Here is a 57,671-nt window from a genome sequence, read left to right as displayed (position 1 = left end):
GGCCGTCCGGCCCGTATCCGCACACCACATAGATGCCGTGCGGGTCAGGCGCATCGAAGCGCCAGATCGACACGTCCGCATCGCCGGGACGCCGGTGGGCACGTCGGGGCTCTGCAGCGGTGCCTCGGCGACGTGCAGGCGCTCGGGGCAACGCAGCGCCTCCCTGGCCGCGGCGGGCGCCGCGAACAGGGCGGCGATGAGCAGGGGCAGCGCGCGGCGCGCCGTGGCGGACATTCCTTTCGAACCCATCGCGTGCTCCTTGTCGACTGCAACACCTTGCATGCGCATCGGTCCGTCGCCGCAGTGGCGGCGGATCCATCCCATTCCCTCGCCACCCAGGCCCGCGCCCAGGCAGCCCTCCCTCCGCCTGTGCGCGTCGTTCGTCGTGCACAGGCACTTCACCGAAGGAGTCGCCTGATGCATCCCACGCTCTACCGCCCGGCGTTCGCACGCCGCACCCGCCGCGTCGCGCCGCTGGCCGCCGCCATTGCCGTCCTCGCCGCGGCTGGCCCATACACCGTCCACGCGCAAACGGACCCCACCACCTTGCCCACGGTGCGCGTCAGCGAACGCATCGATCCGAGCAAGCGCAGCAGCACCGCCACCAAGACCGACACCAACCTGCTGGAAACTCCGCAATCGCTCTCGGTGATCGACGACGCGCGCATGCAGGCCCAGGGCGCGCAGACGCTCAAGGATGCGCTGAGCTACACGCCCGGGGTGATCCCCACGCGCTACGGCACCGACTCGCGCTACGACTGGATCTCGCTGCGCGGTTTCGACGCCTATGCGCCCGGCTTCTACCTGGACGGCATGGCGCTGCGCAACAACGGCAACTGGGGCATCTGGCCGATCGAGCGCTACGGTGCCGAGCACATCGAGGTACTGCGCGGCCCGGCTTCGGTACTGTACGGGCAGAGCGGCCCGGGGGGGTTGGTCAACGCGGTCAGCAAGCGCCCCACCGCCGAGCCGCTGCACGAGCTACAGGTACAGCTGGGCGATCACCAGCGGCAGCAACTCGCTGGGGACCTGTCCGGACCACTGAGCGAGGACGGCACCGTCCTGTATCGCCTCACCGCCCTGGCGCGCGAGGCCGAACTGCCGGCCGGCGGCATGCGCGACGACCGCCGCTTCCTGGCCCCGGCGCTGACCTGGGCCCCAAGCGAGGCCACCCGCCTCACCCTGCTCTCGCAACTCGGCCGTACCCGCGCCGGCGTGTACCTGCGCATGCGGCCGGCGGTGGGATCGCTGGTGCCGACCGCCATCGGCACCTACCTCCCCAGCCACCTGTTCGAGAGCGATCCGACCTACAACCGCTTCGACCTGGACACGGCGATGCTCGCCGCGCTGTTCGAACACCGCGTCAACGACGTGCTCAGCCTGCGCCAGAACGCGCGCTACGGGCGCCTGAAGGTGGACTACCGCAGCGTGCAGGGACGCGGCTTCGTCATCGACGACCCCACCGATCCGCTGGATCCGGCGAACTTTGCCCGGCTGCGCCGCACCGCCTCGGACAGCCAGGAAACGGTGCACGCGCTGAACCTGGACAACCAGCTCGAACTGCGCCTGCATGCCGGCGCCGTGCAGCACACGCTGCTGTTCGGCCTGGACTACCAACGCACGCGCATCGACCAAGTCAGTCACAGCGGCGGCACTATCACACCGCTGGACATCCGCCACCCGGTCTACGGCGATCCGGTGCGGATGCCCGCGCCCTGGTACGACGGCATCGCCACGGTAAGCCAGACCGGCCTGTACGTGCAGGACCAGGTGCGCTGGCGCGAGCGCTGGCTGCTCACGGTGGGCGCTCGCTACGACCGGGCGGAAAGCCAGCTGGACAGCCGCCTGGACGGCAGCCGCAGCGACATCGTCGAACGCAAGGCGAGCAAGCGCGCCGGCCTGACCTACGTAGCCGCGAGCGGCTGGGCGCCGTACCTGAGCTACAGCGAATCCTTCGTGCCGACCGCCACGCGCGACCCGCTGAGCGGCCGCGCGTTCCGCCCCGAAAGCGGGCGCCAGTACGAAGCCGGGCTGCGCTTCCAGCCCGAAGGCGGCACCCAGACGTACAGCGCCGCCGTGTTCGACCTGCGCCGGCGCAACTACCTGACCTACGATCCGGACTTCCTTCCCCGCCAGACCGGCGAGACGCTGGTGCGCGGCCTGGAACTGGAGGCGGCGCTGCAGCCGCTGCCGCGCCTGCAGGTCGTCGGCTCCTACAGCTATACGCCGACGGTGGAAGTCACCGCCAGCAGCAACCCGCGCGAACTGGGCAAACCGCTGTCGGCGGTCTCACGCCACGCCGCCGCGCTATGGGCCGACTACCGTTTCGACAGCGGCATCCGGCTCGGCCTGGGCGCGCGCTATACCGGCGCCAACCGCGGCGACCTGGACGCCGCGCGCGCCGAAGTGCCGGCGTTCACCCTGTTCGACGCGCTGCTGGGCTACGACCGCGACCGCTGGAACTTCGCCTTGAACGTGCGCAATCTCGCCGACAAGACCTACCTCAGCAACTGCGACGCCTACGACAACTGCTACTACGGCGAGCAGCGCCGCGTGACGGCCACGGCGACGTATCGGTGGTGACGGCGCGCATGCGCGATGGCGAGATGCGTCGTCGCGCACGCGCTTCGCGCAGGTCGTTCCCCGCGCCTTGGTGTGATGTCGGGGCGTTCTCTCGTTTCGGCGAGGCACGTTCCATGCGCGCCGCACGCACCGATGACGGGGCGCTGCAAGACAACCGCGCCCCTGACGTGCGATCTCTTGTTCATAGCATCTCCGGTTGCTCCGGGGTGAGACTGCATGGCGGCGCCGATATCACGGCGCAGCGCAAGCCATCAGGGGGCGTAGACGGCCACAGGCTGCCAGCGTGCCTCCAGGCACGCGCAGCCCTTGACGGCGAGCACGTCGTGGTACGTTCAAGGGAACGGCAACTCCGCCACCCCGACCCCAAACGAAGCCAGGACCGGCAAGCGAAGCGCGCAGGCACGGCCCTCCGGGCCGGAGGCGTCAGCCGAGCGCAGCGAGGGAACGATGGAAGCCCGCCAGGGGCGAGACCCGCGCAGCGGGGCTCGATGCGCAGCACGACAGCGCGGCCCGGCGTTGCCGGGAGACGCCCACTGCCGATCTATGACCATCCACGGCGGGGAGATACCATCTGGCAAAAGGGCAAGGGAATCGCACGATGCCAAGAAGGAAAAGGAATGCACCAGCCGAATACGGCGGCTTCATCCTGACATTCGAACCTGGGCGCACCCAGTGGCTGCAGGAACGTCTGCATCCAGGGGTGAACTTTTCAGATTCGTTCTCCGCTTTCGACTGGGACATCGAGCCGCGAGAACTGGTTGCCCTGGCACTTCAGCAGGACCCTCTCCAAATCCATGCATTCGCCATGATGGAACGCATGCATGGCAGCGGCGGTTCTGGCAAGGGCAAGATGCGTATGACCAAGCCGTTGCTTGTCTTCGACCAGCCCGTCACCTCAAGAATGCTGGCACCGCTGGAATTGGACTCGCTCGTCAGCACTCCAGAGCGATTGAAGCGATTGGACGGCCAGTCCTGGAACCAGTTCATAGAGCGATTGCAACAACTGCGCCCGGCCGACGCAGATCGCATCAACGACATCATTGCCCTGCGCACTCAGCAGCATCGATTGCCCGAGAACAGCCAGCGCGAACTCCGTTTGAATGAGCAGCGAGACGGCCTGGGCCTGGCCTTGGACATAGGCGGGCTGGACCGAGCGGAAGTCCTCAAATCAATGAACACCGAGCGCGCCCCGGACGCCACGTCGGTGCTGGATCTGTTGGACGCCCTCCCTGTTCATGAGCGCACACTGCTGGAGCACGACAGCAGGATCTTCAATAGGCTCCTGGGAGAACGACCAGTCAGGGTCGCCACTTTTGACAACGGCGACGACCGCTCGGTTCGAGTAATCGTCACCGACCAGACCGATCTGGAGACCGTACTGGGCATCGACCTCCTGATCTACAACAGCTGCTACGACAACTACGTCCTCCTGCAGTACAAGCGCATGCGCAAGGAACCTGAGAGCTGGAGCTATCCCATTCCTCCATCGTCAGACCTCCTTGCTCAGTTGCAGAAGACCAAGGACTTTAAGACCGCCGCCGCGCGCCTCAACCTCGCGCCATCGCCATCGCTATGGAGCTACAGGCTGAGCCACGAGCCCTTCTTCTTCAAATTCTGTGAGCAATTCCGCCCCAATGCACGCGACGAAAGCCTGATCCCTGGCATCACGATGTCAGCCGATCATCTGGACGAGTTTCTTCAACTGCCTGAAGCCAGGAACAAGAGGGGGAGCACATCCGTTGGCTATCACAACTGCCCGCGCTACTTGAACAATTCGGAGTTCATCCAACTGGCAAAGTCCGGCTGGATCGGCACCAGTGCCCAATCATCCGAGTTCTTGAAAGACGTCCTGAGCGCCAACCGAGAAGGTGGCCGGCAGGCCATGCTCGCCATCATCGATCCACCACAGGAGAAGTCTGCAGCCGGCAGACGCCGATAGTGGATTCGTGCATCGGCGCGGCCTTCAATCAGCTTGGCGCACACAGTCTCTGCAGATAGACAGAAGCCGCCCCTGAAGAAACAGGAGCGGCTTCCAGGTTGGTGCCCGAGGCCGGAATCGAACCGGCACGCCTTTCAGCGAGGGATTTTCGTACCACTTCGACTTTCGCCGCCAGCGCCAGGGCTGTTCGTGGTCTGGAGCACGCCTTCACCATCGCCTTGCGGCATTAGGTGCCCGCCGTCTGCTCTCTACACCTTCCCGGACGAGGATCCGGGCTTGGCTCGGCGTTGGCGCGGACACCGAGGTATCCAGGGCTTTCGCCGACTTTGACGGGCTTCACTTCGGGCGTTTCCCCCCGAAGGCTCAAATTGTTTAAGTCCCTTGTGTCTACCGATTTCACCACTCGGGCAGTACATGGTGCGCTGGAACCACAGTTCCTTCTGCTGGCTCCTGCTTGGCTCCTGACCACCATTCCGAGCCGAAATTCCTCGTCCTGGGTGATCGCAAACCGTTGTCACTATTACTCTTTTGCCCCGCCAGCACAGGCAGACAACACTTGACAAAACAGATTTTAAGTCCGCAGTGTCTACCAATTTCACCATCGGGGCGCCGGCTGCGCCGCCCGGGCTCCGAACCTGAGCGTAATCCCGGAGCGGGGTGCATGCAAAGTGAAAAAGGGAAGCCGCAGCTTCCCTTGTATCGACCGAAATGGGTTCCGTGCGTTACGGCAGTTGCGCCACGGCCGCAGGGCACCTCCCCCGGCCGTGGAAACCGTCCATTATGTACCAAGTCGGGCAAAGCCCTTCCGGGGGTGCCCTTCCCCCCGCAGCCCGCAGGCGCCTCAGGCCTCCTCGTACTCGATGGCGAAATCGCTGTCCGCCACGCCCAGCCGGATGCGGCGGATCGACTTCGACTCGACCGAACTCTGCAGGAAACGCATCGCCAGCCGCGGCAGCAGGTTCTGGGTGATGATCCCGTCCACCATCCGGGCCCCGGATTCCACCTCGGTGCAGCGCTGGCGGATGAGTTGCACGGCGGCGTCGTCGATGTCCAGCACGGCGCCATGGCGCTCGGCGATGCGCGTCTGGATGCGCTTGAGCTGCAGGCGGATGATCTGCTCGAGCATCGCGTCCGAGATCGGGTAGTAGGGCACCACTACCAGACGGCCCAGCAGCGCGGCCGGAAATTTCTCCAGCAGCGGCTTGCGCACCGCCTGGGCCAGCGCCTCGGGCTGGGGGGCCAGCTCCGGGTCCCGGCACATGCCGGCGATCAGTTCCGAGCCCACGTTGGAGGTCAGAATGATGACCGTGTTCTTGAAGTCGATGTAGCGCCCCTCGCCGTCTTCCATCCAGCCCTTGTCGAACACCTGGAAGAACAGCTCGTGCACGTCCGGATGGGCTTTTTCGATCTCGTCGAGCAGCACCACGCTGTAGGGGCGGCGGCGCACAGCCTCGGTCAGCACGCCGCCCTCGCCGTAGCCCACATAGCCGGGCGGCGCGCCCTTGAGCGTGGAGACCGTGTGGGCCTCCTGGTATTCGCTCATGTTGATGGTGATGAGGTTCTGCTCGCCGCCGTACAACGCCTCGGCCAGCGACAGCGCGGTCTCCGTCTTGCCGACGCCCGAAGGGCCCGCCAGCAGGAACACGCCGATGGGCTTGCCCGGGTTGTCGAGTTGGGCGCGCGCGGTCTGGATGCGGCGCGTGATCGCCTCCAGGCCGTGGCGCTGGCCGATCACCCGCTTCTCCAGCGTGTCGGCAAGCGTCAGTACGGACTGCACCTCGTCGCGCACCATGCGGCCCACGGGGATGCCCGTCCACTCTGCGACCACGGCGGCCACCACGCCCGCGTCCACGACAGGCTGCAGCAGCGGGTCCTCGCCCTGCAGGCGCGCCAGGTCCTGGCGCAGCGCGCCCAGTGCCTCGGGGGTGGCGCCCGCCGGGAGCACGGCCGAGCCCTGCGCCGCACCGGCCGCCGTTGCAGCCTCCCCTGTGCCGGTGGCTGCGGACACTATCGACGCGTCGGCCGGTGGTGTGCCGGTTTCCGCGGGCTTGCCGGCCGGCTTCAGCAGCGCCGCCTCCGCGTCCACGATCTGCTGCACCAGCACCTTCTCGCGCTCGAACCGCTCCTGCAGCGCGGCCTTCTCGGCCAGCAGGCACTCGATCGAAGCGCCGATGTCGGCAAAACGGCCGGCATCGCCCACGCCCAGGCCCAGTTCGCGCTGCACGATGCCCTTCTCGACCTCCAGCGCCTCCAGCTGCCGCACCACCGATTCCAGCCGCGCCGGCGTGGCGTGCAGGCCCAGCGCCACGCGCGAGCAGGCGGTGTCCAGCAGGCTCACGGCCTTGTCGGGCAACTGGCGCGAGGGGATGTAGCGGTGCGACAGCGTGACCGCTGCGGCCACGGCGTCCTCGCCGATGCGCACCTTGTGGTGGCCTTCCAGCTTCGCCGCCACGCCGCGCAGCATGTGCACCGCCTTGGCCTCGTCCGGCTCGTGGATCTGCACGAGCTGGAAGCGCCGGGTGAGCGCCGGGTCCTTCTCGATGTATTTCTTGTATTCGGCCCAGGTGGTCGCGCCGATGGTGCGCAGCACACCGCGCGCCAGCGCCGGCTTGAGCAGGTTGGCGGCATCGCCCGTGCCCGCCTGCCCGCCCGCGCCGACCAGCGTGTGGACCTCGTCGATGAACAGCACGATCGGCACCGTGCTGGCCTGCACCTCGTCGAGCAGCGAGCGCAGCCGGTTCTCGAACTCGCCCTTCATGCTCGCGCCGGCCTGCAGCAGGCCGATGTCCACCACGCGCAATTGCACGTCCTTCAGCGGGGGCGGCACGTCGCCTGCCGCGATGCGCAGCGCGAGGCCCTCCACCACGGCCGTCTTGCCCACGCCGGCCTCGCCGACCAGGATGGGGTTGTTCTGGCGCCGGCGCATCAGGATGTCCACCATCTGGCGCACTTCCTCGTCGCGGCCCGTGACCGGGTCGAGTTCCTGCAGGCGCGCGCGCTCGGTCAGGTCCACCGTGTAGCGCTTGAGCGCCTCGCCCGGGCCCGCCGCGGCACCCGTGGCGCCGCTGGCCTCGCCGGGCACGCCGCCCAGGCCGCTGCCGTCCGCGGCCTTGAGGCGCGACTCCGGCGAGTCCGGCAACAGCCGGCCGAACACCTCGCTCAATGCGGGCTCGCCCAGCTTGTTGAATTCCGCCGAGACCGCGCGCAGCTCGTTGGCCAGCACGCGCGTTCGCAGCATGCCCGAGAGCCAGTAGGCGCTGCGGATCTGCGATTCGCCGTACATCAGCGTGGCATACACCCAGCCGCGCTCGATCGAGGACTCGATCTGCGCCGAGAAATCGCTGATCGACGTCGCTCCGCGCGGCAGCCGGTCCAGGCTCTGCAGCACGTCGGCGGCGAGCCGGTCGGAATCCACGGCGAAATGGCGCAGCAGCCGGATCAGGTCGGAGTCCGTCTCCTGCAGCAACTGGTGCAGCCAGTGCACCAGCTCCACGTACGGGTTGCCGCGCAGCTTGCAGAACACGGTCGCGCTTTCCAGCGACTTGAAGAGCAGGGGATTGAGCTTGCCGAAAAGGGCTTGCCGGCTGATTTCAGACATGGGACCTCGCGGATGGAAATGAAAATCGGTGAAAGGATGAAAAGGAACGGAACAGGCAACGGTGCACCACGCTAGGACGCCTCGGCCTCGGCAACAGGGTCCGGTCCGGCCGGCGCGCCCGGGCCGGGCCGCCTGCGCGATGCCAGCCACAGCTCGGGGTCGAGCCGGAAGTCGTCCGGATCGCGCTGCGCGGGGCCGGAGAAGGACCACGTCGTCCATCCCAGCCGGACGCTGCCGCCGAGCTGGCAGGGCGGGACATCCTCGCGGCGCAGGATCAGTTCGTAATCCCAGGCGAACTCGATGCCGACGTAGTTGCGCACCCAGTCCACCAGCGCGCGAAAATCCTCGCCGCCCGGCAGGAAGCGCTCGTACTGCGCGAGCGGCAGCGGACCGATGCGCAGCCGGAACTTGCCCTGCGCGTCGGGCACGCGGCTGCCCACCACCGTGTCCACGCCCAGGCGCGCATTGCGCGGCACGCGCGACAGCGTGGTCTGCTGCTCCGGGTCCAGCTCCAGGTAATGGAGCGTGAACTCGACCAGCTCCACCGGCACTTCGAAGAAGATCCGCAGGGCCGACACCAGGCCTTCGGGATTGCGCGTCCAGCGCGTCCAGTGGCCCGCCAGGTATTGCTTGGCATGGTCCGGCACGGTGTCGCGATCGCGCTGGGACGCCTCGCCATAGCCGATCAGGCTGCGCAGGTGGCGCCCGAACAGGTCGCTGTCCGGGCGGTCGAGCGAGGTCACCGGCTGCGTGTCGGACCACGCCCGGAAGAACAGCAGCAGCAGCCGGTGGTGGAAGATGTCCGAGAAGCGCGCGATCGTCGGGTCGTCGTGCTGCCGCAGGCGCTCGCGCACGTATTCGGTCAGGTGCGTGGGCAGCGGCCCGTTGGGGCCGTAGAGGCCGAAGTTCCAGACCGTGAGGCGTTCGGGCTGGCCGGCCGTGGCCGGCAGCACTTCCGCGAGGGTCGCGGGCGCGAAAGCCAGCGACGGATCCTGCCCCAGGCGCAGCGGCTCGTCCCGCGGTCGCAGGGCCTTGCCAAAGCGCGGATGGCCGCGGCTGCGCGCCTGCAGTACGCGCAGCGCGAAGAACAGGTCGAACGGATGCGGGTCGCGCCGCAACCGCTGCCAGAACTCCGAGGCATCCAGGCCGGGGGCCGGCCCCTGCCGCGGTCCCGGCTCCGGCGTTGCGGAAGCTTCCGGCGCGGTCACGCGGTCGCTCATGCCGCGGGCCTCTGGCCGGGACGCACCTTCCAGCGCGCGATCGCTCCCCGCTGCCGCGACCGCAGCGACAGCTCGGTATAGCTGTTGACGCCCACGTGGCGGGCGAAGAAGCGCTCCAGGATCGACGCGAGGGGCCAGGGGCTCACGCCCGCCAGCGGCCCTTCGTCCACCCCCAGGGTGATGCCCACGCCACGGCCATAGACCAGTTGGCCGTGCTGGGGCAGGCGGCGCGTGACCGGCGCGATCGCCAGCGAGCGGATCGCCGCGATCTGCCCCGAGAGATCGCGGTCCCCGTGGTCGATATAGAGCCGCAGCAGGTCGCGCAGCGTCGCCGCGCCCTCCTCCTCCGACAGATCGCTCATCGCCAGGTAGTTGAGGGACAGGTGCGAAATCAACCGCCAGGTCATCTCGTTTTCGGCAATGCTGGCCGTGGGCCGCGTCGGGCCGGCCACCGTGCGCACGGAGGCCACGGGCGCGGACTCCACCAGGGTGAAGTCGCTCTGCTCGCCCTTGCCGCCCATCAGCAGCGGCAGGTCGCGGTTGGTGCACAACGCCCGCACGCTGAGCTGCTTGAGGTCGTCCGCGAACGGTGCGGCGCGCTGGTCCACCAGCGAGATGAAGACCTCGCTGCCCAGGTACTGGGTGCGCGGCCCGAAACGCGTCGCATGCTCCGAGAACAGGCGCGGCTCCCTGCGCACGGCGAAATAGGCCTGCTCGCTCGCGCGCAGGCCGTGCACCGAAGCGAAGAACGGCACGAAATCCTGGTCCTTGAGCTGGCCCTCGCGGTGGCCCGTCACCCCGAGAACGGAATAGACCTCGAAGTCGCGCGGCCGCGTGCGGTCCGGCACCACGTGGTATTCGCTGACGCCCGGGGACACGTGGATGCGGTCGGCCGGGCGCTCGAACAGGTTGATCGCCGGCACGCAGTGCAGGAGGAACTTGTTGCGGTCCACCTGCGCCTCCAGCGTGGGCTGCGCGCGCCGCAGCAGCAGCGTGATCCCGACCTGCGCGCCCGGCACGCGGTCGAGCGCTTCCCGCAGCCCGCGGATCGAGAAAAAGCGGAACCGCGCAGGGAACGCGAAATACTCGTGCAGCAGCCGGTGCCCCTGGAACGCGCGGTGGGTGTAGGGCAGCAGGGCCTGGGATTGCTCGTACCCCTCCGGCTGCACGGACTCCGCCGGCAGCTGTGCCCAGACCTTGGAGGCGTCCTGCGGGTCGTGCACGATCACGCCCATGACGGACTCGTGGATCAGTTCCTGCAGGTGCGACGCCACGGCATCCCCCGCGGAAATGTGCAGGTCGAGTCGGTCCATGCGCAGGTTGCGCCACTGCGCGGCGCCGCGCACCGACAGGGTGAAACGCAGGTGACCCGCGGCCTCCTCCGCCAGGCCGAAGCGCGACAGCGGCAGATCGAGCGGCGGCCCTCCCAGGCGAGCCTGCAGCAGATCGATGGGCCGGAGCGTGACCGCGTGTCCGGTGCGGAAATCGCACGGCGTCTGGTCTTCCGCGGTCTTGCGCCCGCGGATCACGCTGCCGGCCTCCAGGGTGTAGCCCTCGACCAGGCTGCCCTCCGTGCCGCTGGGCTCCATCTGGACCACCACCATCGACGGCGTCGGGGCCAGGTAATGGGGGCACACCATCTCCAGGATGCGTTGCGACAGGCGCGGAAACTCCGCGTCCATCTTCATCTGGATGCGTGCCGTGAGGAAGCTGAACCCCTCGAGCAGGCGCTCCACGTACGGATCGGCCACCTCCAGCTCGCGCAGCGACAGCCGTCCGGCGACCTTCGGGAAGGCGGCAGCGAACTCCGCGCCCAGTTCGCGCAGGTAGCTCAGCTCCCGGTTGTAGTACTCGACCAGCCGCGGATTCATGTCAGAAAAGCTCCAGGCCGCGCCGCCGCGGCCATCAGGCGGGCCTGCCCGGAGCGGCCCATTGCACGCAACCTCACCGCTGCTCGGACACGGACACCTGCCCGGTCTCCAGGTCGAGGCTGGTCTTGAGCAGCAGCTCCAGGGGATAGGGAGACGACCAGAACTGGCACCGGATCTCGAACTGCAGGGTGTTGTGGTGGTTGAACAGCTTGCTGGAAGGCGCCAGCGTCACGCTCAGGGTATGGGGCAGGATGCGGGGCTCGTGCTGCAGGATCGACTTGAGGATGGCCGCTTCCACGTCCTTCCAGTCGAGTTCCGAGAGCAGTTGGCCGGCCAGCGGCTTCATGCCGAAGTTCAGCACGGACCGCTCGGCATGGGGCAAACCCTCGAAATCGATGTGCGACGACGCATCCGACGCGTTCAGCAGCCAGTTCAGATCGCGCAGCAGCGCCTGCCGCAGGCGTGGCTCGGTCACATAGACCGACTCCGCCCGCTCCGTGCGCCGCGAGGGCTCATGGTCGGTCAGCCGGTCCAGCAGCGCCGGCTGCAGCCGGTCCTTGCCGTTGCCGTACTTGTCCCTGCCCTGCGTCGCCATGGCCCGCCCGCCCCGGTCAGCTGGACAACTTCACCCGGCGCACGTCGAGCAGCGCGGCGTCGCCCTGGTCCGTGGCCCATACGCGCTGGCCCCAGCCCGTCGCCTGGTCGTCCCCCAGATCGCGCCACTCGGTGGCGCGTGCCAGCCGGATCTCGTCGCGGTCCGCGGTCTCGGAGCCGGGATAGCGCGTGGGAATGAAGCCGTGCATCACGCCGCCGTTGTGCAGCGTGATCTCGCAGGCCGACCAGACGAGATCGCGCAGGTCCTGCGGCTTCTCGAAAACGATCTGCGACACGCTGGAAAACGGCACCCAGTAGTAGCTGCCGTTGGCATAGAGCTCGCAGACCGGGCCCAGGCGCGCGTCGGAATCGGCGATCCACTCGAACGCCTCGCCGTCGATCTCGCCGGCCGATGCCGGCGCCTGCTCGAATGCGGCGGCGCGCAGTTCAGCCGCCTGCGCGGCGCGGCCTTCGGCCAGGCATTGCAGGCCTTCCACCAGCCATCCCAGCCACTCGGGCGGCTCCCCGAGGATGTTGGGCGTGCGCTTGCCCGCGAACACCTCGCGGCGCGCGACCTCGCAGAGGATGACCTCGCGGTAGGCACGCGCCATGGCTTCCGCCTTGCGGTCCAGCTGGGCACAGATCTGCAGCTGGTCCAGCGCCTTCTGCCACTCGCCGTACACCGCCAGGACCTGGAAATAGAACACCCGCAGCGACGCATCCTGCGGCCTGGCCCGGATGGCGTCCTTGAGCTCGGCCAGCTGGCGGTCCAGCGGGCGCTTGAAGTCGAAATTCATGGATTGCATGCGGTGGTCCGCAAAAATAGTTATGGGTTCTCCGCTGGCGGGGAACCGGCGGCAGGGGCGCGCCCCGCCACGCCACCCTGCCGCCCAGCGGGCGCGGCAGCATGCTGCCGCACGCCCCGAAGGGTCAGTTGCCCGCCTGCTTCACCGACGGCAGCTTCGACACCAGCCGCAGGGACACGGTCAGGCCTTCGAGCTGGTAGTGCGGGCGCAGGAAGAACTTGGACGTGTAGTAGCCCGGGTTGCCTTCCACTTCGGCCACCTGCACCTCGGCCGCGGCCAGCGGCTTGCGGGCCTTGGTCTCCTGCGAGGAGTTGGCCGGGTCGCCGTCCACGTAGTTCATGATCCAGTCGTTCAGCCAGCGCTCCATGTCGGAGCGCTCCTTGAACGAGCCGATCTTGTCGCGCACGATGCACTTGAGGTAGTGCGCGAAACGGCAGCACGCGAACATGTAGGGCAGGCGCGCAGACAGGTTGGCGTTCGCCGTGGCGTCCGGGTCGTAGTACTCGGCCGGCTTGTGCAGCGACTGTGCGCCGATGAAGGCGGCCACGTCGGAGTTCTTGCGGTGGACCAGCGGCATGAAGCCGTTCTTGGCCAGTTCGGCCTCGCGCCGGTCGCTGATGGCGATCTCGGTCGGGCACTTCATGTCCACGCCACCGTCGTCCGTCGGGAAAGTGTGCGCCGGCAGGTTGTCCACCGCGCCGCCGGACTCCACCCCGCGAATAGAGGTGCACCAGCCGTAGTACTTGAACGAGCGGTTGATGTTCACGGCCATCGCATAGGCGGAGTTCGCCCACGCGTACTTGCTGTGGTCGCCGCCGGCCGTTTCCTCCTCGAAGTCGAACTCGTCCACCGGATTGGTCTTCGCGCCGTAGGGCAGGCGCGCGAGGAAGCGCGGCATCGCGAGGCCGATGTATTTCGAATCGTCGGAGTCGCGCAGGCTGCGCCACGCGGCGTACTCGGTGTTGGTGAAGATCTTGGTCAGGTCGCGGGGATTGGCCAGTTCCTGCCAGGAGTCCATCTGCATCATCGCGGGAGACGCGCCGGCGATGAACGGGCAGTGGGCGGCCGCGGACACCTTCGCCATCTCGCCGAGCAGCTCCACGTCCGGCGGGCTGTGGTCGAAGTAGTAGTCGCCCACCAGGCACCCGAACGGTTCGCCGCCGAACTGGCCGTACTCCTCTTCGTACACCTTCTTGAAGATGGGGCTCTGGTCCCAGCCCACGCCCTTGAAGCGGCGCATGTTCCGGTGCAGCTCCTTCTTGGAGATGTTCATCACGCGGATCTTGAGCAGCTCGTCCACCTCGGTGTTGTGGACCAGGTGGTGCAGGCCCCGCCATGCGCCCTCGAGCTGCTGGAACTCGCTGTGGTGGATGATCAGGTTGATCTGCTCGGAGAGCTTGCGGTCGATCTCGGCGATGATGGCCTGGACGGTCTGGTATGCGTCGTCCGACAGCGTGGCCGATGCGGCCAGGGCCTGCTGCGCGAGCGTCTGCACGGCCGATTCGACCGCTTCGCGCGCCTGGTCGGTCTTGGGCTTGAATTCCTTCTGCAGCAGCGACGTGAATTCGCTGCCTTCGAGCGTCTGGGTGCCCTGCACCGCGTCCAGAGAGGTCGTCGTGTTCATGCGGCTGTCCCTTTCACTGAGCGTCGTCGGTCTTCTCGGTCACGCCGCCTGCGGGCCGGTTGGGCATCGCGGCCAGCGACTTGAGCAGCGCCGGGTCCTTCAGCACCTTGCTGATAAGTTCCTCGGCACCCTGCTTGCCGTCCATGTACGACAGCAGGTTGTGCAGCTGGGTGCGGGCCTCCAGCAGGGAATTGAGGGCGCCCACCTTGCGCGCGATGGCGGCAGGAGAGAAGTCGTCCATGCTCTCGAACGTCAGGTCGATGTGCAGGCGGCCGTCGCCCGTCAGCGTGTTGGGCACGTTGAACGATGCGCGCGGCTTGATCGACTTCATGCGCGCGTCGAAGTTGTCGATGTCGATGTCGAGGAACTTGCGGTCCCCGATCTCCGGCAGAGGGTCCACCGGCTTGCCCGAGAGATCCGCCATCACGCCCATGACGAAGGGAATCTGCACCTTCTTCTCGGAGCCGTAGATTTCGACGTCGTATTCGATCTGCACGCGCGGGGCGCGGTTGCGGGCAATGAACTTCTGACCGCTCTTGCCGGTCTTGCTTAAGGTCACCATAGTGAAATCTTCTCTCTCGTAAGGCTAAAAACAGAGATTGGCCGGCCTTCACCGCCAGTGCATGCGCACAGCGGGCCCTCCACCGCCTCTTCCGGCAGCGTGCCTGCTGGACAAGTATCCGGCCGGCAACAAAACACCGCTGTTACATTTCGTTTTCCAAATCAGGGCGACGGGTTTTGCCCTCCCGTGATCGTTTCGACCTGGCCGACGCTGTCGGGGGACAGCTCGCGCAGGATGTCGAGAAAGCTCAGGCCCATCAGCTTGGCCGCTCGGCGGATCAGCAGCGGCGCGGGATTGGTGGGCTCGGTGCGCTCCAGGAACTCGGCCACCAGCAGCAGCTGCGCCAGCGCGTCGTCGCGGGTGCGCAGCCCTGCCGGCCTGGCGGCCACACCGGCGGGTTCGCCGGCCGCGCCGATGCCCGCCGCGGTGCCCCCGCCCCCCGGTGCGGCTCCCTCCTCCGCCGGCGCCGCAGTGCCATCGGCCATGCCGACGGGGGCATGCGGTACCAGGTCGTTCAGGACCACCAGCAGCGACTGGAACTGCTCCAGATCGGGCACCTGCGAGCTTTCCAGCCGGTCGCGGAACGTCGTTTGCAGGCTGCGCAGCGCTTCGCTCGCCGTGCTCCAGGCGCGCAGAAACTCGTCGCCCTGCTGCCACGCCTGCGCCAGCGCCACCCGCAGCTGGTCCAGCGAGATGCGCAGGCTCCCTTCGGCAGTCGCGCCGCGCGCCACCGCCTCCGCATCCCGCACGCTGATCGTGCCACCGGGCAAGCGCACGAAATCCTGCTGGCGGAGGTCGCGCAGCAGGCCCGTGATCTCGTTCAGCGACGACACAGCGTTCATGCGCATGAAGTGGTCGCCGTCCTCGGGCAGCGGGTGCAGGCCGTCCCAGTACCTCGCGAACATCCAGGCCATCAGCTGCACGCCCTGGGACATGCCGCGCACACCCTGGATGTTGGTCAGGGCCCGGCACAACAGGGCCGCGACGCGCGCATCCTTCGTGCGGACGAGCAGCGCACGCGCGCGGCGCTCCACGTCCCGCCAGTCGGGCGGCTCGGCGGGAATCACCGTGTCACCGAACTGCTGCTCCGGCTTGCCGGTGGCCGCGGTCTCCAGGGCCAGGAACTCCGCGTCGTAGGTCAGGTCCTGGCCGCAGGGCGGCGTGTCCGCCGTGGGTTCAAGAAGTTCTTCGATGTCGATCATGTGGTTGTCGGTCCAGTGCGTCCCGCGCCATGGCGCCAGGCACTATGCATTCGGGCCTCCGCCGAACAGACGCAGGAACAGGATTTCGTTGGGATCGCCCCAGTGCTCGCAGCTGCGCCCGCCGGCCCCGGGTGGATACGACCACCAGAAGCTGGCAGCCTGGCCCGCGCGCAGGATCTCCCGCCCACGGGAGAACATCGCCTCGCCACGGCCGGCGACCTCCGCCATGCCGAGATCGGAGAGGATGCCCGCCATGTCGCCGCCCTGCCCCTTGCCATCCACCGCCGCGGCGGTGAAAGGCCAGGGCAGCCGGGAGAGCCGGCTGTCGAGCGCGTCCGCCGGCAGGGCCAGCCTGCGCGCCTCGATGACCGCATCGCAGGCTTCCGAGAAGAACTGCCCGAGCACACCGTCGGCGGCCAGCGACTGCCGGCCGCCCTCGCCCACCGCCATCACCGTGAGCGGATAGCAGCGCCCCACGCGATCGATGCTGGGCGCGAGTACGCCGCACGACGGAGCGGCGCCCTTGCTGCCACTGGCCACGAACGACCACAGCGGCGCCTGCGTGAACGTGCGCTCCCAGTCACCATGGGCGGTGGACTTGAGGTGCCCCAGGCCGTGGCTCAGCCAATCGTCCCAGGCGCCGCTCATGGCGCGGGGCATGCGCCGGCCCACGAAATCTCCCTGGCCGGGCAGCTTGCCGAACCAGGCCACGCGCGGCTGCGCGCGGGACCATGGCATCAGAGATTGCCAGGACACGCGAACTCCTCCATGGCCTTGAGACGGAACGGGTTGAGCACGCTGCCCGTGGTGACCTCGAAGCGCAGCTTGCGCCCGCCGATGTCGAAGGCGGCGATGAATCGCTCGGGCGTGCTGCCGGGCAGGATCTGGGCCTTGTCGAAGAAACGGTGCACGGCCCAGGGCCCCTCGGTCACCAGGCCCGTGTTCTCGGCCCCACCCCCGGTCAGCTGCAGGCGGACCTGGCCCGTGCCCCGGGTACCGGGCCAGGCCATCGACTTCGGGATCTGCGGGCCGTGCTGGTAGCGCAGCACCTCGCCGTCGATGTCCAGCACCATCTGCGAAATGGAGGCGTCCATCTCCAGCGGCTTGATGTCCATGCGGATGGACGGAACCTTGCCGCCCGCGCGGAAATACACGTCGCGGATGGTCGCGGCACGCTGGAACGATGCCAGCGCGGCCGACCCGCCGACCGGCGTTCCATCCACGCCCTGGCGGAAGCGCCAGGGGGTGGTGGAGATGTCCACCATCGGCTGCAGGGTACTGCGGAAGAATTCGTCCATCATCCCGCCCGGCGAGAACAGGCTGGCGAAGTCGTCGCTCGTCACGTCGCTGGCCGATCCCTTGGTGAAGGGATAGCGCCCGCCGATTGCGCGGCGGCAGAATGTCCCGATCGTGGCATTGAGGTTGCTGCCCACGGTCGCGCGCACGTCGCGGCCGACCAGCGACGACGTGGACGATGCCAGGTCCTCGTACATGGTGTTGAGCGGCGGCGGCACGCGCTTGGCCTCCATGCGCACGCGCTCCAGGGCCGGCGACAGCGACGGCGGCACGGTGCCGCCGGCACTGACCTGCTGGCGCGCGGAAGCGATGACCGCGGCCGCTTCGTTGAGCACCTGCAGGCTGGCGGCGATGGGTGCGGGGCCCGAGCCGTTGGAAGTGGCGAGGCGGCGGTATTCGCGGAAGCGGAAATCCACCAGGTCGGCTTCCAGGTTGGTGCTGGGCGCGAGCCCCCCGACGTTCACCCGCTTGCCCGTGAGGCGGCTGAGCTGCTCCTGCTCCTCCTTGATGCGGTTGATCTTCTCGCCCAGCCAGCTGCTGGTGCTGCTGCCCCCCGACCCCGGCTTCTGCCCCAGCGTGGTCTCCTTGGCCACCGCCCGGATGAACTGCTCCAGGCTGGAATTGGCGGACGAATACAGTCGCGCCTGCTCGCCGGCCTGGTCGAGCGACACGACCTGCACGGGCCGCACATCGGCGAGGAAATCCTCCCAGACCTTGGCGTACTCCATGAGGTAGAGGCGCTTGACCTCGAGCGCGAGCTGGCCGGTCATGACCTCGTTGGCCACGCTGCGCTGCCCCTGCGCCTTGCCGAGCACCCAGGTCTCCTCCTGCGCCAGCAGCGCAGTCACCTTGGGCAGTTCGTGCGAGAACACCCCGTAGTAGCCGTCGTAGGTGAACAGTCCGGAAATCCCCTGGGTGAGCGGCTTGCCGCTGCGGCGGGTGAAGACCTGCGGGGCCTCGGGGCCGGCCGCGCGCACCAGCGTGAAGTCCGGCGGCAACGCGGTGCCCGTGGTCAGCAACTGCTTGAGGCGGCTGTAGGCCCGCTGCGCGGGCGACAGCTGCGCCAGGCGCTGGCGCACCTCGTCCACCAGCGGCTGGTCGATCGGAATCGGCGACACCAGGGCCCGGTCCTCCATGAGCCGGTCGAGGTGGTGCGCCAGTTGGTCCAGCATGCCCGACTGCACCAGCGCGGGGGGCAGCGTGGATTCCCACTCGTTGAGCATCCACGCCTTGACCACGCGGGGGTTGAAGCGCTCCGGGTCGTAGAGCATCAGATAGACCTTGAGCGCCTCGTAGCTGGCCTCGGGGTTGGCCGTCGAAGCCTGCTGCAGCGAATTGCGCAGGTGCCGGGCCAGGCGGGGCAGCCATGCATCCTCGAGCAGCCGCATGTAGGTCGCATCGGCCGCGGTCTGCACCTTGGGCACCTGCAGCAGTCCGTAGCGCCAGCTGAGGGGCGGCGAGTCGCCGGTGTAGCGCTGGCTCACGGCGAGGGCCTCGGCGTGGTTCAGCAGCGGCAGCAGCGCCACCATGTTCTCGGGATCCGCGTCGCGGGATTCCTCCACTGCCTGCTTGAGCGTGGGCACCTTCGCAGCCACCTCGTCCAGGTAGTTCTGGTTGTTGCCATGGCTGATCGTCCAGGCGATGGTGGCGCCCGCCAGACCCGCCGCGAGGGCGAAGAAGCCGGCAGCCTGCAGCAGCCGCAGCTGGCGTTCCTTCTTGGCATTGCGCCCCGTCAGCCCGGCCTCGTTGAAGATGACCCCCTTGAGCAGGGTCTCGATGAAGTAGCTCTTGCCCGCGCGCCCCTCCCCGGCCGGGTGGGCCGGAGGCGACACCGAAAAGCGCCGCGACAAGGCCGACAGGACCCGGTCGAAGGGCATGCCTTCCTGGGTGCCGCTGGTGAAATAGACGCCGCGGAACAGCGGCTTCTCCTTGAACCGCGAGGACGCGAAGATGGTGGACAGCGTCTGCTGGACCACGTCGCGCAGGCCGACGAACTGCTGCGGCAGGCCATAGATCTGGCCGCGGCGCGCCAGGTCGGGCTCGGCCAGCAGGCGCTGCGGCAGCAGCCGGTTGATCTGGTCGGCCAGGCCGTCGAATTCCTTGCGGAACTGCAGCCCCGGGTCTTCCTGCGCCTGCCCTTCCACATAGGGATTGGTGAAGCCCCAGACCTGGGCCCGCTCCTCGCGGGTCATGTTCCCGAAGAACTCGTTGAAGCCTGCCAGCAGGTCGGTCTTGGTGACCAGCACATACACCGGGAACTTGATGGACAGGCCCTCGCACAGTTCGGCCAGACGCAGGCCGATCAACCGCGCCAAGCGCTCGCGCTCCGCGTCGCCGCCGCTCAGCAGCTCCTGCACGCTGAGCGTGACCAGCACGCCGTTGATGGGCTGGCGGCCGCGGAAACGCCGCAGCAGGTTCAGGAAGCCCGACCATGCGGCGCTGTCCTGCGCTGCGTCGCTCTCCTGCGTGGTGTAGCGGCCGGCGGTATCCAGCAGCACGGCCTGGTCGGTGAACCACCAATCGCAATTGCGCGTGCCGCCGACGCCGCGGATCGACGCCTTGCCGAACTGGGCGGCCAGCGGAAAATCGAGGCCCGAATTGACCAGCGCGGTGGTCTTGCCCGAGCCCGGGGACCCGATGATGAGATACCAGGGCAGCTGATACACGTAGCGCCGGGACAGGCGGCCGAACCACCCCTGCTCGGTCTGCCCGAAGCGGGTCTTGCCCAGGACATCGACCGCCTCCTTGAAGCGTTTCTCGAGCTCGGCCACCTCTTCCTTGCCGGGACCGGCCTCGGGGGTGGACGCGTCCGACGCACCGATGCGGGCCAGCTGGCCCAGCAGGCGCGCATTCATCTCCTTGGCCCGCCACCACCGGATGAACAGCCGCAGGAACCAGATGCCGAACAGCGCGGCGATGATCCAGCCGCGCACCGCCTCGCTCTCGAGCGGCTGGTAGGGTTTGATATAGACCAGGGGACCGACGAACCAGATCAGCAGGCTGAGCAGCACCAGGCCGCACAGCACCAGCGTGAACCGGTTGAAGAAGAAAGAAAATATCTTGCGCAGCATGTTTTAGTTCTTCGGAGTGCCGGGGGCGGGCGTGCCGGCTGCAGCCGGGCCGGGGGTCAGCTGCAGCTCGGCATCGCGGGACTGGGGCGGGACCAGCAGCACGATCTCCACCCGACGGTTCAGCGCCCGGCCCTCCGGTGTGCTGTTGGGGGCGATCGGGTCGCTCTCGGCGCGGCCTTCGGCCTTCAGGCGGGAGCCGTCGGCAATGGTCCTCTGCAGCATGGCCGCGACGGCCTGGGCCCGCTCCTGCGACAGGTGCCAGTTCGAAGGGAAGCGCGCCGTGCGGATCGGCTGGTTGTCCGAGTAGCCGTTCACCACCACCTTGCCAGACACTTCATTGAGCGCGGACGCGACGCGCTGGATCACCGCGACATAACGCGGCTTGACCTCGGTGGACGCCGGCTCGAACAGGCCGTCTCCGCGCAGGGTCACGGTACTGCGGTCCGCCTGGTCGTTCACCTCGACCAGGCCCTCCCGGATCTCGGGCTCCAGGAACTGGCGCAGGCGTGGCTTCGGCGGCGCCACGGCCACCACGGAAGGCATCTTCGGCAGGCGGATGCCGTTGATCGCGGCGAACAGCTCATCCGAACGCGATGCCAGCCGGTAGTTGAACCAGAGGAAGATCAGGAAGGCGATGAGCAGCGTCAGCGCGGCCGCCACCCAGAACGGCACCAGGCTCCAGGGCGGCACCGCCGCGCGCTGCACGCCGCGCCAATGCAGGGACAGCGCCCCGCTGCGGTCCCCGCGGGTGCTCTCGATCACCTGCAGCAGCCGGGCCTTCAGGCTCTCCAGCTGGCTGCGCCCGTTGTCGATGACGTGATAGCGCCCCTCGAAGCCGAGCGTCAGGCAGAAATACATGAGCTCGATGAGGTCGATGTGCTGGTGGGGCGTCTGGACCAGCTTGGACAGCAGCTGGAAGAACTTCTCCCCGCCCCAGGTCTCGTTGTGCAGCGCCACGAGCAGGCTGTACTGCGGCCACACGCCCGAGCCGCCCCAGGGCGTCTGGGCCGCCGCCTCGTCGATCGCGGTGCAGATGCAGTAGCGCGCGCCGATGATGGTTTCCATCGGAACGCCCGCGCTGCCCGCCCGGCTCTCGAAATGCCGGATGCATTCGAGCAGGTAGTGCTGGAATGCCGCGGGATCCGGATTGGTCGCCATGCGGCGGATCTGCGGAATGAGGTTCAGCAGGGTGTTGGCTGCGGCCACGAGCGGATTGCCGCCGCTCACGACGTCGGGCAGGCCCGACGGCTTGGCGCCATGCTCGGGGGTGCCGCCGGGCGGCGCGGCCGGAGGCATGGCCCCGGCGGTGTGGCCCGGATGGCCGGTGGCGAAAACGTTGACGGAGTTCTGCATGGACATGTCCGCTTTCAGCGCCGTATGGCCCACATTTCGAGCTGCAGCTCAGGAAATCCGCCAGAGACGTGGAGCGCGAGGCCGCCCGAGTTCTGCAATTGGCGCCACAGGTCGTGGCCGGTGTCCAGCTCGAAGTAGGAGTAGCCCGCGTGGTAGGGAATCTCGCGCGGCGCGACGGGCAGCGAACGCAGCGGCACGCCGGGCAGATGCAGATTTACGAGGTCGCGGATGCGCTCCACCGGCCCCATCTTGATCTGCGTCGGGAAGTGCGCCCGCAGGAATTCCACGGCGGTCTGCGCGTGCACGGCCAGCACGAAGTCGCAGCTGGTGAGCAGTTCCGTGCTCGGAATGAGCGCGACATGCACGCCGTACTGGCGCTCCTGCAGCTCGATCTGGATCGCGTTCTGCTCCAGCACCGAGGACAGCCCCCGGCGCAGTTCGAGCATCAGGGGCAGGAAGCAGCTGCGCAGATCGTCGTGGTCGTAGGTCGGCATGGTCGCGGGGCGGCGCTGCTCGCGGGTGAACGTCGCCAGTTCGCCCGCCATCTTCAGCAGGTCGTCGAACAGCCGCTCCGGATGGAGGGCCCGCACGCGGACCCAGTGCTCCACCGCGGGCTCCCAGCGGTTCAGGAACTGCAGCATCAGGAAGTCCCCGACCTCCCCCACGCCGCCGCGGCCGGGCTGGCTGAGCCGCTCCTCCAGCGCCGCGCCCCGCTGCCGCAGCAGGCCGAAGAGTTCGCGGCAGAACGTGGCCAGCCCCGACATCTCGGAGTTGTTGACCACGGTGGGAATGAAGGACGGGTCCAGCAGCAGGGATCCGTCCGCCCTGCGCTCCACCACCTGGGCCACGGGCAGGCTCACCCATCCGTCGGTGACGTCCTGCGCGGCGCGCAGCGACAGCTGAATATTCCCGATCTGCACTTCGGCCGCCTGGGCGCCCATGTCGTTGACGTCCGGGACCTCCGCCACCTCGGCCGCATAGCGCACCGAGGCACCGCCCGGCGCACCCAGCGTCACTTCCGCGCCCGCCCTGCGCCGCATCGGCAGGGCCAGGTGGATGACCGTGTCCTTGACATCCTTGCCGATCGCCAGCGCGGCGGGAGCCTGGTCATGGTGCGGAAAGCTGAACGGCGTACCGTCCGGCATCACGCCCTCCCCGGACAGCAGGCCCAGCTTGCCCAGCCCCAGAAGCTCCGTGTCGAGCGCCAGCTTGGAGAAGCCCCAGAAGAAGAACTGCGCCGGCAACGTGCGGGCCTGCACGAGGAAATCGGTGTAGCGGTCCTGTTGCTGGAAATGCTGAGGGCGAAGGAACATCCCTTCGGCCCAGACGACCTTGCGCTGCCAAACCATGGTGGATTTCGGGCTTTCTGTGTGTTGTCGTTCGTCGATGCCTGGATTCAAGGAGCGGGGGCGGGAGCGGTCTGGATCTTCACCGCGTCCTTGCCCACCGTAATGCTGTACTGCACGGGCTTGAGACGCTCGGTCTCGCCCAGGCCCCACCAGCGGCGGCGCATTTCCACGGAATTGGGAGCGCCCGCGGTCGCGCGCCAGGTGCTGCGCTCCAGGTCGCGGTAGCCTGCGAATACCGCGAAGGTGCGGACGTCCGCACTGCCCTTGCGCTCGATCGTGCGCCGCTCGCCCGGTTGCAGCAGGATCTCCTCGCGCCGCATGAAATCGGCCCCCAGCTGTGCCTCGTCCTTGTCCTGCAGGTCCAGGTAGCTGGCCCGGTCGAAGGCCGCCGCCGCACGCAGCTCGTACAGCCTCAGCAGGATGGGCTTGGGCCTGCCGTGGATATCGGGGTTGACGCCAGGGTCCGCGACGATCTCGAAGACGGCGGTCGGCACCGCCGTGGGGGCCTCCTGGGGGCGGTTCAGGTTGCTGATCATGCCGCAGCCGCCCAGCAGCAAGCCTGCCGCCGTGGCCACGAGCCCCGCCCTGATGAATCCCTTCCGTGCCATCGCATCCCGATGCATATCCGACTCCTTAGGTTCCGGTAAAAACGCCATATCCGCCCGTTCAGGCGCCATCCTCGCTGTCCGCGACCCAGACCGCGAGCGCGCTGAAGTTGTCCTGGTAGGACTTGGCCTGGGCCCGCACGGCCGCCTCCATCTGCTCGAGCCATTCCTGCGGGGACTGGCTGTGGCGCAGGGCGCTCTCCATCTGTTCCTCGTGCAGCCCCTCCCAGAGCCCGTCCGAACACAGCAGGAACGCATCGCCGGCCGCCAGCTCGATCGGCCGCGGGAGCACCGTCGGCGGGATCTGCGACTCCGCACCGATGGCGCCCGCCAGCACGCTGCGGTTCGGCAGGCGGCGCGGGTCCTGGTTGCGGTACACACCCGCATGCAGCAGCTGCTGCACGACACTGTGGTCCTCCGTGATCTGCCGCACCTTCTGGTCCCTGAACCAGTACAGCCTGGAATCCCCCCAGTGCGCCCAGAGCGCGCGCCCGGTCTTGCGGTCGATGCACAGCAGCACCACGGTGGCACTCATGTGCTTGCGCGAGATCGAGAGCGGCTGCGCGCCGGCCACCGCATGCTCGGCCAGCGAAATGAGCGAAGCCAGGCCCGCGGGCGCGAACAGCGGGTTGTGACCGAAGCCCTCGAGCACCGCATTCACGGTGATCCGTGCCGCCAGCCCGCCGTGCCCGTGCCCGCCCGCGCCGTCGGCCAGCACGCAGCACAGGCCGCGATGGCCCATGTCCACCATGCCCAGGAAATCCTCGTTCACTTCCCGGCCGCCCTTTTCCGACAGCGAAGCCGCCATCACCCGGAACCGGAACTCCTCGCCTGCGATATGGAAGATCACGTCCTGGCCTTCGCTGCCGCCTCGGCGTTTTCATAGGCCTCGAGGAAGGCCTGGCCGGAAAAGGCCGCCAGGTCGTCCTCGGCGCCGCGCCGGATCTCGGCGAAATTGCGCTTGTACTCGTCCCACAGCGCCGCCTTGCGGCTCGTGGCCGACAGCTTGCCGAACACCCCTCCGGTCACGTCGGTGCGCTGCTCCAGGGCCGCGGGATCGAAGCGCTCCAGCGCCTCGGCATAGGCCGCGCGCAGCCCGGCCATCAGGGCCACCTGGTGGACACGCAGATCGTCGTAGGCCTCCTGCATGGCGGGAATGGGCTTCATGAATCCCGGGAAGTTCTGCCCGATCATCTGCATGACCACGCCCTCGGGCGTCGGCAGGAATTTCAGCGGGTTGTTCGCGCCGGAGGAGATCACCGTCACGCCCGCCCGGAACTCGCGCTTGATCTCGGAGCGGGCTGCCAGCAGGTCGATCGTGCCCTGCACGGCCACGCGGAAGGCCTCTCCGAAAGACCGCATGAACTCGGGGCTGAGCTTCTGCGCCTCGACCTTCTTCTGCAGCACGCCCGCGCCATCCAGGAAGGCAGCGATCAGCGACTGCAGTTCCGCCGGCGACGCGGCCGCCAGCTCCGGCAGCACCGGAGCCAGGGGCGACCTCGCGGCGCCTTCCTGCCCCGCGGAGCCCGGGATGGCGGCCGGCGCCGGCACCGCAACGGGGGCCGGGATGGGGGACGGGGTCGGGACTGGCACCGGCACGACGCCAGCAGCGGCAGACACGTGCGCCAGAGCCACCTCTTCGATAGGTACTGCCTTCGCACCGACGGCGGCCATGCCCGCAGCCGCGGGTTGCAGCGGCACATCGGTGGCAGCGAAAACCGGTGCGGGCCCACTCTCCACGGAAGGCCAGCCCAGCGGATCGGCCGAGGCGGAACCGAAGGCCCCGAGGTCGAGGCCTTCCACGCGCTGCAGGCCATCCAGCGCCGGGACCGGCAACGCCGGGGACACCATGCCGGGGGCCGCACCATCGCCTTGTACGGCCGATGCGGCGCGCGGCGCCAGCTCGCGCGCGCCAGGGAGCTCCTGGCCGGCCGGGGCCTGTACGCCCCTGGGAAGGCTGAACGACTGCGACAGATCGGATCCCGAACCGAGCGCCATCGCCGACCGTTCAGGCACCAGGGACGCTGCTGCATCGGCCTCGCCCGCGAACAGCCTCAGCGGGTCGAGCTCGTCCCGCGGGTCGAGCGCCTTGGGCAGGCCGGCATGGGCCGGGTTGTCCATGTCGTGCGCGAACTTCGAGCCGCTGGCCGGCAGCGACTGCAGAAGCTCGTCGTGCCGCATGTTGGCGATCTCGCTCAGGCTCTTCGCCTGCAGCCCGCCACCCCAGGCGTCCTTTTTCTCCTCGCCCTTGCGGGGGTCCGCCGCGAACAGATCGAAATCCTCCGGAATGACGAGAGCCCGGGGCGCTGCAGCGGCAGGCTTGCTGTCCTGCGCCGCAGGAGCCCACGCATTTCCGGGAACACCCTGTCCCGCAGGCACAGGCGCGGATACCGGTGCAGGTGGAACGGGGGTGGGAGCTGCGGCGAATCCCAGCACGCCGCCCTGGGTTCCCAAGGGTGCGGCAAGCGGCTGCGGCTGGGGTGCGGGCGGCACTGGCGCGAAGACAGGGCCGGGCGCAGGCTCCGATGCAGAGACTGCCGCGGGGCCGGCGACCGGTGCCGTGACTGGCGATGCCGGTGCGGCCGCGATAGCCGGCCCCTCCACGCGTCCGAGCATGGCGAACGGGTTGTCGTCATCCTCGGTTGGTGCGGCAGCCTCCGCCGGGAGTCCGATACCTGCCGGAACGGGCACGGCCGCGGTCAGGGAAAGTGCGGCAGGGATTCCGTCGCCCTGCGCCCCGGCCACGGACGGAACGTGGACAGGAAAGGCTCCGGAAGCTTCGGATGCCGGAGGCGATGAAATCACCAGCGGTGCCGGGACCGGAGCCGGAACCTGTGCCGACCCGGGGGCCACGGCCGGGACGGGAACAGCAGCAGCGACGAATGGCGACCCTGGCACCACGGAATGCAGCACATAGGGGCCGATGCGGACCTCGTCCCCTACGGAAAGGCGCACCTCCTCACCAGAGCGCACCTCGGCACCCGCCACGAAGATCGACCGGCGCTCGCAGAGATTGGCGATGAAGGCGGCTTCGGACTCGATGCGCACCATCGCATGCACGCGGGCAACGCCCGCATCGCTGTCGGACAGCACGAGCTTGTTCTGGCCCCCGCGGCCGATCGTTCCGCCCGCCACGCCGAATACGGCTGTCCATAGACGGTCCACCGCTTCGTCCGCATGGCGGATGACCCTGAGTTCGACTTTATCCATGTCCGGTACGGCCCGTCGGGGTCAGGGTGTCTTCTTGGCCGGGACGGCGCGCTTCGCGCGCGCGGCGACCGCCGCACGCGCAGTGTTGAACTCCTTGCCCCAGACCGGATGGCCTTTCTCGACGTCGCTCAGCTGGAAGTTGGGATCCTGCTGCAGCGCCGTCTCGAAATTCAGCCGGCACTGGCGCAGCCGCCCCATGGCGCAATGGCTGAACGCGATGAACTTGTAGGCCTTGACCTGGGATGCGGAAGACAGCTCCGGCGCCGTGCTCAGGGGCGTGAGGGCGGCGATGGCCTCGTCGTAACGGCCGTCCGCATAGATGTCGAGCGCCTGGGTAAGCGCCTCTTCCTTCAGGGCCGCGGGATCCTTGGGCTTCGCAGCCTCCTTGCCATCCGCGCCGGCGGCGGTTCCTTCCGCCTGCGCAGGACTTCCACCCGCGCCCGCCTGTCCCGCCGGGGGTGTCTGGCAGCCGCTCAGCAAGATGCCCACCAGGCACATTCCACCAATGAGCTTCGTCTTAGATGCCATGCTTTCCTCGTCAAAATGGCAGATGCACCAGCGGCTGCCGGCCGCCGGACACCGGTCTCGTCTTTCCACATCCCGCCGGCAGGCAGACCCGCCGCCGGGACGACTTCATTCGAATTTGTGCGTGAGCACCACGGATTCGCCCCGTCGCACCTGCACCATCCGGGTCACCGTTTGCGATGCCGGATTCGAGATCTCGATGCGGTGGAATCCCTCCGCCAGGGTCAACTGGGTCAGCGGCGGCGTGGTGCCAGCGGGAATCCGGTCCACGGTGACATTGCCCCACGGCATGACACGCAGGATCACCCTGCCGGTGTTCTCTGCCTCGCGGCCGGCCATCCGCTGGGACCGCGCAGGGTCCTCCGCAGCAGGTGCCGAAGCCGCAGGCGCCGGGCCCGAATGCGCTGCCGACGCCGGAGGAAGAGCGGCCACGACGGGGGCGCTGGCCCGAGGCGCAGGCTCCACAGGGGGCGGCACCGCAGACGCTGCCACGGACGGCGCAGAGGCTGGCGGCGCAGGCTCCGGGGCCGGCACGGCTGCTGCCTGCAGCGAACGCGCCGTCAACTGGGTCAGGGCCTCCTCGGCCTGCATCCGGTGGGCACCGTTCGGGAACGCGCTCAGATAGGCCTGCACGGATTCCACGGTGTTGATGCGAGATGCCAGTTCCCACTGGCTGGCCTCCTGTACGGCCATCCTCTCTCGCGCAGCCGCCTCGCTGGATGCCTGCACCGTCCACCATACCCCGCCGACCAGCAGCAGTGCGAGAAACGCCAGCAGCGGAACCAGCCACGCAGGCCGCGTCTGCCTCGAAGGCGCAGGGATGGATGCAGCCACGGCGGGCGCAGCCGCAGCAGCGCCCGCCGAAGACGCGGCTGCGGCCCGGGAAGACGTCCTTTCGGAGCGATGGCCGACCTCTGGATGAACCTCGCGCGCAGCTGCGGCGGATGGCGGCTCCAACCCTGCTGGCCGGGTATCCTCCAGCGACATCGGCTGCGTGGGCTGCAGGTAGGCCGGCTCCTCGGCCATGTGGTGCTCCACATGGGGGCCCTGGGCGCCCTGGGCGCCGGCATGGGCCAGGTGCGAAGGAATCATGGAGGCCACGGCCTCCACAGGCCGCAGCGTCGGTGCGGCAGCGGCGGCCTCGGGCAGCGGCTCCGACGCACGGACCGCCACTTCCGCGCCGGCCGCCGCAGCGGAAGCATGCGGCCAGGAAATGGTCACCGTCTTGAGGCCCAGCAACTGCCGCAGTTCGGCAATGCTCTGCGGCCGCTCCTGAGGCTTGACTGCGAGTGCGTTCTGCACGCCGTGCAGGAAACGCGCGCTGAAGCCCGGGCAGTTCTCCGGTGTGAGCTGGGCCAGCGGGTCGTTGATCATGCGGGCGACCGATGTCGCGGGCAGACGCCCGGTGATCGCCTGGTACAGCACCGCGCCCAGCTGGTAGATGTCCGTCCAGGCCCCCTGGGGCATCGCACCGTCGTCCACGTACTGCTCGATGGGCGCGAAGCCGGGCTTGAGCACCATGGTCAGCGCCTGGGTCATGTCGCCGATGATGCGCCGCGCCGCGCCGAAATCCAGCAGCACCGGCATGCCGGACTCCTGCAGGAAGATGTTGTCCGGCGCGATGTCGCGGTGATAGCAGTCCGCCGCATGGAGCATCTCGAGCACGTCGAGGATGGGCACCAGCACCGCCGACAGCCAGGCCTCGTCCACCGTGTGCTGCTGGGCCAGGAAGGAGCGGAAGGTCTGCCCCTCGTAGTACTGCATGACCATGTAGGCCGTGCCGTTGGCCTCGAAGAATCGGTACACGTGCACCAGCGCAGGATGGGAGAACTTGGCGAGGAGCCGCGCCTCGTTGATGAAGCTGCGCAGCCCCGCATCGAATGCACCGCGGTGCTGCGACCGCACATGCACCTCGTTGCCGTCCTTGCGTCCGGCCAGGGTCGCGGGCATGTATTCCTTGATCGCCACGATGCGGTCAAGGCTCAGGTCGCGCGCCTTGTAAACGATGCCGAATCCCCCCTCGCCCACGACGTCGTTCAGCCGATACTCACCGACCTGCACGCCGGGCCCCAGGCAGTTCGCCGAGCCACTGAATTCCTTGTCCATGAGTTCACGCTTCCAAGCACCGCTGCTGGCGGCGCGAATGTCGCCGGCCGCCGGGCACTGCCCTGCCGCGAAATCCCGTCTCCTGCACGTCGAGCACCAAAGTCAAGGCATCACTCCCAGGCGGCTGTGTTTCTGCTCTGTATGGAGACGGCGGAAAAGTGGTTCGCCGGCCGCCGTCTCGCTGACTCCCGCAAAGCTATTGCGCAAGCAGCTCTGCGGGGACCGGCAAGTGTAACGGGAACGTGTGACACGCCCCTGTCATCCCGCACTCCGCCGGGGAAAAAGACAAATTGTTTCTTTTGTTTCTCACGACTGAACAATGTTGAAAATTGGAGTATTTCCAAACGCATTGCCCCTCCCTATGATCGGCGGCGCAACTAGGCATTCGGAAAAGCCTGCCTGAGCGCTTTCGCGCAGCCCCTGGGAGGGGGGATGTCCGTCAGCGATTATGGCCAGGGCTCTCTTGGCGAAAGGCCCCGTTCGTGAGGAGCAGGCCACCGCAGCAAGAGCGGGCCGGTTCCATTTTTATCTTTTCAAGGCGCATCTGCGCTGTCCATCAAAAAGGAAGCATTCCATGTCCGTCGATATGTTCATGAAGGTTGAAGGTGCCAGCGGCGAGTCACAAGACGCCAACCACAAGAGCTGGACTGACATCCGTTCCTTCACCTGGGGCGCGACGCAGCCCAACTCGATGGCCACGGGAAGTGGCGCAGGCGCCGGCAAGGTCACCTTCCACGACCTGAACATCGTGGCCAAGATCGACAAGGCCTACCCTGCGGTTCTGAAGCATTGCTCCTCCGGCAAGCACCTGGGCCAGGTGGAAATCTCGATGTGCAAGGCCGGCGGCACGCAGATCGAATTCAGCAAGATCACACTCACCGACGTGCTGGTCACCAGCGTGACCGTCAGCGGCACCGACGGCAGCGATGCCGTCCTCGTGAACTACGCATTCCAGGCCGCAAAAATCAAGACCCAATACTGGGAACAGACGAACCAGGGCGGCAAGGGCGCAGAAAGCTCCGCTGGCTGGAACATCAAGGAAAACAAAGAAGCCTGATTCTCTCGTTCTGCGCAGAAGCCGGATGTCTTGCGAGGCTCCGGCTTTTTTTATTTCCCACAGACAGCCAGTGCGTCCATGCATCTTTTTTTCGCATGGGTCGATGCACAAAATGCCTGAAAGCAATGTTTGCGTCTTTGCGGAAATACCGACTCCTTAATGCTCGGATTTTGAGCAGCGTCCGCCATTCGCCCCCATCGGAAACTCTTTGCCGGAGAAGTGCAACGATATCCAATAAAAATCTGCAAATCCGATAAAACCAACACGCACCCAGCATCCATGCCAGAACAAATCGACTATGCATTTTTGAGCGCCCTGGAAGGGGGCTCCCAGACGAGCGGCTACGTCCCCGCAGCCAATGTCAGCAAAAGCGGTGTGACCATTGCAACGGGGTTCGACCTAGGGCAGCGGTCCGAAAGTGATCTCAAGAACCTGGGACTGGCCAGCAATCTGATCGAAAAGCTCAAGCCCTGCCTCGGCACCAAGGGTGCCGACGCCAAGAAGCTGATCGAGAAGACACCGTTGACCATCACCGCGGCAGAAGCCGAATCGATCGACAAGGCCACAAAGGCCAGCCACATCGCCAGCCTGAAGCTCAAGTACGACTCGGCCACGGCCGAGAAGAAGCACTTCATCGATCTGCCTGCGGAAGCCCAGACCGTTGTCGCATCGGTGTCGTTCCAGTACGGCATCAACCTGGACTCCGCCACGCCAAAGTTCTGGAAAGCCGTGACGGAGCAGGACTGGACGGAGGCCGTGAAGCTGCTCAAGAACTTCGGCGATGTGTACCCTACCCGACGCGGCAAGGAAGCCGCCCTGCTGGAGAAGATCAAATGATGAAGCGATGGATCACCCTTGCTGCCGCCGTCCTGGGTTCGGTCGCCGTGCATGCTGCGGATGGCACCGTCCATGTCGCCAACGCGGAACTGCTGGCAGCGCTGCAGAACCCCAAGGCGGCGCTCACGACCGCGCGCACGCCGCTCGCGTTCGACAACGGCGCCTCGGCGAAGAACTGCCTCGACTACTCGGAACTTCTGGCCAAGGCACAGCCCGTCGAGTCCACCCGCAATTTCGAGATCCGGAGCGAGTACCTGCTGTGCGACAGCCTCCGCCAGGTGGGCGGAAGGCCTTTCGTGGCAGAAAAGGCTGCGGCGGCTGCAAGCCAGGCCAAAGCTCTCTACCAGCAACTGGATCTGCGCTCGTTCCCGTCATCGCTGCACAATCGCGCAGATGCCGGCAAGCACTCCCTGAAAGCCTTGCTGCCCGGGGCGCCCCGCTTCGAAGGCAATGCCGTACAGGTGGATGCCCCGGACCAGTTCTTCCGCCTGGAGGTCGTGGGCCTCATCGACAACGGCAAGGGCCGGAAACAGGACCTGCTCGTCTGGGTGACCGACGAATTGAAGAACGGTACCTATCGCGGCTACGCCAGCATGGTTGTCCACCCGCCCCACACGGCAACGGGGTCCTACACCGCGGTGACTGTGTCCCGGTGACCCGGAGAGCAGGTGCGGGTGCATCCCCTGCCTGCTTACGCACCTACATCGCCACGGCACGCATCGCCATGCGCAGCCAGTCGCCGGGCCCCAGCACGGGCCGCCTCAACAGGCTGTCCCCGCGCATGGCCTCCACCTTGTCGAGAATGCGCAGTCCTCCCTGTACGACCAGGCGCAGCTCCCACCCCATCCGTCCAGGCAACTGGTGCACGAGCCCGGCCCCTTCGACCATGAGTTCACGCGCCCATCGCGCGCTGTCTGCCACCAGCGCCCGCGCCTGCGGGGAAAGCGGCTGCCGCTGCAGCAGCGCGCGGTCGATGTCGAACCGGGCCAGGTCGGCATCGGTGACGTAATGCCGCCCTCTCGGCAGGTCCACGCTCAGGTCCTGCCAGAAATTCACGAGCTGCAAGGCAGTGCATATCGCGTCGCTGCGGCGCAGCGCCAGGGGATCTCCGATGCCGTAGAGATGCAGGAGCAGGCGCCCCACGGGATTGGCCGATCGCCGGCAGTAATCCAGCAATCCGTCCCGGTCCGCGTAGGTCAGCCCCTCCGACGTCCGGAGCACATCCTGCACAAAGGCACTGAGCAGATCCGCCAGCAGCGCCACGGGAAGGGAATGGCTGCCGATGGCGGCCTGCAGCGGCCCGAACACCCCCGCCCACCGCGACTGCGGCGGCGCGCCCGCAGCGATGCGGTGCAGCTCCCGGGTGTATTCGTTCAGCGCATCGAGACGCTCTGGCGCGGTGGCGTCACCTTCGTCGGCAAGGTCGTCCGCCGTGCGGGCGAACGCATAGATGGCGGCAATCGGCTCCCGCAGCGCAGGGGGGCACAGCCAAGAGGCCACGGGAAAGTTCTCGTAGTGCGTCACCGGCCTGGCGCGCACGATGGCCGGCGAACGCTCGGCTCCGGACGCGCCGGTGGTGCCGCCGGGCTCGGAAATCGAGGGCGAATCCGGACGTTCCTGAGAAACATCGCCGGACTCTGGAGGGAGGATTGAGGCAGAGGGCTTGGACACCCCGCGATTGTCGCTTGACAGCCGCTGAGGCTTTCACCTAGATTACTAACCAGTCAGTCATTAACCAACCTCTGGGTCCCGCCATGCCGACTCTCGCGCAGCCCCGCATGCACCGCCAGCCCCCATCCACCCAGCCCCTCCGCGGGGCTTTTTCATGGAAACAGCTTGCCGTGGGCAGAAGGCGGGCCGCGCTGGCGGTCCTGGCCGCCACCGTGCTCTGGGGGTGCTCCAGGCCCGAGCCCGACCCGGAGCCGGAACGCTCCGTCAAACTGCTGACCACGGGCACCGCCCCGCTGCAGACCCGGCTCGAATATGCTGGCGAAGTGCGGGCACGCGTGGAGTCCCGCCTGGGCTTCCGGGTGGCGGGCAAGATCGTGCAGCGCCAGGCAGAACTCGGCCAGCGGGTGAAGGCCGGGCAATTGCTGGCGCAGCTCGACTCCCGCGACTACCAGCTGTCCCTGGATGCGGCACGCGCCCAGGTGGCTTCGGCGCAGACCCAGCGAGATCTCGCGGCCGCCGACTACCAGCGGTTTTCCGCGCTGAAATCCCAGAATTTCATCAGCGGTGCGGAACTGGACCGTCGCGCAGCCACGCTGAAGGCCGCGGAAGCCTCGCTCGAGCAGGCGCGGGCGCAGTCGGCATCCCAGGGTAACCAGGCGGGCTATACGCGCCTTCTGGCCGACGCGGCCGGCGTGGTCACGGGCATCGATGCCGAGCCGGGCCAGGTCGTGGCCGCGGGCACACCCGTCGTGCGCATCGCGCAGGACGGGCCGCGGGACGTGGTGTTCTCCGTCCCGGAAGACCGGGTCGCCGGTGTGCGCCCAGACCAGACCGTGTCCGTGCGGCTGTGGTCGGGCGGCCCCTCCGTGCCGGGCCGCATCCGGGAGGTCGCGGCCAGCGCCGACCCGGTCACCCGCACCTTCCAGGCCAAGGTCGCCCTGGCCGCGGACAATCCGCCGCCCCTGGGTGCCACCGCCTATATAACGCCGGAGACGCCGGACAGGGAGGGCGCGCAGGCCATCAAGCTGCCGACCAGCGCGCTGCGGCAGGAAGGCGCACAAACCGCGGTGTGGGTCTATGAGCCGTCGAGCGGCACGGTCCGCTCGCAGGTGATCCAGATCGCGCGGGCCGACGGCAACGAAGTGGTGGTCGGCGCCGGGCTCACGCCGGGCATGCAGGTCGTCGCCACGGGCGTGCACGTCCTCTCGCCGGGCCAGAAGGTGCAGATCTACCGGCCCCGCGTGCCCTCCGCCGACGCTCCGGCCGCCGCTGCCCTGCCCGCCTCCGCGGCCGAATCCCCCCGCTGAGGACACCCATGGAACAAGCGACACCGCAACCGCAGCCATCCGGGGGCTTCAACCTGTCCAGGTGGGCCCTGGACCATCCCGCGCTGACGCGCTACCTCATGGTGGTGCTCATGGTGCTGGGCATCGCGGCCTATTTCCAGCTCGGCCAGGACGAAGATCCGCCTTTCACGTTCCGCGCCATGGTGGTGCGCACCTACTGGCCCGGCGCCACGGCGCAGCAGGTGGCGGAGCAGGTCACCGACAAGCTCGAGCGCACCCTGCAGGAAGTGCCCTATGCGGACCGCATGCGCAGCTACTCCAAGCCGGGAGAGTCGCAGATCATCTTCGAGATCAAGGAATCCTCCCCGCCAGGAGAGGTGGCCGGGGTCTGGTACACCGTGCGCAAGAAGATCGGCGACATGCGCGCCACCCTGCCGCAGGGCGTGCAGGGGCCGTTCTTCAACGATGAATTCGGCGACGTCTATGGCGTGATCTACGCGATCGAAGCGGAAGGTTTCAGCCAGGCAGAGCTCAAGACCTTCGCCGACGACATCCGCCAGCAGCTGCTGCGCGTCAAGGATGTGGCCAAGGTTGAGCAGTTCGGCATCCAGGACGAGAAGATCTACATCGAGATCTCGCAGAAGCGGCTCGCCCAGCTCGGTCTGGACATGAACCAGGTCCTGAACCAGCTCGGCCAGCAGAACGCCGTCGAGAGCGCGGGCACCGTCCAGACCCCGCAGGACCAGGTGCAGGTCCGCGTGGCCGGGCAGTTCGGCGCCGTAGAGGAACTGCGCGCCATGCCGATCCGGGGCGCCTCCGGTGCACAGCTGCGGCTCGGCGACATCGCCGAGGTGCGCCGCGGCTACATCGACCCGCCCTCCGTCAAGGTGCACCACCAGGGGCGGGAAGTCGTCGCGCTGGGCGTGTCGATGGCCAAGGGCGGCGACATCATCAGCCTCGGCGAAGCACTGCATGCGGCCGCACGCCGCATCGAGCAGACCCTGCCAGCCGGCGTGCGCCTCGAGAACGTGCAGGACCAGCCCCTCGCCGTGTCGTCGTCCGTGAACGAATTCTTGAAGGTGCTCATCGAGGCCGTGGTGATCGTGCTCGCCGTGAGCTTCCTGAGCCTGGGCCTGCACAAGCGCCCGGGAAACCATCCGCTGTGGCGCCGCTGGACGCTGGACATCCGCCCCGGCCTGGTGGTCGGCATCACGATCCCGCTGGTGCTGGCCGTGACCTTCCTGGCCATGTGGTACTGGAAGATCGGGCTGCACAAGATCTCCCTGGGCTCGCTCATCATCGCGCTCGGACTGCTGGTGGACGATGCCATCATCGCCGTCGAGATGATGGTGCGCAAGATGGAGGAAGGCTACGACAAGGTCCGCGCCGCCACCTTCGCGTACGAGATCACCGCCATGCCGATGCTCACCGGCACCCTGATCACCGCGGCGGGCTTCCTGCCCATCGGCATCGCCAAGTCGGTCACCGGCGAATACACCTTCGCGATCTTCGCGGTCACCGTGATCGCGCTCGTGCTGTCGTGGTTCGTCTCGGTGTACTTCGTGCCGTACCTGGGCACGCTGCTGCTCAAGGTGCCCGAGCACCCGAAGGCGGAAGACCATCCGCCCGGAACCACCCCTGCAACTGCGCAGGGCCCGCACGAGGTCTTCGACAGCCCCTTCTACAACACCTTCCGCCGCGCCGTGGATGCGTGCGTGGAACACCGCTGGATCACCATCGGTCTCACGCTGCTGCTCTTCGTGCTCGGCATCGTGGGCATGGGGCGTGTCCAGCAGCAATTCTTCCCCGACTCCAGCCGTCCGGAAATCCTGATCGACGCATGGTTCCCCGAGGGTACCTCGTTCGCCGCGAACGAAGCCGTGCTCAAGCGCATGGAAAAGCGCCTCGTCGAGGAACCCGGCGTGACCGCGGTCAGCACCTGGATCGGTTCGGGCGTGCCGCGGTTCTACCTTCCGCTGGACCAGGTCTTCCCGCAATCCAACGTGTCGCAGATCATCCTGCAGCCCCATGATCTGGCGCGGCGCGAAGCGCTGCGGCATGCGCTGCCGGCGATGCTGGCCCGGGAGTTCCCTGAAGTGCGCGCCCGCGTCAAGCTGCTGCCCAACGGGCCGCCCGTGGCGTATCCGGTGCAGTTCCGCGTGGTCGGCAACGATCCGGCGCGGCTGCGCCGGCATGCGGACGAAGTGCGCAAGATCCTGCGCGAACACCCGCAGATGCTCGGCGTGAACGACAACTGGAACGAGTCCGTGAAAACCATGCGCCTGGAGATCGACCAGGACAAGGCGCGCGCGCTCGGCGTCACCAGCCAGTCCATCGCCCAGGCCGCACGCACCGTGTTCACCGGCACCACCGTCGGCCAGTACCGCGAGGGCGACCGGCTGATCGACATCGTGTTCCGGCAGCCTCCGGACGAGCGGCAGGCCATCACGGACATCGCGAACGCCTACCTCCCCACCGCGTCGGGCAAGGCCATTCCCCTGACCCAGATCGCGCGCCCAGTGTTCGCCTGGGAGCCCGGCGTCATGTGGCGGCAGAACCGCGAGTACGCCATTACCGTGCAGGGCGACGTGATCGAGGGCCTGCAGGGCGCCACGGTCACCGAATCCCTGCTGCCGGGGCTGCGCCAGATCGAGGCCCGCTGGCATGCATCGGGAGACGCCGGCTACCGCATCGAGGTCGCCGGCTCCGTGGAGGAAAGCTCCAAGGGCTCCACGTCCATCGCGGCCGGCGTGCCCATCATGCTGTTCATCACCTTCACGCTGCTCATGCTCCAGCTGCACAGCTTCAGCCGCGCCCTGCTGGTGTTCCTCACCGGCCCGCTCGGCATCGCCGGCGTGGCGGGCGCGTTGCTGCTGCTCGGCCGCCCCTTCGGCTTCGTGGCGCTGCTGGGCGTGATCGCGCTCATGGGCATGATCCAGCGCAACTCGGTCATCCTGATCGACCAGATCGAGAGCGACCGGGCGCGCGGCGTCCCGGCCTGGGATGCCATCGTGGAATCCGCGGTGCGCCGGCTGCGTCCGATCGTGCTCACCGCCGCCGCCGCCGTGCTGGCGATGATTCCCCTGTCGCGCAGCGTCTTCTGGGGGCCGATGGCGGTCGCCATCATGGGCGGGCTCGTCGTCGCGACGGTGCTCACGCTCCTGGCGCTGCCTGCAATGTACGCTGCGTGGTTCCGCGTGCGGCGGCCCGAAACGCGGCCGCCGCAGCCCGCCTGAGCGGGTGTGCCCCGCCGACAGGGTAAAATCGAAGGTTGACCAATTTCACACAGCGGCGGCCCCCCCGGTCCGCCGCTTTTTGTCGGTAGCCCGCCGGGAACGGTGGGCGGAAAGCCAAGTGGAAAAAGCGCGGGTGGCGAAATTGGTAGACGCACCAGGTTTAGGTCCTGACGCCAGCAATGGTGTGGGGGTTCGAGTCCCCCCCCGCGCACCACGAGCAACACGGTGAGGCGGTCCCGCCACGGGACGGCCGTCACGGTCCCATTACCTAGAGGAAGAGCCATGGCCGTTACTGTTGAAACCCTTGAAAAGCTCGAGCGCAAGATCACGCTGAGCCTGCCCCTGACCGCCATCCAGTCGGAAGTGGACTCGCGCCTCAAGCGCCTGGCCCGCACGGTGAAGATGGACGGCTTCCGTCCCGGCAAGGTGCCGATGAACGTCGTCGCCCAGCGCTACGGCTACTCCGTGCAGTACGAGGTGCTGAACGACAAGGTCGGCGAAGCCTTCGCCCAGGCCGCCAACGAGGTGAACCTGCGCGTTGCCGGCCAGCCCCGCATCACCGAGAAGGAAGGCGCTCCCGAAGGCCAGGTGACCTTCGACGCCGTGTTCGAGGTGTTCCCCGAAGTGAAGATCGGCGACCTGGCCACGGCCGAGGTCGAGAAGATCTCCGCCGAGGTCACCGACGCCGCCATCGACAAGACCATCGACATCCTGCGCAAGCAGCGCCGCACCTTCGCCCAGCGCGCCCAGGGCACTGCCGCCGAGGACGGCGACCGCGTGACCGTGGACTTCGAGGGCAAGATCGACGGCGAGACGTTCTCCGGCGGCAAGGCGGAAGACTTCCAGTTCCTGGTGGGCGAAGGCCAGATGCTCAAGGAGTTCGAGGATGCCGTGCGCGGCATGAAGGCCGGCGAAAGCAAGACCTTCCCCCTCGCCTTCCCCGAGGACTACCATGGCAAGGACGTAGCCGGCAAGACCGCCGACTTCCTCGTCACCGTGAAGAAGATCGAGGCGGCCCACCTGCCCGAAGTCAACGAGCAGCTGGCGAAGTCCCTGGGCATCGCCGACGGCACCGTGGAAGGCCTGCGCGCCGACATCAAGAAGAACCTCGAGCGCGAGGTCAAGTTCCGCCTGCTGGCCCGCAACAAGCAGGCCGTGATGGAAGCCCTGGTTTCCAAGGCCGAGCTGGACCTGCCTAACGCCAGCGTGCAGGCAGAGATCGCCCGCCTGCTGGAAGGCGCCCGCGCCGACCTCAAGCAGCGCGGCATCAAGGATGCCGACAAGGCCGAGATCCCCGAGGACGTCTTCCGCCCGCAGGCCGAGCGCCGCGTGCGCCTGGGCCTGGTCGTGGCCGAACTCGTGCGCGCCAACGAACTGCACGCCACTCCCGAGCAGCTGAAGGCGCATGTGGACGAGCTCGCCGCCAGCTACGAGAAGCCCGAGGACGTGGTCCGCTGGTACTTCGGCGACCGCCAGCGCCTGGCCGAGGTCGAGGCCGTGGTCGTCGAGAACAACGTCACGGCCTTCGTGCTGGACAAGGCCAAGGTCACCGACAAGGCCATTTCCTTCGACGAACTGATGGGCCAGGGCTGAAGCCACGGCGCCGGCGCATGCATCCGCAGCGCGCCGGCTCCTGCCTGCCATCCGGGGCTTGTGCTGGCGAGCACAGGCCCCAATTCATTTCTCGGTACAGTATCTGCATGACTGGAGAAAACATGAGCGCACTGGAAACACAGGCCCTGGGCATGATCCCCATGGTGATCGAGCAGTCGGGACGCGGCGAGCGGTCCTACGACATCTATTCGCGCCTGCTCAAGGAGCGGATCGTCTTCCTGATCGGCGAGGTGAACGACCAGACCGCCAACCTGGTCGTGGCACAGCTGCTGTTCCTGGAGAGCGAGAACCCCGACAAGGACATCTCCTTCTACATCAACTCCCCGGGCGGCAGCGTGACGGCCGGCATGGCCATCTACGACACGATGCAGTTCATCAAGCCGGACGTGTCCACCATGTGCCTGGGCTTCGCGGCCAGCATGGGCGCCTTCCTGCTGGCGGCTGGCGCCAAGGGCAAGCGCTTCTCGCTGCCCAATTCGAAGATCATGATCCACCAGGTTCTGGGCGGTGCCCGGGGCCAGGCCACGGACATCGAGATCCATGCCCGCGACATCCTGCGTACCAAGGACCAGATGAACCGCATCCTGGCGGAACGCACCGGACAGCCCCTGGACAAGGTCAAGGCCGACACCGAACGCGACTATTTCCTCACTGCTGACGAGGCCAAGGAATACGGCCTGGTCGACCAGGTGGTGACCCAGCGTCCCTGACCGGCGGCGTTGCCTCCGGCGGCGGTTTCCTTTCGGGGAAGGCGTCCGCCGCCATTTCGTTATCATCCCGCCCACAGTTCCCGCAATACGAGGCAATGCCCCCATGGCCGAGAAAAAAGGCTCTTCCAGCGAAAAAACCCTTTATTGCTCCTTCTGCGGCAAGAGCCAGCACGAGGTGAAGAAACTCATCGCTGGCCCGTCGGTTTTCATTTGCGACGAGTGCATCGACCTGTGCAATGAGATCATCCGCGACGAGCTGCCGTCCACCGAAGGCGCACGGGATTCCCGCGGCGACCTGCCGACCCCGTCGGAGATCAAGGCCAACCTCGACAACTACGTGATCGGCCAGGAAATCGCCAAGCGCACCCTGGCCGTGGCCGTGTACAACCACTACAAGCGCCTGCGCCACAAGGACAAGGCCGGCAAGGACGAGGTCGAGCTCTCGAAAAGCAACATCCTGCTGATCGGGCCCACCGGCTCGGGCAAGACCCTGCTGGCCCAGACCCTTGCGCGCATGCTCGACGTTCCCTTCGTGATGGCCGACGCCACCACCCTGACCGAGGCCGGCTATGTCGGCGAGGACGTCGAGAACATCGTCCAGAAGCTGCTGCAGAGCTGCAACTACGAGGTGGAGCGGGCCCAGCGCGGCATCGTCTACATCGACGAGATCGACAAGATCTCCCGCAAGTCCGACAACCCGTCCATCACGCGCGACGTCTCCGGCGAAGGCGTGCAGCAGGCGCTGCTCAAGCTGATCGAGGGCACGATGGCCAGCGTCCCCCCGCAGGGCGGCCGCAAGCACCCCAACCAGGACTTCCTGCAGATCGACACGACCAACATCCTGTTCATCTGCGGCGGTGCCTTCGCCGGCCTGGAAAAGGTCATCGAGAACCGCACGGAGGCCTCGGGCATCGGCTTCGGCGCTGCCGTCAAGAGCAAGAAGCAGCGCTCGCTCACCGAGGTGTTCACCGAGATCGAGCCGGAAGACCTGATCAAGTTCGGCCTCATCCCCGAACTGGTTGGGCGCATGCCCGTGGTCACGGCGCTGGCGGAACTCAGCGAGGACGCGCTGGTGCAGATCCTCACGGAGCCCAAGAACGCCCTGGTCAAGCAGTACAGCAAGCTGCTGGCCATGGAAGGCGTGGAGCTGGAGATCCGCCCCGCCGCGCTGAAGGCCATCGCCCGCAAGGCCCTGGCCCGCAAGACCGGCGCCCGCGGCCTGCGCTCCATCCTCGAGCAGTCCCTGATCGGCACCATGTTCGACCTTCCCAATACCAGCAACGTGGAAAAGGTCGTGGTGGATGAGTCCACGATCGAAGAGAACAAGGCCCCGTTGCTCGTTTACCGGGAAGCGGCCAAGAAGGCCTGAGGCGCCCTCCCAGCCCGGGGAGTGCACCTCCGTGGCCGGCCGCGCTGCGGCGGCCCGGTCGCCGAGAATGGCGCCGCGGGTTGAAAATACCGGCTGGTGGACCATATTCCACTCAGTTTCACAAGGATTCCCATGTCCGGACATACCCCCCTGCCAGCCACCCCCATCGACCTCCCACTGCTCCCCCTGCGCGATGTAGTGGTGTTCCCCCACATGGTGATTCCGCTGTTCGTGGGCCGACCCAAGAGCATCAAGGCGCTGGAGCTGGCCATGGACGCCGACCGGCGCATCATGCTCGTCGCCCAGAAGACCGCGGCCAAGGACGAGCCGCTGGTGTCCGACATGTTCGATGTCGGCTGCGTCTCCACCATCCTGCAGATGCTCAAGCTGCCCGACGGCACCGTCAAGGTGCTGGTGGAAGGCCAGCAGCGGGCCCAGGTAGCCTCCATCGAGGACCATGAGAGCCATTTCACCTCCACCGTAACGCCCGTGCCTGCCAGCGACGGCGACCACAAGCCCAGCGAGATCGAAGCGCTGCGCCGCGCAGTGATGCAGCAGTTCGACCAGTACGTCAAGCTCAACAAGAAGATCCCGCCCGAGATCCTCACGTCGATCGCCAGCATCGACGATCCGGGCCGCCTCGCCGACACCATCGCTGCCCACCTGCCCCTCAAGCTGGAGAACAAGCAGGCCGTGCTGGACCTGGCGGACGTGAAGGAACGCCTCGAGAACCTGTTCGAGCAGCTCGACCGCGAGGTGGACATCCTCAACGTGGACAAGCGCATCCGGGGCCGCGTCAAGCGCCAGATGGAGAAGAACCAGCGCGACTTTTACCTGAACGAGCAGGTGAAGGCCATCCAGAAGGAACTGGGCGAAGGCGAGGAAGGCGCGGACATCGAGGAGATCGAGAAGAAGATCAAGGCCGCGAAAATGCCCTCGGACGCTCGCAAGAAGGCTGAGGGCGAGCTCAAGAAGCTCAAGCTGATGTCGCCGATGTCGGCGGAAGCCACGGTCGTGCGCAACTACATCGAGGTCCTCACCGGACTGCCCTGGAGCAAGCGCACGAAGATCAAGCACGACCTTGCCAATGCGGAGGAGGTGCTCAACGAGGACCACTACGGCCTGGACAAGGTCAAGGACCGCATCCTCGAATACCTCGCGGTGCAGCAGCGCGTGGACAAGGTCAAGGCCCCCATCCTCTGCCTCGTGGGCCCGCCAGGGGTCGGCAAGACCTCGCTCGGCCAGTCCATCGCCAAGGCGACGGGCCGCAAGTACGTGCGCATGGCGCTCGGCGGCATGCGCGACGAAGCGGAGATCCGCGGCCACCGCCGCACCTACATCGGAGCCATGCCCGGCAAGGTGCTGCAGAGCCTGAACAAGGTCGGCACGCGCAATCCGCTCTTCCTGCTCGACGAGATCGACAAGCTGGGCACGGATTTCCGCGGAGACCCCTCCAGCGCGCTGCTCGAAGTGCTGGACCCCGAGCAGAACCACAAGTTTGGCGACCACTACGTGGAGGTCGATTTCGACCTGAGCGACGTGATGTTCGTGGCCACGTCGAACTCCATGAACATCCCGCCCGCCCTGCTGGACCGGATGGAGGTCATCCGCCTTTCGGGCTACACGGAAGACGAGAAGGCGAACATCGCCATCAAGTACCTGCTGCCCAAACAGATGGTCAACAACGGCGTCAAGGACGAGGAACTGCGGGTCGAGGAAAGCGCGGTGCGCGATGTCATTCGCTACTACACCCGTGAAGCAGGCGTGCGCTCTCTCGAGCGCGAACTCTCCAAGATCTGCCGCAAGGTGGTCAAGGGCCTGCAGCTCAAGAAGCTCGAGCCCCAGGTGGTGGTCACGGCGGACAACCTGGCCGACTATCTCGGCGTGCGCAAGCACACCTACGGACGGGCCGAACAGCAGAACCAGGTGGGCCAGGTGGTCGGCCTCGCGTGGACCGAGGTCGGCGGCGACCTGCTCACCATCGAAGCCGCGACCATGCCCGGAAAGGGAACCATCACGCGCACGGGCTCGCTCGGCGACGTAATGAAGGAATCCGTGGAAGCCGCGCGTACCGTGGTGCGCAGCCGTGCCCATCGCCTGGGCATCAAGGACGAGGTGTTCGAGAAGCGCGACATGCACATCCACGTGCCGGACGGCGCCACGCCCAAGGACGGCCCGAGCGCCGGCGCAGCCATGACCACGGCCTTCGTGTCCGCCCTGACGGGCATCCCGGTGCGCAGCGATGTCGCCATGACCGGCGAGATCACCCTGCGCGGCGAGGTCACGGCCATCGGCGGCCTGAAGGAAAAGCTGCTTGCGGCACTGCGCGGCGGCATCAAGACAGTGCTGATCCCCGAGGAGAACGTCAAGGACCTGCAGGAGATCCCGGACAACGTGAAGAGCGGCCTGGAGATCATTCCGGTCAAGTGGATCGACAAGGTGCTGGAAGTGGCACTGGAACGCAAGCCCATCGCGCTGACGGAGGAGGAGATCGCCGCATCCATCACCGCGCGGGAAAACCGCCAGGCGCAGGGTTCCAACGACTCCGTGAAGCACTGAGCGCATTTTTTTCGGAACCACCCGAAAAGTGCGCTACAATTCACGTCATCGATGCCAAACGTTGTAGAATGCAAGGCTTCGGTAAATGCGGGAATAGCTCAGTTGGTAGAGCGCAACCTTGCCAAGGTTGAGGTCGAGAGTTCGAGACTCTTTTCCCGCTCCAGATTCCAAAAAAGGGGAAGCCAAAGCTTCCCCTTTTTGCCAGGGAAAGCATCTTCGGCGCGGTAGCAAAGCGGTTATGCACCGGATTGCAAATCCGTGTAGGTCGGTTCGACTCCGGCCCGCGCCTCCAGATACGGACAGTGGCTTGTACATCGATCGGTGTCCAGGCCCCCTTGGCAAAGCACCGGAAAATGGTGCTACAATTCAAGGCTTGTTGACGAGGTAACGAATCAACAGCAAATGCGGGAATAGCTCAGTTGGTAGAGCGCAACCTTGCCAAGGTTGAGGTCGAGAGTTCGAGACTCTTTTCCCGCTCCATACATGCAACATGCGCAGTGCGAATGTTCAGCAAAAAGGCCCTTCGGGGCCTTTTTTGTTTTTCCGTCCTGCCCGGCTCCTCCCCTCTCCAGCCATCCCCCGGCCCTCATTCCTTTCGGCGCAAGGCTGGCTCGGGATGCGGGTTCTGCATGGGACAATCCCTCTCCATGACACCGGAACAGTACGTCCAACAAAAAGCTGCGGCGTCCGGCAGCAGTTTCTATTACGCATTCCTGTTCCTTCCCGCTGCCAGGCGGGCCGCCATCACCGCCTTCTATGCGTTCTGCCGGGAGGTGGACGACGTGGTGGACGAGGTGTCTGACGCCGGCGTGGCTCGCACCAAGCTGGCCTGGTGGCAGGCGGAAGTCGCCCGATCGTTCGCAGGCCAGCCCCCGACGCACCCGGTGATGCAGGCGTTGATGCCGCATACCGGTACCTATGGCATGGAGGAACGCCACCTGCAGGCCGTGATCGAGGGCTGCCAGATGGACCTCGAGCAGACCCGCTACCTGGACTTCCAGGGCCTCTCGCGGTACTGCCACCTGGTGGCGGGAATCGTCGGCGAGGTGGCGGCGCGCATCTTCGGCCCCTCCGACGAACGCACCGTGGAATACGCCCATACCCTGGGCCTGGCTTTCCAGCTGACGAACATCATCCGGGACGTCGGCGAGGACGCGATGATGGGCCGCATCTACCTTCCCGTGGCAGAATTGCAGCAGTTCGACGTCAAGGCCCACGAGATCCTGAAGCGGCAATATTCCGACCGGTTCACGGCGCTGATGCGCTTCCAGGCCGAACGCGCCCATGGCCTCTACGACCAGGCCCTGTCCCTGCTCCCGGGCGACCAGAGGAGGGAGCAGAAGCCCGGGCTGATGATGGCGAGCATCTACCGGACCCTGCTGCGGGAAATCGAGAGGGACCAGTTCCGGGTGCTGCACCAGCGGATCGCACTCACGCCCCTGCGCAAGCTGTGGCTGGCGTGGAAGATTCAGGCACTGGGCCGCATGTGATGGCGATGCGTTCCCCCGCCCTGACGCATCTGTGTCCGGCAGCCTGTCGCGCCCGCCGTTCTCCGCGGACCATCGGCTGACGCCATGCAGGTGGCCATCATTGGTGCTGGCTGGGCCGGCCTGGCGGCGGCCATCGCCGCTGCGCAGGCAGGACACACCGTGTCCGTCTTCGAGGCGGCTCGCATGCTGGGAGGCCGTGCCCGGGCCCTGGCGCCCGCAGAAGGCGCGGACACCCAGGCGCCTTCCCGCCTGGACAACGGCCAGCACATCCTGATCGGTGCCTACACCGAATGCCTGCGGCTGATGCGGCTGGTGGGCATCGATCCCGATGCCGCGCTACTGCGCACCCCGCTCGCGCTCGTGTTCCCGGATGGCAGCGGGCTGCGCTTTCCCGACGCAGCGCCCCCGTGGGACGCATTGAGGGGCATCGCGGGGGCCCGGAGCTGGCTCCTGGCTGAACGCATGGCCCTGCTGCGCCGTGCGGTGCGCTGGCGGCTCTCGGGATTTCGCTGCGCGCCCGAGGTCACCGTGGAGCAGCTCTGCCAGGGCCTGCCCGCGAGGCTCCTGCGCGAATTCATCGACCCCCTGTGCGTTTCCGCGCTCAACACACCGATCGAGGCCGCCAGCGGCGCCGTCTTCCTGCGGGTGCTGCGCGACAGCCTGTTCAGTGGACGCGGCGGCTCCCACCTGCTGCTGCCGCGCCGGGACCTGAGCGCACTGTGGCCCGAGGCCGCAGCCAGCTGGCTGCAGGCCCACGGGCATGCGGTGCATACCGGCCGGCGCATCCATTCCATGGAAATCGCCCCTGGAAGCGGGCGGCAGGCCTGGCGTGTGGATGGCATGCCCTTCGACGCCGTCGTGGTGGCCACGACCAGCACCGAGGCCACCCGGCTGGTGGCAGCAGCGGCTGCTGCTGCCCCGCCCGCAGCAGCAGCAGCCATGCGCGCGTGGGCCGCCACCGCGGCGGCACTGCGCTTCACTGCCATCGCCACTGTGTATGCGAAGGCAGCCGGGCCTCTACCCCATGCGCTGTCAAGGCATGAGCCCATGCTGGCCTTGCGCAGCGGTCGGGAGGCTCCTGCCCAGTTCGTGTTCGACCGTGGCCGCCTGGGCGGCGAGCCGGGCCAGCTCGCCTTTGTGGTCAGCGCATTCGAGGGCGAACGGGCGGTGCTGGAGCAGGCCGTCCTCCGGCAGGCACGGGAGCAACTGGGCCTGGAGGGACTGCAGGCCCAGCAGACAGTGGTCGAGAAGCGCGCTACCTTCGCCTGCGTGCCGGCACTCGACCGCCCTGCGCAGGAAGTCATCGCCGGCCTGCTGGCCTGCGGCGACTATGTCGCGGGGCCCTACCCCGCCACCCTCGAAGGTGCAGTGCTTTCGGGCACCGCGGCCGGCCGCAGCCTCTGAGAGGGCACTCAGGACCGGGCAGGGGGTGGGCGGTCCCAGGACGCCCCGGTGCCGGCAGCCCCACCACCGGACCGCGGAAGCACGTCGGCCACCTTGAGCACGGCCATGCCGGTATTGCCCCAGAATCGCTCCAGGCTCTCTCCGCGCTCGATAAGCAACCGCTGCACCAGTGGCTCCAGGGAGGTGGTGGCGGGCTCTGCCAGCAGTACATACCGCGGAGCCTCGTCGTCGGTCGCTCCGTGGGATGCCTCATTGACCTGCACGATCCAGTCCAGCCCGGTCAGCGCTTCCAGCACCGGTTCGAGCTGCAGCACATCCACCCGCAGCGCCTGTGCCAGACCGCCGGCATCCAGGCCGCGCCGCGCGGTGTTCCGGGCCGCATGCAGTTGCTGCAGCACCTCGACCGCGAGCTGGAAGCTCCATCCCTGCTGGGTGGCCGTGCGCTCTACCCCCGTGAGCAGGCTGGGCAGGTAGGCCGCCACCACCGCACCCAGCAGCACGATCACCCACGCCACGTAGATCCACACCAGCAGGATGGGCAAGGTCGCAAAAGCGCCGTAGAGCACCGAATACGTCGGTACCGATGCGATGTAGAGCCCCAGGACCTTCTTGGCCACCTCGATGCCCACCGACACGAACACCCCGCCGGACCAGGCGTGCCGCCAGCGCACCTGCGTATTGGGCACGTAGCGGTACAGCGCCGCCGTGCCCCCGGCCAGCAGCAGGAACTCGATGGAGTCGAAGAGCAGCCGGGCGCTGTCCGGTAGCGCACCTTCGAGGCCACGCGATGCGCTGGAGGCGACCGATGTGGTCAGTGCCAGGCTCGCGGCGAGCACCAGCGGCCCGAGCGTGATGACGGCCCAGTAGATCAGCACCCGCTGCCCCAGCGGGCGCAGGCGGGGCACGCGCCAGATGTTGTTCAGCGTGCGGTCGATCGTGAGGATGAGCGCGAGGGCCGTGGCCAGCAGGATGGAGAAGCCGGCCACCCCCAGTCCGCTCGCCTTGGCAGCGAACTGGGTCAGGTATCCCAGCACCTGCCGTGAAATGCTGTCAGGCACCAGGCTGTCCACCAGCCAGCGCTGCAGGCCCGTCTGCAGCGTGCCGAAAATGGGAAAGGCGGTGAAGATGGCCAGCGCCACGGTGAAGAAGGGCACCAGGGCCAGCAGCGTGGTGAACGTCAGGCTGCTCGCCGTGAGGCCCAGGCGGTCTTCCCGGAAGCGCTCGCGCAGCGTGTGCGCGGTCGTCCGCCAGGGAAAGCGCGACAGGTCCGACAGCACGGCTTCGAAACGCTGCGCGAGATGGGCAATGGACATGGCCGATATGATGCCACTCCGATGACTGCATCCTCCGCGTCGATCCCCGCCACCTCCGCTCCCACCGTCGCGGCCACCCGCTGGCTGGCGGTGGGCAGCCTGCTGGGCCTCATCGTCCTGTCCCTGGCCTGGGAGCTCTGGCTGGCGCCGCTGCGTCCCGGCGGGTCGTGGCTGGCGCTCAAGGCCCTCCCGCTCGCCCTGCCGCTGGCGGGTTTGCTCAAGCGCCGCATGTACACCTACCGCTGGGTCAGCCTGGTGGTGTGGCTGTACTTCACCGAAGGGGTGGTACGCGCGTGGAGCGATGCGCCGCCGGTCCGCTGGCTGGCGTGCGCGGAGATCGTGCTCTGCCTGGGCCTGTTTACGGCATGCGCCCTGCACGTGCGTCTCCGCCAGCGCCATGCCGGCGTCGGCACGGTACGGACGCGTCCAGCCCCGCCTCCAGGCTGATTGCGGCCCGCCGCTGCCGGCCTGCGTTCCTTTCCCGTTTTGCTGTCGCGAGAAGATTTCCATGCCCTCCTCCCTGATCGACACCCTGCGCCAGATCGTTGGCGCCACCCATGTCCTGGCCGATGGCGATCTCAGCGCCTGGGAGCAGGACTGGCGCCGGCGCGCCCGTGGCAAGGCCCTGGCCGTGGTCCGTCCCGCCAGCACCGCCGAGGTGGCCGCCGTGGTGAAAGCCTGCGCCGCCCACGGCACGGCGCTGGTGCCCCAGGGCGGCAACACCGGCCTGGCGGTAGGCTCCATTCCCGATGCATCGGGCACGCAGGTGGTGCTGAGCCTCACGCGCATGAACGCGGTGCGCAACGTCGATGCCGACAATCTCACCATGACGGTGGAGGCCGGCTGCATCCTGCAGAACCTGCAGGACACGGCCGAGAAGGCCGGCCTGCTCTTCCCGCTCAGCCTGGCGGCCGAAGGCAGTTGCACCATCGGGGGCAATCTGGCCACCAACGCCGGCGGAACCCAGGTGGTGCGCTACGGCAACACACGCGACCTGTGCCTGGGGCTGGAGGTGGTTACGCCACAGGGCGAGGTCTGGAGCGGGCTGAAGGGCCTGCGCAAGGACAACACCGGCTACGACCTGCGCGACCTGTTCATCGGCAGCGAAGGCACGCTGGGCATCATCACCGCCACCACCATGAAGCTCTACCCACGCCCGGCGGCCAGCCTCACGGCCTGGGCAGCGGTGCCGTCCATGGCGCACGCGGTCCAGTTGCTCGCACTCGCCCATGGCCACCTGGGTGCCAGCCTGACGGGCTTCGAGGTCATGGGCCGCTTCGCGCTCAGCCTCGTGAACAAACACATGCCGCAGTTGCGCGTGCCCTTCATCGACCAGGACGAAGTGCCCTACGGCGTGCTGCTGGAAAACAGCGACAGTGAATCCGAGGAGCACGCCCGCGCCCGGTTCGAAGCACTGCTGGAGACCGCCTTCAACGCCGGCTGCGTCGTGGACGCCGTGGTGGCGGAAAACCTCGCCCAGGCGCACCAGCTGTGGCACATCCGCGAGAACATTCCGCTCGCCCAGGCCGAGGAAGGGCTGAACATCAAGCACGACATCTCCGTACCCATTTCGCGCATTCCGGCCTTCGTGGAGCATGCGGATGCGCTGCTGCAGCGTGAGATCCCTGGGGTGCGCCTGGTCAACTTCGGCCACCTGGGCGACGGCAACCTGCACTACAACGTGCAGGCGCCGGCGGAGGGCGATGCCAAGGCCTTCCTGCGCGACCAGGAGGAGCGCGTGAATCATCTTGTCTACGAGGCCGTGGCCGCGTTCGGCGGCTCGTTCTCGGCCGAGCACGGTGTGGGCGCCCTCAAGGTGGACAAGCTGCAGCAGTACCAGTCCCCCGTGGCGCTGGCGATGATGCGCTCCATCAAGGGGGCGCTCGACCCCCAGGGCCTGATGAACCCGCAGTGCCTGCTGCCGGTCGCGGCGGACCGGTCCGCCGCCTGAGGCCAGCGACTCAGCGCCGCGCGTTCTCCATCATCGTGCGCACTTCGGCCGGCAGCCCCATTCCGCGGCCGTAGTCCTGCACGTCCCATTCCTCGTCGCCCGTCTGCAGCCACACGTGCATCGCATCCCGCGTGGGATCGAGCACCACGGCCGCCGACTCCGATCCGCCCTGGTGCGGCCGGTTGCCGGTGATGTAGAGCAGATTTCCTTCCTTTCGCAGCGGGCCGCTGGTGCCCATGTTCTGCAGGAGTATGGGATAGTTCACGGGGCCCAGCAGGCCCTTCAGGCGCTCCGCCATGGGCCCGGTGCGCAGGAAGTCGACACCATCGGTGGGATAGCGCCCCACCAGTGCCTGCATGCCGGCCCGGTGGTCGGCCGCCGCAGGAGTGGCAGCGGCAGGAGCCGCAGCCGCAGCCGCAGCCGCAGCCGCCGGGGCAGGTTGCGGGATGATGGACGGCTGGGCAGGTGACAGAGGCACGTTGCTGGCGCAACCTGCCAGCGACAGGAGGGCAGCCAGCGACCACCCAGCGAGGAAAGGGAAGGAAAATCGCGACGATGTATGGGGCATGTTGGCAAAGCCGGCCCGGCGGGCCTGGGAATGGTGCAACACCCGAGCTTAGCTCCTTCGCGGGCTCCAGGCCCGGCTCCGGCAGCCCACCGGCCCAGACCCTAGAATCCACGGCTCCATAGTTGCGAACGCGCTTGCGCCTGCTGCCCATGAATGCCCCCGCCCGCCCCGTGCGCTCCCAGTACGAAGACTTCATGCGCCACGTCTATACCCATGGCGTGGCCAAGGGTGACCGCACCGGCACCGGCACCCGCAGCGTGTTCGGCTACCAGATGCGGTTCGACCTGAACGAGGGCTTTCCGCTGGTCACCACCAAGAAGGTGCATCTCAAGTCCATCATCACCGAGCTGCTCTGGTTCCTCACCGGCTCCAGCAGCAACCACTGGCTGAAGGAGCGCGGCGTCACCATCTGGGACGAATGGGCACGCGAGGACGGCGACCTGGGCCCGGTTTACGGCGTGCAGTGGCGCAGCTGGCCCACGCCGGACGGCGGCCACATCGACCAGATCAGCCAGGTGGTCGAAACGCTCAGGACCAACCCCGACTCGCGCCGCATCATCGTCAGCGCCTGGAACGTGGCCGACCTGGACAAGATGGCCCTCATGCCGTGCCACGCGTTCTTCCAGTTCTACGTGGCGCCGCCGCAGGCCGCCGGCGAGCGCGGCCGCCTGAGCTGCCAGCTGTACCAGCGCAGCGCCGACATCTTCCTGGGCGTGCCCTTCAACATCGCCAGCTACGCACTGCTGACCCACATGATGGCCCAGCAATGCAACCTGGATGTGGGCGACTTCATCTGGACGGGCGGCGACTGCCACATCTACAGCAACCATTTCGAGCAGGTGGAACTGCAGCTGTCGCGCGCTCCCCACCCCTACCCCACGCTGCATATCCTGCGCCGCCCGGACAGCCTCTTCGACTACCGGCTCGAAGACTTCGAGGTGCGCGACTACGCGCACCACCCCGCCATCAAGGCGCCGGTCGCGGTCTGACCCTTCCGTTTTTCCAAAAGCTTCCAGCCTCTCCCCATGTCTTCCCACGGCTTCCACGTCCATGGGCCGCACGACCACGCCGTCGAGCATGCCGCCCAGCACGCCCAACCCGCCGACGCCGACCACGGCGCCATGACCAACCGCATCGCCATGGCGACGGCCATCATCGCCACGGTGGGCGCCATCTTCTCGTACATGGGCGGAGCCACGCAGGCCAATGCCGGCCTGATCAAAAACGATGCCGCCATCAAGAAGACCGAGGCGGCCAACCAGTGGGCCTACTACCAATCCAAGAGCACCAAGCAATCGGTGACCGAGCTCGCGCGCGACCTAGCGCCGGACAACCGCAAGCCGGAACTGCAGACCCGCCTGGACCGATACGAGCAGGAGAAAAACGACATCAAGCGCAAGGCCGAGGCGCTGGAAGCCCAGTCGCTGGCGCTGGATGAGCAGAGCGAGCAGCAGATGCACCAGCACCACCGGTGGGCCCAGGCCACCACGGTGCTGCAGGTCGCCATCGCGCTGGCTGCCATCGCACTGCTGACGCGCCGCAAATGGCTGCAATGGGGCATGTATGGCGTCGCCGGCCTGGGCATCGCCATCGGCGCCCTCGCGGCCCTCCACCTCTGACACGCCATGGCACTGAAGCTCATCTACGCACGGGCCGCCAATGGCGGCATTGGTCTCCACAACGCCATGCCCTGGCACCTGCCCGAAGACCTGGCGCATTTCAAGCAACTCACGCTGGGTGCCACGGTGGTCATGGGGCGCAAGACCTGGGACTCTCTGCCGGCCCGCTTCCGCCCCCTGCCCGGCCGCACCAACATCGTGGTCACGCGCCAGGCCGGCTGGCATGCAGACGGCGCACTGCCTGCCTCCAGCCTGGAGCAGGCGCTGGAACTGGCCCGGCCGCATGGCGACACGGTGTGGGTGATGGGCGGTGCGCAGATCTACGCCCAGGCCCTTCCGATGGCGGACGGCGTGGAGGTCACCGAAATCCACCGGGATTTCGAAGCGGATGCCTTCGCGCCCGTGCTGGGCCCCGAGTGGGAGGAAACCGCGCGCACCCCCGTGCAGACATCCGCCGGCAGTGCAGCCCTCCCCTTTTCCTTCGTCAGCTACCGGCGCCGCTGAAGCTGGCCTCACCCTCGTTGCCCATTCCCATGAAGCTGGCCACCTGAATTCGGCATTGGCGTTTCAGACGATCTCAAGCAGCCTCAGTTTGTACTTGCTGGTGCAGCCCAATGGATCCAAGCTTTGGCGCTACAAGTTCGGTGTCGCAGGCAAGGAAGGACTCGGATCCTTCCCTGAAGTGGGCTTGGCCGAGGCCCGTGGTCAACTTGCCGAGTCGCGTCTGCTCGTCTCTCAAGGCATCACAGGCAGCAGCACCTTGTCGAACGAGGGCATCGGCTGTGGCGCGAAGCGCGACTCGGGAATCGCCCAGCGATCGATCTCGCGATCGAACACCGACAGCGAGCCGAAGAAAAACACGACCATCAGCACGAAGCCCAGCACGAGGCCGAACCAGGTGTGCAGCCGGGCCATGGAGAGGCGGAAGTTCTGGAACACGGGAGGAGTCTCCTTGGCCGACGCGTCAGAGCAGCGCCCGCTGCACCAGCCAGGCGGCGCCGGTCATCAGGGCGCCCCCGCCGGCCAGTACGAGCCATACGCGCGCCAGGCTGCGCGCTGCGAAGGCCCACAGAAACGCGACCAGGAAAGCGAGGAAGCCGAGGATGTAGCCCAGGGTCTCGGCGTCGTGGAAGTCCATGCCAGCCGCGAACAGCAAGCCGATGCCCAGGGCGATGAAGCCCCAAGTGAAGGCGTAGCCGCCGAGCATTCCCGATGCGATGCGTGAAGCGGCATACAGCCGAGATCGCGCGGACTCAGGCGCCTGTGCGGTGAGAAGTTTCTTCATTCGCATTGGGCGTTTCGAATTTGAGAACTGCCCGCTGGCCTATCCATCTCTTGCTAATCGTCAAAATTTGTACTTGGCGGTCAGCATCGCGTTGCGCGGTGCTCCGTAGGTGTTGTACCCGGTGCTGAGAGACCAGTTTCCGCCGATCCCTTGGTAATAGGTCTTGTTGAAAACATTGCCAATGTTCAGTTGCAGATGCAGGTTCGTGGTTGCCTGCCAAGACACCATCAGATCAAGCAGCGTGTAGCCGCGCTGCTCGACGTGCTGGAGCGTTCCGTCCGAATTGGTGCTCTCGTTGTAGATGCCACTTTGCCGGTAGACCGTGGCACCCACGCGCCAGTTCGACAGTTGACCAGGTAACCTGTACGCGGTCGTCAGTTTGAGGGTATTGATGGGTATGGCGGTGTTGTACAGACGGCCAATGTTGTCCGGGTTCTCGCCTTGGCGATAAGTTGCCTTGGCGTGGGTGTAGCCGGCGCCGATCTGCAAGTCTGGTGTCAGCGCACCGCTGACTTCGAGGTCAATGCCATTACTGCGAACGAGGCCTGCAGCTTCATAGCAAGTTGCGTCGCTGTCATAGCCGGGGCAGAGGGACTGGTTGGAGACGGCCTTGGCACGGTTCTTTTCGTCTGTGCGGAACAAAGCCACCGAGGTGTTGAGCGCACCGCCGAAATACTCGCCCTTGAGGCCGATCTCGTAATTCTTGCCAGTGACAGGCTTGAGCAGCGCGTTGTTCACATCGAGATAGTTCTGCGGCTTGAAGATGTCCGTGTAGCTGACATACGCAGAATGGTTCGCGTCCAGGTCGTAGATCAGGCCGGCGTACTTGGTCAGATGGCGGTTGACTTTGTAGTCGGCGTCGGACCATACGTAGTGACCTTTGAAGTCGTACCAGTCCATGCGGCCACCCACGATCAATTTGAGCGGATCAGCCAGGCTCAGACGCGTCGTGGCATACGCGCTTTTCACCTTCTCTCGGCTGTGAGAGAACCATGAATCGGGGTTGATCGTCGTCGGGATCGCCGCGTTGTGGTTCCAGTTGAAGATGTCCATGTTCTCGGCGGTATAGACGCCCCCTCCATTGCCGTTGAACATGCCGTCGCGATAGCTCACGCCGGTGACCAATTCATGCTCCCGGCCCAGAAACGTAAAGGGCCCCTTCGCGTGCGCGTCGAAGCTGCGATGTGTTTCGTCGTAAAGATAGTCCCCGGTGTACTGTCGAAAGACATTGGGTCTGCTAGAGCGGATGTTGGAGCTGAAGATGTCCACGTCCGACCAAAGTCCATTTGCAGAAAGCTTGAGCGACCAGCCACCTGCGAGTCGTTGGTCAAGTTCCGCGAACGCGGATTTGTTCTTCTTGTTCCACGTTCCCCATGTGTTGCCGAGATAGGTGGAGCGCGGCAAGCCAAGATCGCTGCCGTCCCAAGCCGTGGGCAGGCCGCCCCATCCGTTGTGACTGTCTTCTTCTTGGGCGGAGGCGCCGATGGTCAGGCGCGTGTCTCGTCCCAGGTCGGCTTCGAGCACGCCGTAGAAAAGTGTTCGTTTCTTGTCCACAACATCCTGGAAGCTTTTCTCGTTCTGGCGAGCCGCGACGACCCGACCACGCAGCGTGCCCGCCTCGTTCAGCGGGCCGGATGCATCGATTTCGGCGCGATAGCGGTCCCAACTGCCTACCGCAGTTGTGATGCTGAGTTGCTTTTCGCTAGTAGGCCGTTTGCGCACGAGGTTGATCGCCGCAGAAGGACTTCCGGAACCTTGGGTGAGCCCCGCAGCGCCGCGAACGACCTCGACCCGATCGTAGATCGCCAGATCCGACAAGAGCAGATCGGTGGAAAGGCCGCTGGTCAGGTTGATGTTGCTCGCAAGACCGTCGAACATCAGATTGTCAACCTGGAAGCCGCGTGCGTAGTACTGCTGTCGGATGGGTCCCTGTTTGAGGAAGACGACACCTGGCGTGCTGTTCACCACATCATTCATATCGGAGAGGCCAAGGTCATCCATGCGTTGGCGTGAGATCACCGTGACTGCTTGCGGCGTCTCCCGCATGGACAGGTCCAGCTTGGTGGCTGTGCTCATGGCACGAGTGGTGTAGGACCCCGTGCCTTCTGTCGAACCACTGCGGTCAGCGGCCGCAGTCACTGTCACAGGCGCGAGCGTCGCTGCTTCCCCCGGTGGCGGCGCGGCCTTGATGACGATGGCACCGCCCTCTTGCGCAGCAATCAACCCACTGCCTGCGAGCAACCGATCCACTGCCTGGTTCGGCGTCAACGTACCCGAGACGGCGGGTGCGGTTTTACCTGCAACCAATGCCGGCGGGAACAGCAGTTGAAGGCCGGCTTGCCGCGCCAGTTCATTGAGGGCAGGACCCAGCGGCTGGGCTCCGATGGTGATGGCTACGGGAGTGGCCGATCGAGGCTGGGCGTGCGCCTGAACTGAAAGAGTTCCCACCAGCAAGGCAGCCAGGGCCAAGGGAGCGAGGGCGAAGTGCGGTTGCCACATGAATGCAATCTCCAGGAACAGTAGTTGAAATACGAATCACTACCAATGGAGTCGCGGGAGGCGGCCAAACCCTCATGTCCGGATACAAGAAAACTGCGAGATTTCTGAAAGGCCATCGAACTTTGGCGCCTTGTGCGCCTTTTCAGCGCAGGCCAACGATCTCCACCACCCCATTTCTCCGTTCCAGCCGCACCGGCAACAGAGAAGGCAGCGCCTGCGCGAACGAGCCCATTTGCCGTACGTCGAAGCTGCCGCCCAGCCGCATCGCACCTACGGCGGGGTCGCGTATGACCAACCCCGTATCTCCATACCGCTCCAGTTCCGCCAATGCCTCGGCCAGGGGGGTGTCGTTGAAACTGATGCGCCCATTGCGCCAGCTCGCAACGCTGTCTGGGAAAATGCTCACAACGGGCTGCAGGCGGCCAGTCTCGTCCGCCGTAACGGTCTGCCCAGCGGTCAGTTCGACCCGACCTGCGGCCTCGTCCGCGTCCACCTCGCCGGACGAGGCCGTGCGGCTCACGCGGACGCGGCCGGATTCAACCGCCACCACCGTTTTGCCGGCGTCCAGACCCGCGCGCGTACGCCGGACCGAGAACCGAGTGCCGACGACGGTGACGCGCACGGCGCCCGCCAGCACATCGAAGGGTTGCGCCGGGTTTGCATGCACGACGAACAGGGCCTGGCCTTCGATCAATCGCACCTCGCGGCGTTGGCGGTAAAGCCGTACTTCAGCTCGCGTGGCGGCATCGAGCTGCAGGGTGCTGCCATCGGGCAACTGGATGTCGAGGCGCTGGCCCCGCTCGGTGGCGTAGTTCTTGGCAAAGGTAGGCTGGCCGCGCCAATGGTCCCAGCCCATCCAGCCCCCACTGACCAGCGCCACCGCAGCCACGGCAGTTGCTGCTTGCGGGAAAAAACGCCCAATGCCGGCCATCCAGGCGCGGCGGCCCGGCGAGGCAGGCTGCGTCGGCCGAGTGACACGCCGAGCGGCGGACGTTCCAACCTGAACGGGGTTTAGAGCCTGCTCCCGAGCCGGCGCACCCATAGGCGCATCCTGGCGCAAACCTTCCTTCAGGGACTGGATCTTGTCGTCCGAGATTTCGCGCACAGGGTCGAAACTCTTCTCCATCTCCTCGTAGGCGTCCGCATGTTCCGGGTCGGCGCACAGCCACTCCTGGAATTCGGCTTCGACAGCTGCATCGAGGCCCTCGGTGCGGCGAGTGGCCCAAAGCGCTGCCTGCACCAGCACCGGATCCTGGGTGCGCAAGTAGCCTTCGAACTCGAGCGCGTCAGCCTCGTCCTGTGCGACCATGTCATGGGGAGGCGAAGCGTTTTTTTTCATCGGTTCTTAGAGCCTGTTTACGATCTTTTTAGAGCCGACAATTGCTTGGTGAAAAGAAAGCCCTACCCAAGCGACATAAGCAGAGAGAAGTTCGCCGAGATCGAGCCCTTGTTGCGCAGCGTTCGGCGCAGTACCAAGCCCATAGAGCTGGATCTCTACGAGGTGTTCTGCGCGGTGCTCTACCTACTGCGCACAGGCTGTCAGTGGAGGTTTCTTCCGCCGGAGTTTCCCAAGTGGCAGAACGTGTATGCGTACTGGCGCAAGTGGAGCGAGCCTGACCTGCACGGGATAAGCGTGCTGGAGCAGGCCCTCAAAAAATCAGGTTGGCGCGGCCCGCGAGAGACTGGGGC

43 protein-coding genes, 4 tRNA genes and 2 pseudogenes (1 of these 49 running past the window's edge) are annotated in these 57,671 nt (G+C 66.9%); 24 read left to right on the top strand and 25 right to left on the bottom strand.

Going from position 1 to position 57,671, the window contains the following annotated elements:
* Positions 1-73: the 5' portion of a hypothetical protein gene (locus tag BLR05_RS26815; protein WP_208606037.1), read on the bottom strand. The gene continues 107 nt to the left of window position 1, outside the view; only the first 73 of its 180 coding nucleotides appear in the window; its start codon is at positions 71-73; the stop codon falls past the left edge of the window.
* 344 nt (positions 74-417) lie between these two features.
* On the opposite strand from BLR05_RS26815, the gene BLR05_RS21165 reads away from it, so the two are divergent.
* Together BLR05_RS21165 and BLR05_RS21160 are read left to right on the top strand one after the other, a co-directional pair.
* Entirely contained in the window at positions 418-2,583 is a 2,166-nt protein-coding gene (locus BLR05_RS21165; RefSeq protein WP_092838516.1) for a TonB-dependent siderophore receptor, read from the top strand.
* A gap of 598 nt (positions 2,584-3,181) precedes the next feature.
* Positions 3,182-4,522 carry a hypothetical protein gene (locus BLR05_RS21160; RefSeq protein ID WP_143015970.1) on the top strand — a complete coding sequence of 447 codons (1,341 nt, stop codon included), beginning with the start codon at positions 3,182-3,184 and terminating at the stop codon, positions 4,520-4,522.
* A gap of 841 nt (positions 4,523-5,363) precedes the next feature.
* Here the strand turns inward: BLR05_RS21160 and tssH are convergent.
* From tssH to BLR05_RS21075, 17 genes are all read right to left on the bottom strand, one after another.
* Positions 5,364-8,120 (bottom strand): type VI secretion system ATPase TssH, encoded by a 2,757-nt coding sequence (gene tssH / locus BLR05_RS21155; RefSeq protein WP_092838510.1) that lies wholly within the window; start codon positions 8,118-8,120, stop codon positions 5,364-5,366.
* Between the two features lie 71 nt (positions 8,121-8,191).
* Positions 8,192-9,340 carry a type VI secretion system baseplate subunit TssG gene (gene tssG, locus BLR05_RS21150; protein ID WP_092838507.1) on the bottom strand — a complete coding sequence of 383 codons (1,149 nt, stop codon included), beginning with the start codon at positions 9,338-9,340 and terminating at the stop codon, positions 8,192-8,194.
* The gene (gene tssF / locus BLR05_RS21145) at positions 9,337-11,211 is read right to left on the bottom strand and encodes a type VI secretion system baseplate subunit TssF (protein WP_092838504.1); all 1,875 of its coding nucleotides are present in this window, start codon (positions 11,209-11,211) and stop codon (positions 9,337-9,339) included. The genes tssG and tssF overlap by 4 nt, the downstream gene beginning before the upstream one ends.
* Before the next feature lie 73 nt (positions 11,212-11,284).
* Entirely contained in the window at positions 11,285-11,806 is a 522-nt protein-coding gene (gene tssE / locus BLR05_RS21140) for a type VI secretion system baseplate subunit TssE (RefSeq protein WP_092838501.1), read from the bottom strand.
* A 16-nt stretch (positions 11,807-11,822) separates the two neighbouring features.
* Entirely contained in the window at positions 11,823-12,611 is a 789-nt protein-coding gene (locus BLR05_RS21135; RefSeq protein ID WP_092838499.1) for a type VI secretion system accessory protein TagJ, read from the bottom strand.
* Positions 12,612-12,735: 124 nt separating this feature from the next.
* Complete coding sequence (gene tssC, locus BLR05_RS21130; RefSeq protein ID WP_019701342.1) at positions 12,736-14,235, bottom strand: type VI secretion system contractile sheath large subunit; 1,500 nt, start codon at positions 14,233-14,235, stop codon at positions 12,736-12,738.
* A gap of 13 nt (positions 14,236-14,248) precedes the next feature.
* Positions 14,249-14,797 (bottom strand): type VI secretion system contractile sheath small subunit, encoded by a 549-nt coding sequence (gene tssB, locus BLR05_RS21125; RefSeq protein ID WP_092838496.1) that lies wholly within the window; start codon positions 14,795-14,797, stop codon positions 14,249-14,251.
* Positions 14,798-14,958: 161 nt separating this feature from the next.
* A complete protein-coding gene (tssA, locus tag BLR05_RS21120) occupies positions 14,959-15,999 on the bottom strand; it encodes a type VI secretion system protein TssA (RefSeq protein ID WP_092838494.1) in 1,041 nt (346 codons plus the stop codon).
* Between the two features lie 42 nt (positions 16,000-16,041).
* Positions 16,042-16,755, bottom strand: a complete 714-nt coding sequence (tagF, locus tag BLR05_RS21115) for a type VI secretion system-associated protein TagF (RefSeq protein WP_225979192.1) — start codon at positions 16,753-16,755, stop codon at positions 16,042-16,044.
* Positions 16,737-20,366, bottom strand: coding sequence for a type VI secretion system membrane subunit TssM (tssM, locus tag BLR05_RS21110; RefSeq protein ID WP_092838488.1), 3,630 nt, complete (start codon positions 20,364-20,366; stop codon positions 16,737-16,739). Before tssM ends, tagF begins: the two co-directional genes overlap by 19 nt.
* Positions 20,367-20,369: 3 nt before the next feature.
* Positions 20,370-21,719: a DotU family type VI secretion system protein gene (locus BLR05_RS21105; protein ID WP_092838541.1), complete on the bottom strand. Its 1,350-nt coding sequence runs from the start codon at positions 21,717-21,719 to the stop codon at positions 20,370-20,372.
* Positions 21,720-21,733: 14 nt separating this feature from the next.
* Positions 21,734-23,068: a type VI secretion system baseplate subunit TssK gene (tssK, locus tag BLR05_RS21100; protein ID WP_092838485.1), complete on the bottom strand. Its 1,335-nt coding sequence runs from the start codon at positions 23,066-23,068 to the stop codon at positions 21,734-21,736.
* Positions 23,069-23,115: 47 nt separating this feature from the next.
* Positions 23,116-23,691 carry a type VI secretion system lipoprotein TssJ gene (tssJ, locus tag BLR05_RS21095; RefSeq protein ID WP_092838482.1) on the bottom strand — a complete coding sequence of 192 codons (576 nt, stop codon included), beginning with the start codon at positions 23,689-23,691 and terminating at the stop codon, positions 23,116-23,118.
* Positions 23,692-23,734: 43 nt separating this feature from the next.
* A complete protein-coding gene (locus BLR05_RS21090) occupies positions 23,735-24,523 on the bottom strand; it encodes a PP2C family protein-serine/threonine phosphatase (protein WP_092838479.1) in 789 nt (262 codons plus the stop codon).
* Positions 24,520-26,883 carry a type VI secretion system-associated FHA domain protein TagH gene (tagH, locus tag BLR05_RS27535; RefSeq protein ID WP_092838476.1) on the bottom strand — a complete coding sequence of 788 codons (2,364 nt, stop codon included), beginning with the start codon at positions 26,881-26,883 and terminating at the stop codon, positions 24,520-24,522. The genes BLR05_RS21090 and tagH overlap by 4 nt, the downstream gene beginning before the upstream one ends.
* A gap of 21 nt (positions 26,884-26,904) precedes the next feature.
* Positions 26,905-27,411 carry a TssQ family T6SS-associated lipoprotein gene (locus tag BLR05_RS21080; protein WP_092838473.1) on the bottom strand — a complete coding sequence of 169 codons (507 nt, stop codon included), beginning with the start codon at positions 27,409-27,411 and terminating at the stop codon, positions 26,905-26,907.
* A gap of 105 nt (positions 27,412-27,516) precedes the next feature.
* A complete protein-coding gene (locus BLR05_RS21075; protein ID WP_092838470.1) occupies positions 27,517-29,514 on the bottom strand; it encodes a serine/threonine-protein kinase in 1,998 nt (665 codons plus the stop codon).
* 574 nt (positions 29,515-30,088) lie between these two features.
* Between BLR05_RS21075 and BLR05_RS21070 the strand changes: the two genes are divergently transcribed.
* From BLR05_RS21070 to BLR05_RS21060, 3 genes are all read left to right on the top strand, one after another.
* Positions 30,089-30,571 (top strand): Hcp family type VI secretion system effector, encoded by a 483-nt coding sequence (locus tag BLR05_RS21070; RefSeq protein WP_092838467.1) that lies wholly within the window; start codon positions 30,089-30,091, stop codon positions 30,569-30,571.
* A 279-nt stretch (positions 30,572-30,850) separates the two neighbouring features.
* Positions 30,851-31,408, top strand: a complete 558-nt coding sequence (locus BLR05_RS21065; RefSeq protein WP_092838464.1) for a pesticin C-terminus-like muramidase — start codon at positions 30,851-30,853, stop codon at positions 31,406-31,408.
* On the top strand, positions 31,405-32,064 hold the full coding sequence (locus BLR05_RS21060; RefSeq protein WP_225979188.1) for a hypothetical protein: 660 nt from the start codon (positions 31,405-31,407) through the stop codon (positions 32,062-32,064). Before BLR05_RS21065 ends, BLR05_RS21060 begins: the two co-directional genes overlap by 4 nt.
* A gap of 43 nt (positions 32,065-32,107) precedes the next feature.
* Here BLR05_RS21060 and hpnC read toward each other — a convergent pair whose 3' ends face one another.
* Entirely contained in the window at positions 32,108-32,950 is an 843-nt protein-coding gene (hpnC, locus tag BLR05_RS21055; protein ID WP_225979339.1) for a squalene synthase HpnC, read from the bottom strand.
* A 212-nt stretch (positions 32,951-33,162) separates the two neighbouring features.
* Between hpnC and BLR05_RS21050 the strand changes: the two genes are divergently transcribed.
* The 12 genes from BLR05_RS21050 (at position 33,163) to hpnE (ending at position 46,747) form a co-directional block, all read left to right on the top strand.
* A complete protein-coding gene (locus tag BLR05_RS21050) occupies positions 33,163-34,386 on the top strand; it encodes an efflux RND transporter periplasmic adaptor subunit (protein WP_092838458.1) in 1,224 nt (407 codons plus the stop codon).
* Between the two features lie 8 nt (positions 34,387-34,394).
* Positions 34,395-37,601, top strand: a complete 3,207-nt coding sequence (locus tag BLR05_RS21045) for an efflux RND transporter permease subunit (RefSeq protein WP_092838455.1) — start codon at positions 34,395-34,397, stop codon at positions 37,599-37,601.
* Between the two features lie 127 nt (positions 37,602-37,728).
* Positions 37,729-37,815, top strand: a tRNA-Leu gene (locus BLR05_RS21040).
* 68 nt (positions 37,816-37,883) lie between these two features.
* Positions 37,884-39,194 (top strand): trigger factor, encoded by a 1,311-nt coding sequence (tig, locus tag BLR05_RS21035; protein ID WP_092838452.1) that lies wholly within the window; start codon positions 37,884-37,886, stop codon positions 39,192-39,194.
* Between the two features lie 122 nt (positions 39,195-39,316).
* The gene (clpP, locus tag BLR05_RS21030) at positions 39,317-39,925 is read left to right on the top strand and encodes an ATP-dependent Clp endopeptidase proteolytic subunit ClpP (RefSeq protein WP_092838449.1); all 609 of its coding nucleotides are present in this window, start codon (positions 39,317-39,319) and stop codon (positions 39,923-39,925) included.
* Positions 39,926-40,028: 103 nt separating this feature from the next.
* On the top strand, positions 40,029-41,294 hold the full coding sequence (gene clpX, locus BLR05_RS21025) for an ATP-dependent Clp protease ATP-binding subunit ClpX (protein WP_092838447.1): 1,266 nt from the start codon (positions 40,029-40,031) through the stop codon (positions 41,292-41,294).
* Between the two features lie 132 nt (positions 41,295-41,426).
* On the top strand, positions 41,427-43,853 hold the full coding sequence (lon, locus tag BLR05_RS21020; RefSeq protein WP_092838444.1) for an endopeptidase La: 2,427 nt from the start codon (positions 41,427-41,429) through the stop codon (positions 43,851-43,853).
* A gap of 87 nt (positions 43,854-43,940) precedes the next feature.
* Positions 43,941-44,016, top strand: a tRNA-Gly gene (locus tag BLR05_RS21015).
* 55 nt (positions 44,017-44,071) lie between these two features.
* Positions 44,072-44,145, top strand: a tRNA-Cys gene (locus BLR05_RS21010).
* A 112-nt stretch (positions 44,146-44,257) separates the two neighbouring features.
* A tRNA-Gly gene (locus tag BLR05_RS21005) sits at positions 44,258-44,333 on the top strand.
* A 167-nt stretch (positions 44,334-44,500) separates the two neighbouring features.
* Complete coding sequence (hpnD, locus tag BLR05_RS21000) at positions 44,501-45,343, top strand: presqualene diphosphate synthase HpnD (protein WP_092838441.1); 843 nt, start codon at positions 44,501-44,503, stop codon at positions 45,341-45,343.
* Between the two features lie 84 nt (positions 45,344-45,427).
* Positions 45,428-46,747 carry a hydroxysqualene dehydroxylase HpnE gene (gene hpnE / locus BLR05_RS20995; protein WP_092838438.1) on the top strand — a complete coding sequence of 440 codons (1,320 nt, stop codon included), beginning with the start codon at positions 45,428-45,430 and terminating at the stop codon, positions 46,745-46,747.
* Positions 46,748-46,755: 8 nt separating this feature from the next.
* Here the strand turns inward: hpnE and BLR05_RS20990 are convergent, their stop codons facing one another.
* The gene (locus BLR05_RS20990; protein ID WP_092838435.1) at positions 46,756-48,060 is read right to left on the bottom strand and encodes a YihY family inner membrane protein; all 1,305 of its coding nucleotides are present in this window, start codon (positions 48,058-48,060) and stop codon (positions 46,756-46,758) included.
* A gap of 21 nt (positions 48,061-48,081) precedes the next feature.
* On the opposite strand from BLR05_RS20990, the gene BLR05_RS20985 reads away from it, so the two are divergent.
* The gene (locus tag BLR05_RS20985) at positions 48,082-48,507 is read left to right on the top strand and encodes a DUF2069 domain-containing protein (RefSeq protein WP_092838432.1); all 426 of its coding nucleotides are present in this window, start codon (positions 48,082-48,084) and stop codon (positions 48,505-48,507) included.
* 61 nt (positions 48,508-48,568) lie between these two features.
* On the top strand, positions 48,569-50,011 hold the full coding sequence (locus BLR05_RS20980; protein WP_092838429.1) for an FAD-binding oxidoreductase: 1,443 nt from the start codon (positions 48,569-48,571) through the stop codon (positions 50,009-50,011).
* A 10-nt stretch (positions 50,012-50,021) separates the two neighbouring features.
* On the opposite strand, the gene BLR05_RS20975 is transcribed toward BLR05_RS20980, so the two are convergent.
* Positions 50,022-50,489, bottom strand: coding sequence for an Ivy family c-type lysozyme inhibitor (locus BLR05_RS20975; protein WP_244160146.1), 468 nt, complete (start codon positions 50,487-50,489; stop codon positions 50,022-50,024).
* Between the two features lie 239 nt (positions 50,490-50,728).
* Between BLR05_RS20975 and BLR05_RS20970 the strand changes: the two genes are divergently transcribed.
* The 4 genes and pseudogenes from BLR05_RS20970 to BLR05_RS20955 all read left to right on the top strand — a co-directional run.
* Positions 50,729-51,568, top strand: a complete 840-nt coding sequence (locus BLR05_RS20970) for a thymidylate synthase (protein WP_092838535.1) — start codon at positions 50,729-50,731, stop codon at positions 51,566-51,568.
* Positions 51,569-51,604: 36 nt separating this feature from the next.
* The gene (locus tag BLR05_RS20965; RefSeq protein ID WP_092838423.1) at positions 51,605-52,198 is read left to right on the top strand and encodes a DUF4337 domain-containing protein; all 594 of its coding nucleotides are present in this window, start codon (positions 51,605-51,607) and stop codon (positions 52,196-52,198) included.
* A 6-nt stretch (positions 52,199-52,204) separates the two neighbouring features.
* Positions 52,205-52,702 (top strand): dihydrofolate reductase, encoded by a 498-nt coding sequence (locus tag BLR05_RS20960; protein ID WP_092838420.1) that lies wholly within the window; start codon positions 52,205-52,207, stop codon positions 52,700-52,702.
* Positions 52,587-52,883 (top strand): annotated as a pseudogene (locus tag BLR05_RS20955) (Arm DNA-binding domain-containing protein); the annotation flags it as partial. The gene BLR05_RS20960 and the pseudogene BLR05_RS20955, both read left to right, overlap by 116 nt.
* 59 nt (positions 52,884-52,942) lie before the next feature.
* On the opposite strand, the pseudogene BLR05_RS20950 reads toward BLR05_RS20955, so the two are convergent.
* The 4 genes and pseudogenes from BLR05_RS20950 to BLR05_RS20935 all read right to left on the bottom strand — a co-directional run.
* Positions 52,943-53,137: pseudogene (locus tag BLR05_RS20950) on the bottom strand (PepSY domain-containing protein); the annotation flags it as partial.
* 25 nt (positions 53,138-53,162) lie between these two features.
* Positions 53,163-53,405 carry an iron uptake protein gene (locus BLR05_RS20945; protein WP_092838417.1) on the bottom strand — a complete coding sequence of 81 codons (243 nt, stop codon included), beginning with the start codon at positions 53,403-53,405 and terminating at the stop codon, positions 53,163-53,165.
* A 138-nt stretch (positions 53,406-53,543) separates the two neighbouring features.
* On the bottom strand, positions 53,544-55,982 hold the full coding sequence (locus tag BLR05_RS20940) for a TonB-dependent siderophore receptor (RefSeq protein ID WP_092838414.1): 2,439 nt from the start codon (positions 55,980-55,982) through the stop codon (positions 53,544-53,546).
* Between the two features lie 142 nt (positions 55,983-56,124).
* On the bottom strand, positions 56,125-57,321 hold the full coding sequence (locus BLR05_RS20935; protein ID WP_225979186.1) for a FecR family protein: 1,197 nt from the start codon (positions 57,319-57,321) through the stop codon (positions 56,125-56,127).
* 48 nt (positions 57,322-57,369) lie between these two features.
* Here BLR05_RS20935 and BLR05_RS26655 point away from each other — a divergent pair.
* Positions 57,370-57,671: transposase (locus BLR05_RS26655; RefSeq protein ID WP_167361313.1), on the top strand; the 302-nt coding region annotated here is incomplete at its 3' end.

Origin of the sequence: Paracidovorax cattleyae, from assembly GCF_900104515.1 — a bacterium.
Lineage (GTDB): Bacteria > Pseudomonadota > Gammaproteobacteria > Burkholderiales > Burkholderiaceae_C > Paracidovorax > Paracidovorax cattleyae.
This window is presented reverse-complemented; position numbering and strand designations above follow the sequence as displayed.

Excerpts from the sequence above, each read along its gene's own strand:
- BLR05_RS21165 (WP_092838516.1), top strand. The coding sequence starts at position 418 with ATGCATCCCACGCTCTACCGCCCGGCGTTCGCACGCCGCACCCGCCGC.
- BLR05_RS21160 (WP_143015970.1), top strand. The coding sequence starts at position 3,182 with ATGCCAAGAAGGAAAAGGAATGCACCAGCCGAATACGGCGGCTTCATC.
- tssH (WP_092838510.1), bottom strand. The coding sequence starts at position 8,120 with ATGTCTGAAATCAGCCGGCAAGCCCTTTTCGGCAAGCTCAATCCCCTG.
- tssG (WP_092838507.1), bottom strand. The coding sequence starts at position 9,340 with ATGAGCGACCGCGTGACCGCGCCGGAAGCTTCCGCAACGCCGGAGCCG.
- tssF (WP_092838504.1), bottom strand. The coding sequence starts at position 11,211 with ATGAATCCGCGGCTGGTCGAGTACTACAACCGGGAGCTGAGCTACCTG.
- tssE (WP_092838501.1), bottom strand. The coding sequence starts at position 11,806 with ATGGCGACGCAGGGCAGGGACAAGTACGGCAACGGCAAGGACCGGCTG.
- BLR05_RS21135 (WP_092838499.1), bottom strand. The coding sequence starts at position 12,611 with ATGCAATCCATGAATTTCGACTTCAAGCGCCCGCTGGACCGCCAGCTG.
- tssC (WP_019701342.1), bottom strand. The coding sequence starts at position 14,235 with ATGAACACGACGACCTCTCTGGACGCGGTGCAGGGCACCCAGACGCTC.
- tssB (WP_092838496.1), bottom strand. The coding sequence starts at position 14,797 with ATGGTGACCTTAAGCAAGACCGGCAAGAGCGGTCAGAAGTTCATTGCC.
- tssA (WP_092838494.1), bottom strand. The coding sequence starts at position 15,999 with ATGATCGACATCGAAGAACTTCTTGAACCCACGGCGGACACGCCGCCC.
- tssM (WP_092838488.1), bottom strand. The coding sequence starts at position 20,366 with ATGCTGCGCAAGATATTTTCTTTCTTCTTCAACCGGTTCACGCTGGTG.
- BLR05_RS21105 (WP_092838541.1), bottom strand. The coding sequence starts at position 21,719 with ATGCAGAACTCCGTCAACGTTTTCGCCACCGGCCATCCGGGCCACACC.
- tssK (WP_092838485.1), bottom strand. The coding sequence starts at position 23,068 with ATGGTTTGGCAGCGCAAGGTCGTCTGGGCCGAAGGGATGTTCCTTCGC.
- tssJ (WP_092838482.1), bottom strand. The coding sequence starts at position 23,691 with ATGCATCGGGATGCGATGGCACGGAAGGGATTCATCAGGGCGGGGCTC.
- tagH (WP_092838476.1), bottom strand. The coding sequence starts at position 26,883 with ATGGATAAAGTCGAACTCAGGGTCATCCGCCATGCGGACGAAGCGGTG.
- BLR05_RS21080 (WP_092838473.1), bottom strand. The coding sequence starts at position 27,411 with ATGGCATCTAAGACGAAGCTCATTGGTGGAATGTGCCTGGTGGGCATC.
- BLR05_RS21075 (WP_092838470.1), bottom strand. The coding sequence starts at position 29,514 with ATGGACAAGGAATTCAGTGGCTCGGCGAACTGCCTGGGGCCCGGCGTG.
- BLR05_RS21070 (WP_092838467.1), top strand. The coding sequence starts at position 30,089 with ATGTCCGTCGATATGTTCATGAAGGTTGAAGGTGCCAGCGGCGAGTCA.
- BLR05_RS21065 (WP_092838464.1), top strand. The coding sequence starts at position 30,851 with ATGCCAGAACAAATCGACTATGCATTTTTGAGCGCCCTGGAAGGGGGC.
- BLR05_RS21060 (WP_225979188.1), top strand. The coding sequence starts at position 31,405 with ATGATGAAGCGATGGATCACCCTTGCTGCCGCCGTCCTGGGTTCGGTC.
- BLR05_RS21050 (WP_092838458.1), top strand. The coding sequence starts at position 33,163 with ATGCCGACTCTCGCGCAGCCCCGCATGCACCGCCAGCCCCCATCCACC.
- BLR05_RS21045 (WP_092838455.1), top strand. The coding sequence starts at position 34,395 with ATGGAACAAGCGACACCGCAACCGCAGCCATCCGGGGGCTTCAACCTG.
- tig (WP_092838452.1), top strand. The coding sequence starts at position 37,884 with ATGGCCGTTACTGTTGAAACCCTTGAAAAGCTCGAGCGCAAGATCACG.
- clpP (WP_092838449.1), top strand. The coding sequence starts at position 39,317 with ATGAGCGCACTGGAAACACAGGCCCTGGGCATGATCCCCATGGTGATC.
- clpX (WP_092838447.1), top strand. The coding sequence starts at position 40,029 with ATGGCCGAGAAAAAAGGCTCTTCCAGCGAAAAAACCCTTTATTGCTCC.
- lon (WP_092838444.1), top strand. The coding sequence starts at position 41,427 with ATGTCCGGACATACCCCCCTGCCAGCCACCCCCATCGACCTCCCACTG.
- hpnD (WP_092838441.1), top strand. The coding sequence starts at position 44,501 with ATGACACCGGAACAGTACGTCCAACAAAAAGCTGCGGCGTCCGGCAGC.
- hpnE (WP_092838438.1), top strand. The coding sequence starts at position 45,428 with ATGCAGGTGGCCATCATTGGTGCTGGCTGGGCCGGCCTGGCGGCGGCC.
- BLR05_RS20990 (WP_092838435.1), bottom strand. The coding sequence starts at position 48,060 with ATGTCCATTGCCCATCTCGCGCAGCGTTTCGAAGCCGTGCTGTCGGAC.
- BLR05_RS20985 (WP_092838432.1), top strand. The coding sequence starts at position 48,082 with ATGACTGCATCCTCCGCGTCGATCCCCGCCACCTCCGCTCCCACCGTC.
- BLR05_RS20980 (WP_092838429.1), top strand. The coding sequence starts at position 48,569 with ATGCCCTCCTCCCTGATCGACACCCTGCGCCAGATCGTTGGCGCCACC.
- BLR05_RS20970 (WP_092838535.1), top strand. The coding sequence starts at position 50,729 with ATGAATGCCCCCGCCCGCCCCGTGCGCTCCCAGTACGAAGACTTCATG.
- BLR05_RS20965 (WP_092838423.1), top strand. The coding sequence starts at position 51,605 with ATGTCTTCCCACGGCTTCCACGTCCATGGGCCGCACGACCACGCCGTC.
- BLR05_RS20960 (WP_092838420.1), top strand. The coding sequence starts at position 52,205 with ATGGCACTGAAGCTCATCTACGCACGGGCCGCCAATGGCGGCATTGGT.
- BLR05_RS20945 (WP_092838417.1), bottom strand. The coding sequence starts at position 53,405 with ATGCTCGGCGGCTACGCCTTCACTTGGGGCTTCATCGCCCTGGGCATC.
- BLR05_RS20940 (WP_092838414.1), bottom strand. The coding sequence starts at position 55,982 with ATGTGGCAACCGCACTTCGCCCTCGCTCCCTTGGCCCTGGCTGCCTTG.
- BLR05_RS20935 (WP_225979186.1), bottom strand. The coding sequence starts at position 57,321 with ATGAAAAAAAACGCTTCGCCTCCCCATGACATGGTCGCACAGGACGAG.